The following is a 57,671-nucleotide window of genomic DNA, read 5'->3' as shown; positions in this document are numbered from 1 at the left end:
TACGCAGCGGGTGAAGTCACTGGCGGTATCCATGCCGGTAACCGTCTGGGTGGTAACGCCCTGATCGATATCTTCACGTTTGGCCGTATTGCCGGTGAAAGCGCGGCGGACCTTGTTTAAGGTGTAGCGGCGACAACCAAAAGCCTGCCCTGCCAAGTGGCGTGGCGGGCTTTTTAGCAGCGAACTATTTCATACAAAAGTACCAGTTCATGCAGAAGTACCAGACCAGATTCCAGATGATGGGAACAGTGATTGATCTGGTCGTTTATCATCAAAATGGTGAGCAGCTGCTCAAAGCGGCCTATCACCAACTTTCCCAATACGCCCAGCGGTTCACGGTTAATCAGCCTGCTGTCAATCAACCAGATAGTGAGCTGATGGCGATCAACCAAAATGCGGGCATCGCACCCATCGCGGTTGAGTCTGATCTCTTTCACCTGATCAACGTCGCCAAGGCGGCAAGTCAGGACAGGCGCAACCCTTTCAATATTGCTATTGGCCCTCTGGTCAAGCTCTGGCGCATCGGCTTTCGGGATGCCAGACTGCCATCAGCGGCGGAGATATCTGCACGGTTGGCGCTGGTCGATCCCGATAACATTGTCCTGAACGAGCAGGAGAGAACGGTATTTTTGCGTCAACCCGGTATGGAGATCGACCTGGGGGCCATCGCGAAAGGCTATTTTGCCGATCAGGTCAAACAAGCGCTGGTCAACGCCGGTGTTGACCATGGCTTTATCAGTCTGGGGGGCAATGTGGTCACCATCGGTCACTCCCCCACCAATGCCAACCGGGCCTGGAATGTGGGTATTCAACACCCGCTGGCAGAGCGGGGCACCATTATTCGTGCGCTGCCACTGAACGATGCTTCCATGGTCACCTCTGGCATCAACGAACGCTATTTTGATGTCAATGGTCAGCGTTACCACCATCTGCTGGATGCACAAACCGGTATGCCCATTGCCACGGAGATTGCCAGTCTGACCATTATTTCCAAACACTCCGTTGATGGTGAAATCTGGAGTACTGCCGGGTTTTTATCCTCGGCGGATGATGCGTTGCACTATTTATGTCAACAGGCATTTATCGAAGCCGTTGTTGTGACAAAGGATGGCACCGTTAAGATGACCGATGGACTGGTTGATCATGGTCGTTATATTGCTTTGCGGTGAATAGACCATCTACCAGCCAGTTCTGCTCCAGTTCATGTCTGCGGTATGAGAAGCACTGGCTGCGGGAATCCCGCCAGCAACCATGACGGTTTAAACACACGTTGCCGAAAAAACATCCGATTTTAAACAGAAGGAATATTAACTGTTGAATTAAAAACCACCTGAAAATTTTGGGATTATTGAATCGTTTGCGAAGAATAAATATTGCACTATGATGATTTAATCATGCACAGGATTGCCTGAATCGCCATAACCAGTTAGAGAAATAATTTGTATGTTTGCAGTTAATAATGACAATAATCCCAGTGCAGGTATTAATTATAATCCTGAAAGCCCACGTCCGGATGATACATCTGCCAGTCATGTTTTCCAGGGTTTGTATGAAGTAACGCAAATCCAAACCGACAAAATTACCAGAGCTTTTGTTAATCAAACTGAATTATTCAAACCTCAGCTGGGTGAACCGGGTTTTCCCCGGTTGGACCAGAAAAATGTCAGCAGATTAATTACCAATAAAGTGGCAATTGTGCCTGAAGGTACTGCACCTCAGATCGGGATAGCCGAAGTGAGTCCTTCAGCTAATGGTAGTAATACTGCGGTAAATGGCCCGTTTGCAAATGCAGTGGCATTAACCAATCAGTCAGTTGGCAAGAATCAGTCTTTGCCCGTGCTCAACAATAGTGATTGTGAGGCTTCTTCCCGTCTGTTTGATGCTTTCCAGGCTGGCAATGCTCAACTTGTCATCCAGTATTGTCAGCAAATACTGGGCAGCCCCCGCGATGAGTGGGTAAAGCAAACACTGCTGGAAGCCAAAAACCCTGCTGGTATTCCCGGTCTCTACATAGCGCTCAAAAAAGGTCATACCGACTGCATCAGTGCCTTTCTCGATCAGGTACAATGCAGTAACCTGAACGTTGAAATGAAGCAGAAACTGTTGGCACCCCAAGCCCTTTTAAACAACACGCCAGGTCTTCTTCTGGCTATGAGAAATGGCCACGCTGACCTTGCCCGCACCTATTGCGAATGGATACTATCAACAAATAACTCTGATTGCTGGAAAGAAGAACAGCTAATGGCTATTGATTTATCTCCTATTGAAGGGTTAGACGGGCCAGATTATCGAGCGCCCGCTTTGCACGAAGCCATGGAAAAAAACCACAGTGAGTGTGTTAAGGTTTTTTGTAAATTAGTTTTAGCCAGTAATCTCAGCGTTCATATCAAAGAGAATCTGATAACAGCTAATCAAGTTGAATGGCCATTGAGGCCGGGTCTCTACAGTGCTTTTCTTAAAGGCAAAGCTCACAGTACGGAAGCTTTTTGCCAACAGGTTCTGGAAGCAAAACTTAACGTTAGCGTGAAGCACAGGTTGTTGGCACCAAAATGGTATGGTGCAACAATCAAGCAGGAAGCCAATTTGGGATCTGAATTATTTCAGATATACAAAACCACTATAAAAGATAGCAATTTGAATTTTATAGCAAAAACATCACTAACATCTGGTGTTTTAAATCGGTTAAAAAGAACTTTTGATCCTGTCCGCCTTTATCTCAACGTTCGTGATGCAGTTCGGTAGATAAGTTACAGGACCGGGGAACTGATTATTAAACGAATGGCCTTACTATCAAATTGCGAACAGTTTTCGTCACCAAATTGTGGATAAGTAACTGGCAAATAGGTAATGGTTTGGCTTTTTCGTTTCATTAACAACCTCCACCAGCTAAATCGCTGGAGGATGTCAATTTCTGTTCCACAAGAGAAAGATCCGGAATTGAAGCAGGAACGTCTCTCATAATAATCCGATATTTCTCCATGGGGCCTTTTTCCTCGGCGGAATTCCGTACTTCTTCCCGTACCAGTGTTAATGGCTGTGGAACCCCCTGCACCACCATGGCATAGAATGGCAGGCTATCGTTTTTGCTGGTGCGATGCATAATGGCAATACGATTGGTGGCAGAGAACTCGGCAAATCGTCCCTGGTTCAGTCTTTCAAAGGAAACCACCGGGATCTTTGTACCCCGCCAGTCAAGATCACCCAGCAGCCATTCGGTTTCCGGGTAATTGGCTTCCGGACGACTGTAGTCCTGAATACCGGCGATGCATGCTGAAGGTATCAGCAGGGGGCGCTGCTGCATGGGGATCAGCACGGACGAAATGGGCTTGTGGGACATGGTTTCCTCTTCTTTCTGCTATTGTGCGGTTGTTGTGAAGGGCAGGGCTTCCCGGGAAGCCCTGCTATCACGCTGTCTCAACTTCAATCAGTTTTTCAATCGCTTCGAGTAATGGCCCTTCCTGGAAAGGTTTGCCTATGTACTCATTGACACCCAGGCTTAAGGCCCGGTGGCGATGTTTCTCACCGGTTCTGGAGGTGATCATGATAATCGGCAGGTCTTGAAGCCCAGGGTCATTCCTGACCGCGCTGGCCACCTCAAAACCATCCATACGGGGCATTTCGATATCCAGCAGCATAATGTCTGGCTTCTGTTCAGCGAGACGGGTCATGGCTTCCACACCATCCCGTGCCGAGATCACCTCGTATCCCTGACGGGTTAGCAGACGACTGGTGACTTTTCTTACGGTCACCGAGTCATCCACCACCAGCACTCTCATGGCCTGATCACTGCTGTCCGGTTCATGCCTTTCCACGGCGTCAGGTTTGGCTTCCTGAATGACCAGCTGATGTTTGCGGTAAAGTGCCGCCGGATCAAGGATGACCACAACCCGACCATCACCAAGAATGGTGGCACCGTTTACCCCGGCAAGACCGGAGAACTGAATGCCCAGACTCTTGGTAATGATTTCCCGGCTACCCACGATAGCATCAACCTGAACCGCTATATTCTCACTGCCTCTTTGCACCATGACGACCGGACACTGGCCGTCACTTATTTTGGGGCTGCCAGTACCGAGAAGAGCGCCCATGTAGATCAGCTGGTGCTCGGTACCATTGCCATAGATGAGTGGCGCTCTGTTTTGGTAGCAATCGGCCAGCATGCTTGCTGACACCATGGAGATGCCATCAATGGCATGCATCGGCAGTGCGTACAGGCTGCTGCCTACTTCCACCATCAACGCCCGGTTAATGGACAGGGTAAATGGCAATCTGAGAGAGAATTGTGTGCCGAGCCCGGCCTCAGACTTAACCTGTATACTGCCGCCCATTTGGCGAACCGAGTTATTCACAACATCCATCCCGACACCGCGGCCAGAAAGGTGGGTCACCTCGCTTGCGGTACTGAATCCGGACTTCATGATCAGTTCGATGGCTTCCTGATCCGTTACCGGTTCGTCAGGACTGATCAGTTGCTGTTCAATCGCTTTGGCTTTTACGGCTTCAATATCGATGCCACGACCATCGTCGGACAACTCAACCACCACGTCGGCACCATCGCGTCGGATCGATAAGGCAATCTGGCCCACTTCAGGTTTGCCTGAATTCTGTCTTTCTGCCGATGAATCTTCGATGCCGTGACCAATGGCATTTCGGAGCATGTGACCCAGCGGAGCAAGCATGCGCTCAAGCATGGTTCGGTCCATCTCACCTTCAGCATTACTGACCACAAGCTTGACGGGCTTGTTCAGGTCATCAGACACCTGACGGACAATCTTGCGCAGCCTGGGAACCAGTCGGCTGAACGATACCATCCGGGCTTTCATCAGCTGCTCCTGGAGCTCAATCTGGGTTCTGGACTGTTGCTGGAGCAGCGTTTCTGTATCCCGGGATTTTTCCTGCAGGGCCTCCCGCAGATCCATAAGGTCAGAGGCGGACTCCACCAGTGAGTGAGAGAGCTGTGACAGTTCTGAGTACTGGTCCATTTCCAGTGGATCAAAATCAGGGTTATCACCAAGATCGCCCTGGTGCCGGGAGATGATCTGGCTCTGCGTTTCGATATCGAGTCGCCGCAACTGTTCCCGAACCCGCAGAATGGTTCGATTCATCTCTTCCAGGGTTCTGGAGGCATCTGTCGTCTGCTGCTCAATGCGGGAGCGGCTGATGCTGGTTTCCCCGGCAAGATTGATCAGGGTTTCCAGAAGTTCCGGGGGAATGCGGACCATTTCACTGAGTGATGACTGAAGCGTTGTCTCTGACCCATCGGCAGTGGTCTGGGGCACTACCCGGATGGTAGAAACGGGTTCCGGTACCTGACCGGGCATCGGCTTCGGTAGTTCAGGTGCTGGCAGTTCTGACAGGTTATTGACCCATGTATCTTCATCAAAGGTCCCGGCGAGAGGTTTGGCTGGCGCAGCCTGCCCCAGGTAGTCAGGAAGAGTGTCAGGCTCTTCAGCGGTTGAGTGGCTGGTGTTCAGTCTATGCTGCCATTGCCTGAGCTCTTCCAGCATGCGCTGTACGTCAGGGGATGGCTGCCCGTTGCCAGGGTTTTTCAGTGTTGTCTCTATGGTGTCGTGAGTTTTCTGAATCAGCGCCAGAGGGGCGATTTCAGGCTCACAGCTGCCATTGGCAATGGATTCATAGATATCTTCCAGCCCATGGCTCAGTTCTCCAAGCTCATGAAGTTCTGCCATCATTGCTCCCCCTTTCAGGGTGTGCAGGCATCGTTGAAGCTCATGAACCGGTTGTAAATCGCTGGTATTGCCCAGCCATGTTTCCAGAGACTGGGCTGAGTCTTCGAGCAGCTCATAAGCCTCCTCGATAAACAGCTTATGCAACTCCGGCTCGGGCTCTGACCCATTGCTGTACGGAGCAAAAGAGGTGCCTTCTGCCGTGACTGAAGCACTCCAGGACGGCTGGGCTATCGGTTTGAAACGATTATCTTCAGTGAACGATAAGTCGATGTCTTCTGCTGCCTCTGTCTCGGCATCAAAATCAAGCAGGGCATCAAAGTCATGATCCTCGTGGTCTTCTTCGAACGTCAGGTCTGGGTCTGCCTGACTTAATGCCTGCTCAAACAGCAAAGACTCCAGTGCTTCACGCAGAGCGCTGAAAATTGCGTGTGGGGATTCCGGCGTTTGCTGTGAAGCCACCTGGTTCATCATTTCAACCAGGGCTTCGAAGCCGTCTGTAAATGGCGGCAGTAACTGTTGGGGAAGGCGGGTCTCATGGGTCTCCAGATAAGTGCAGACATCATGTAACACATCACAGAGCTCTGTGATAGCCGACAAATCTGCTTCATTGGCATTCTCAGCAAGCACTTTCAGTTCAAACTTGAACCGGTCAAGCTCCTCGTGGGGCGTGCCGTTAACCCATGATTTCAGATGGCTGCTGGCATCCAGTAACAGGTCAAGGTCGCTGGCCAGGAAAAGTGCTGCCTGTTGGCCTGTTGGCTGCTTTACTGGTGCAGGCTCCGGGGCAGACTCATCATGCAAGCTGTTGCTGAGTAGTTGGTTATGAAGCGCACCAAGCCAGTTAAGAAAGCTATCAACTTTTAGTTCCAGAGGGTGGGAGTTGGTTTGCAATTGTCGCAGTGCATCCTCAATCAGGTCTACCCCTTGTTCAAGCATGCTGATGACTTGGCTATCAGCAGGCACCAGGTGTGCCCGGAATTCCTTGATGGTCTTTTCAATAGCGGCAACCAGCTCGGCAAGGGGGGTAATCTCTGCCATAAAGGCACTGCCTTTCAGGGTGTGCAGTGCCCGCTGGACAGAATCTGTAATCTGGATATCGCCACCCATTTGATAGCTACTGGCGATGAACTCTTTGACGACACTGAGATGGCTTCTGGCTTCTGTATCAAAAATGGCCAGTAACTGTTGGTCATACCCGCTATCCAGCTCAACGGTTTGCTCTTCAATTGCAACGTTACTGATTGCCTCAGTTTTCGGAGGCTCTGTCAGTTCATTATCCAGCTCATCAACGTCGCTATGCAGGGCTTCTTCGGCATTGTCCTCGATAATGTTGCCAAACATCATGGCCGGTTCTTGCTGCTCAGGCTCTACCAGCTCCTCACTATCAACGACAAAGTGGTTTCCTTTCCCCAGGGCATCTGCTTTTTCCATGCACAGCAGAACTTCCGGTGTTAGCTGTTGACTGTCCCTGGCAAAATCATTCACCAGTTCAGGCAGCATAGCGATGACTTCATGGAGTAACTCAGCTATTGGCTCAGACGCTTTAATCGTGCCTTTGACCACGTTGTTCAGCATGTTTTCCAATGACCATGCCAGCTCACCGATAACGTCAGCACCGATCATGCGGCCGCTGCCCTTTAATGTATGAAAGGCTCTTCTGATCTCATTGGTGGTGGCTGCATCATGGATATTACTGCGCCATTGTGGCAATAGCGCTTTGAGCTGTTGCTGAACTTCTGTCGCTTTTTCGACGAAAACTTCATGGAGGTCGTCGTCATCATCTTCATCCATTGACAGGCTGAAGGTGTCTTCTTTAGAGAGCGTGTCTTCTTTAGAGAGAGTGTCCTTTGGGGAAGAGTGGTGTGACGGTGTCAGATCCCCGGTGATGTCATCGCTGCCCGGGGTGTTATATGTGGTTAAGGTACTATCTGGTGAAGAGGTCAAAACCTCAGAAAGTGAGAACGTTTCTTCAGAAGAGCCGCTTTCCAGGTCCGACAGATTTTCTTCATTCGCCGAAAAATCAATCGTCTGTGCCAGCTCATCACTCACTGTTAGCGGGCTTTCAATAGACGCCGCTGCCGGAATCAGGTTCTCCCTGTGGACTATATTGATCGAGTTGGAGTCGGTCGTGTCCTGTTTCCCGGTAACTGCCTGGGAGGGGCTCAGACTGTCGGTTGAGAACTCTATGGTTGGGCCGTAGTCTGCTTCTTTTTCACTGGCAGCAACCGCTCCGGTAGCTGACGGCAGAGGCTTTTCATAGTGAAACTCAATAACGTCATTGTCAGCCGCTTGTTCCTCCTGGGCCGCTCTCTCTTCATCGGAAAGCAGGTGGGCAGCGAACGGGTTAGCTTTGGCTTCAGGTTTCGGGGTGGATGAAATGGCTGGCACCGCAGGTTCTGCTTTTGTGACGGTAACGAATGACTCAAGCCGATCAATACTTTTCCGGGTAATATCCAGCGTTTTTTCGACGTAGGCAGAAGCCCCACCACTCAACTGTTCCAGATAGTATTCAATGCTGGACAAACTATCGGCCATTGCATCCAGCTCATCGAGGCCGGGCTTGAGGTTTTTGTCCAGCCATTGCTGTTGAATATGCCTTGAACAGCGACTGATTAACTCAGCAACACGGTCCAGAGGAATCATGGCAAGACTGCCCTGGATGCTTTTCATCAGGGGTAATAACTTGACCAGGAACTCCGGATTATAATCACTGCCCAGATAGCCCTCCACAGCGCCTTTGGCCTCTTTCAGGTTGTTCCGGGCTTCATAAATTACTTTCTGGTGAATATCGTTTATCTGTGCTGATACAGAACTCTGGCCGGTTACCGATCGGTTGAGGCCCATGAACTGGTTCAGTCCGGACTCCACTTCAAGCAACCGGGCCGCCGTATTGATCAGGGTGTCGTTCACTTTTTCGGGTGAGTGGTCACCAGTAAGAATCATCTGCAGATGTTGATGCTCTCTGTGCATGATTTTCTGCAACGATTCGAGGCCAAGCATGCCTAATGTGTCAGAGATTTGCTGGCAGGTGGCCAGTTGATCCCGAAGCCTGGATTGATTGTCCCCGGGGTTCAGCAGGTAGAGATCCAGAGCGTCTTTGATATGAGTGAGCTCTTCCTTGATGGCTTTCACCACCGATGTTGCTGCATCAATGTTGAGCAGCCTGGCATCCTGCGGCTCTGCCTCCAGGGCCTGGTCCAGAGAGTATCGTCGCTTCAGAGAGAGGATAAGCGCATGATCACTGTTTGCTTTGGCGATCCGATAAAGAATCCCTCTCAGTATCTCTTCCGAGGGCGGGGTGTTCAGGCGTTTGGCTTCCTCACTGGCCAGACACTTGAACTGATTGTCCATTTCACGAAGGATTCTTATGGCGTGACTGTCTATGGCAATAGAGCCTTCCTTGAGGCCCTCGGAGAATGCGGTGCAGGCATCCCATAGCGGGGATATTGGCGAGTCCCAGCAAAGGTTTTGCAGCTTGGCAAATATTTTACTGATGACCGTCAGTTGCTGGTCCCGCTGGCTGTCCCTGAGAATGCCGGCAAGACACAGCTGATATTTCTGCCGTATTTTCCGTACCAGAACGGCAAAGCCGCTGGCCTGCAGCTTGTTCAGCTGTACTTCCGGGATTGGTGCAATGGTGTGAACGATGGCCGGGGCAAAAAAATCAATATCAGACAGCGCCCGCTGCCCGCGTAATTGGCGCATTTCATTGAGCAGGTGCTTCAGCAGGCTGGGGGTATCCCTGCCAGATCTGGAGGTATGGACAAGATAGCCTGGCAGCTGAAGCATGGCCTGAATCAGTACCACCAGCCGTTGCTGACTGTTATTCGCCGGAGTCTCATTCAGGCTATCTAATAACAGCAGAATTTCCCGGGTCAGTAACCGGGCTCCCTTCTGTTTCAATATCTTCAGCGTGCTGTGAATTTGCTGGATTTTGGTACGACAATTCTCCAGAAACACAGCCTCATCTGTGGAATCAGCATACTGTTCAAGGTCCTGACGGGCTTCAGTGAGGGTGCCTTCAATCTCTCCGATAACCCAGTCCAGACCTATGTATTCACGCTGTTCGACCATGCCTGGCTCCCGTTTCCAGCTACCATTCCCGCTGTCGTATGCGCTCTTTTTAACGCTCTGTTTAACAAGAGCGCCCGAGCGGCGGGCATTATGCTTGTTGTCATACTCTCGTCTCTTGCAGAGTCAGTGTCAGGACTCTGAGGTTTCAGGCAGTTTGAAACCCGTAACCGACTGACGCATCTCCATGGCCATACCGGCCAGATCACCGATGGATTGAGCGGTTGCCTTGGTACCTGAGGAGGTTTGAATCGAAATATCCCGGATGGCCACCATGCGGCTGGAGATCTGTGAGGCTGACTGTGCCTGGACTTTTGCGGTTTCAGAAATGTTCCGAATCAGGCCTGACAGGCTGTTGGACACCTGCTCGATCTCTTCCAGTGCCACACCGGCATCCTGCGCCAGACGGGCTCCGTGTACCACTTCAGAGGTGGTCTGTTCCATGGAAATGACCGCTTCGTTGGTGTCAGTCTGGATGGTTGATACCAGCGCTTCGACCTGTTTGGTGGCTGCCGATACCCGTTCTGCCAGACGTTGCACCTCGTCGGCAACCACGGCAAAGCCCCGGCCTGCCTCACCGGCCATGGATGCCTGGATAGCGGCATTCAGGGACAGAATGTTGGTCTGGTCGGCGATCTCGTTGATCAGTGAGATAATGTCACCGATTTCCTGAGAGGACTCACCCAGTCGTTTAATACGCTTGGAGGTATCCTGAATCTGTTCACGGATAGTGGTCATGCCATCGATGGTATTTCGTACCACCAACCCACCGTTAGCCGCGATCTGTACCGAGCGCTCGGCCACATCTGCGGAGTCGGAGGCTCCGCTGGAGACTTTATCAATGGACTCGGCCATCTGGTTCACGGACTGGGTTGTAGCGCCGATTTCCTGGGCCTGGTGGTCGGAAGCTTCGGCCAGCAGTCGGGCGGTTGCCTGTGTTTCCTGGGCGGCTGCGTCAACCTTGACGGCCGTCTGGTTGATGGTGTTAACCAGGGCGCGCAGTTGTTCAATGGAGAAGTTAATGGAGTCGGCAATGGCACCGGTAAAGTCTTCGGTAACACTGGCTTTAACCGTCAAGTCACCGTCTGCCAGATCCGCCATTTCATCCAGAAGTCGCAGAATGGCCTGCTGGTTAGCAGCGTTCTGGGCTCTGGTCGCCTCGCTCTGGGTTTTGGTTTCTTCCAGACGACGGCGGGTATCCATAATGATGGACATGGCGGTGAGCAGGATAAACAGCAGGGAAAGGCCTCCGGAAGCCATGATGGCCAGCTCCAGTGCCTTCTGTTCAATAGTGGACGTGGACAGGGTATCTGCCAGCACCGATGTTTGCTGCAGCAGTTGTTGTGAATCGGTGAAGATAGTGTCGGAGGCGGCGCGTACCTGGAACAGCTCAGGAGAGGTTTCCAGAATCTCATCAACACTGCCATCGACGAATTCAAACAGGTCAGAGATCTCCATAAGACGGTCAACGGCCTCATCATCGGTCACCTGACTGATGCGCATGGCAAGGTTACCTTCCAGCATACCCTGCAGTACCCGACCGAAGAGCTTGGCATCACGGCCAAAGCTGTCAGCCGCCATGATGGAGTCTTCGCCACCTTCCAGAACCTTGGCAACACTCCGGATAATACGCTCTGCCAGCCAGGGCTGGCGCTGAGCCATGGCAATCTGGTCGGAGGGTGCATTATTATCCAGAAGGATTTCTACCACCTCGTCGTATTCAATTTGCAGTTGGGGAATGGTTTCACTCAGTGTGGTAGCAACTTCATGCAGAGACAGTACGGTGTCTTGTGCCGCGAGAATACTGTCGGCTTCTACCTTCATTTCAGACCATGAAGAATCCAGGGCTTCAATTTGCTGGGCAGTAGCACTGTTGGATGTGTCAATAAAGGGAATAACAGAAAGGCTGGCACGGTTCAGCTCATCAATATATTGGCCAAACATCGCTGTTGCTTCTTTCAGCAGGGGAAAGGCTTCTTCTTTACCGGAGGCCGCTTCTGAGGCGTTTTTGGCAATCTGCTGGGAAAGGACCCGAAGCTCACTGGCATTGGTTTCATGGGTGTGCAGCAGCTGGGACTGCTGGTCATTATAGATAAATGCACCTGTCATCACTGACAGGGACAGCACCAGCATGGTGATCGAAGCGATCGTGGCTCTGTTAGCCTTGCTTCCCTGTCCCGTATTCGCTTGATTGCCTTTCATGGTTTATTCCCCGATTTCTGATGTGAAATCAAATCCTGTTTATTCACTGGCGGCCTTTAGAAAACGCTCGTTGGTAACGAGTCCCTCAACACTGAATACGACATAGTGTTGATCTTTGATATAGGAGCCCTGGGTAAATGGATGAATATTTTCCGGAATGGTCGCCGGTATCTCATCTGCGTGGCTGCCGACGGTAAACTGCTGCATACCTTTTACTTCATCAACGATAAGGCCAACGGAAATGTCTTTCTTCTCGATAACAAGTATCCGGTTGTTATGATTGGGTTGACTGGCAACATAACTGGCCTGGTTACCTTTCAGAAAGTCGCCCAGGCTGACGACGGGTATCAGACGTCCCCGGACATTCGCTAATCCCCTGACCCATCGTTGCACACCGGGCAATGGCGTTGTCTGGGGAACGGGAAGAATCTCAGATATTGAACCAACCTGAACCATATAATGCTGGCCGTCCAGCACAAAGCTGACACCCTTCCAGTAGCTCAGATCAGTTTGCTCTATCGGGATTTGAGCACTGTACAGGGAAGCACTTTGCTCAAGTGTCTCCAGATAGTCGAACGGATGACTGGAGTTGCTCATAGTACTCCTTTCCTTCATTGTTCCCTTGACAATTGACCGTGACGAATGCGGGATAGCCCTCGTGTCCGAAAGGGTTTTTCGGAGTAGCCGGGCCTGATTCAGGCCGCAGCATCACTCAGGACTTCGTTCAGCGTTTCCAGAAGCAGGGTTTCCTTAATGGGCTTGGTCAGATAGTTTCTGGCTCCCTGTCGCATGCCCCAGACGCGATCCGTTTCCTGATCTTTGGTGGTGACAATAATGACCGGAATGTGTCCAGTACTGCCATCTTTGGAGAGTTGTCGGGTGGCTTGAAAGCCGTTCAGGCCGGGCATGACGATATCCATTAATACCGCATCAGGCTGCTCTGCCCGGCAGAGGGCGACACCATCGGCACCGTTGTCAGCCGTCATTACGGTATGACCATGTTTCTCGAGCATTGCGCTCAGCTGGTACAGTTCGGTTGGTGAGTCGTCAACAATTAATACCTTAGCCATAAATCCCCCGGGTGTTTTGGCCTGAATAAGGGCCGCACCAAACTTGCTTACTTGCTTTTATTTATTTTCTGAGCCCTTCCGGGTCTCATTGACAGAGACGTCGTCATGGGCTTCCCATTTACGTACGGTTAAACGGCCAGAGCATAGTCAGGGCAGTGTTCCCGAATCGTTGTGAACAGTTCATCACGGCTGAATGGCTTGGTCAGGTAGTAATCTGAACCGGCAATTCGTCCTCTGGCACGGTCGAAGAGACCGTCCTTACTGGAGAGCATGATGACGGGAATCTGTTTAAATGCGTTGTTATTTTTAATCAGCGCACAGGTTTGATAGCCGTCCAGACGAGGCATCATGATATCGACAAAGATGATGTCCGGTTCGGACTCGGCGATTTTTGCCAAGGCGTCAAAGCCATCGGTGGCGGTAACCACCTGGCAACCCGCCTTGGTTAGAAGTGTTTCAGCTGTACGACGAATCGTCTTGCTGTCATCGATGATCATGACCTTGAGGTCTGTTCCGCTACCTTGCATGTTTTACCCCTGGCAATCCGCAGAAGAAGCGACAATGGTTCGCTGCCATTCTTTTCTTGTTGGTCCGTTCCCAGTGGCTTAATTCTGTTTTAACCGGATATCTGGACCGTTTAATATCCTTTTTTATCATAAGTTGGTCATTGCTGACCAGAAACGTAATGGTTACAAGTCACGATTTTTCCAACCAACTGTAAAGTCCCCACGGTTCATGGCGATGTATCTAGATAATAAATCTCCGTGCGAAAGAGACAGGGACCTCCATGAACCGTTTTCAATTTCTGCTGATCAGCGTGTTTTCTGGCCTGCTTGGATGGAATGCTGACGTCTCAGCTGAATCTCTGGAAGAAGCACTGGGCCAGGCTCTGCGTTCAAACCCTCAGGCAAAAGTCGCTCTTAGCCGTCTAAAGGCTGAGAGAAAAAATATCGATGCTGTCGCTGCCGATTTCTGGCCAACGATTGATCTTGCGGCCGGTATCGGCAGACAGCAAAAGGATACCAGTCCAGATACCGATGGGGACAAGCTCACCCGCAAGGAAGCTTCATTTTCTCTGAAACAGAACCTCTTTGCCGGTTTTAATACCTGGTACAACGTGAAGGGTGCCCGTAAAGGTGCTGAGGCGGAGCACTGGCGACTCTACTCTACACTGGAAGATCTGGCGCTGCAGGTTATCAATGTCTATCTCAAAGTGCTTGAGCGTCGTGACCTGGTGGAACTGGCAGAAGAAAACCTGGACATTCATCACGAAATTTTTGATCAGATTGAGCGTCGTGCCCGTCAGGGGGTGGCCCGAAGCTCTGATTTGATTCAGGTAGAGGGGCGGCGGGCAAGAGCAAATGCCAATCTCATCAGTGCCAGAAATAATCTGATGGATGCTGAAAGTGAGTACCGTGCCCTGGTCGGGCATAGTCCCGGTGATTTGGAGTTTCCCGGCTTTGCACATCTTGATTTGCCAGAAGATTTGCAAAATGCCATTAAAAACAGCAGGCAGGATCACCCCAATGTCAAAGCTGCTGAAATGGATGTTGAATCATCGGAACACGCATACTCTTCCCGTAAAAGCAGTTATCTGCCATCACTGGATGCTGAGTTAGACCAAAGCTGGAGGCGCAATGCCGATGGCCAGCTGGGTGATTATGGTGATACGGTCGCCATGGTTCGGCTTCGCTACAACTTATTCCGTGGCGGCGGTGATCAGGCTCGCTTGCTGGAGAGTGCCCATCAGGCAGAAGAGCGGCGCTCCGAGAAAGCCAGGGTCATGAGAAATGTCGAAGAAACAATGCGTATCAGCTGGGCGGCTCTGCAGTTTATTGGCGCACAACGTGAGTATTTATTGCTTCATGAAGATGCCAGCCGGGATACGGTTGCGGCATACCGGGAGCAATTTAACATTGGTAAGCGGACACTGCTGGACTTGCTGGACAGCGAAAATGAATTATTTCAGTCAAGCAACAGTTTAACGTCCGCCATCTATCAGGAAACCTATGCCCGTTACCGTGTTCTGGCGGCGGTGGGCAGGCTACTGGAAAATGTGGAATTTTCTATCCCGAAAAGCTGGCATCTGGATGGTTAGAAAACGTCGTATTTTCTAATCGGTCAGCCTTCTACAGGAGGATTATTGCGAGTGTCGACACCTATGGCGTTTGGGCTGGATCAGCTGCCCATGCTTCATCTTTGGCTTGGAAGGTGTGAAATGGGGTGATGTAGATACTGTGTTATTAAGCACCTGACCTTTCTGATATGTCCTTTCCCAGCTCAAGCTGGCCTCCCTGGATTATACCCAAACAACGATTTAGAAAGAGAAGCTATAAACAGGGCGAAGTGTTTTTGTCTGAATCGTAATATAATACGCCGCTTCCAATTTTATGTGTTTTAGTAAATCAGTGGCTTGCCTGTGCTTGGTCGGTAGTTAAGTAGTTGGTTAACATCTTATTATGCTGTCGTCAGTTTTCTGATAAGCCCGAAACGGAATGTTGCTCATGAGCAGAACTGATAATGCAGTACAACGCTTTATCTTTGAAAATACCGATATTCGCGGTGAAATTGTTTCCCTTAACCACAGTTATGTTGATGCCCTGGCTGCCCATAATTATCCCGAGGTGGTCAGACGCCTGCTGGGGGAGTTGGTGGCCTCTGCCCTTCTGTTGAGTACAACACTGAAATTTGAGGGGCTGCTTACCCTTCAGGCCAGAGGTGACGGGCCATTGACTTTGCTTATGGTGGAATGTACCGACCAGCGGTCGTTCAGAGCGGTTGCACAATTCAAGGATGATCTTTCTGAGGGAACGCTTCAGGAGCTTCTGGGCAAGGCAAGCCTGTTGATTACCGTGGACCCGGTCAAAGGTAAGCGTTACCAGGGCATTGTTCCCCTGGAAAAGGAAACGCTGTCAGCCAGTCTTGAAGACTATTTTACGCAATCCGTGCAGTTGCAGACTCGCCTGTGGCTGGCCTGTGATGGCCAAACCTGTGGCGGTTTTCTGTTGCAGGCTCTGCCCGCCAGTGTTGAGCTTTCCGAGGACATTCGCGCTGAATCCTGGCAGCGCATGATGGCTCTTGCTGAAACCACTCAAGATGCTGAGCTGCTGGAGCTGGATCATGAAACACTGCTGGTCAGACTGTTTCATGAAGAAACTGTCCGTATTTTTGACAAGGAGCCTGTTCGTTTCGTCTGCACCTGTTCTCAGGAAAGAAGTGCAAAAATCATCAGCACTCTGGATCGCAAAGAAATTGAGTCAATTATTGAAGAAGAAGGTCAGGTGGCGATGGACTGCCAGTTCTGCAATCACCAATATGTCTTTGGTAAAGATGACATCGATTCAATCTTTAACGAAAAACCACAACTTCACTGAAGTTTTCTGATTCCTCTCCTTCCGATCCGGTCAGGAATTCCATTGAATTTCTGGCCAGTCAGAGTAAAAGGCGACAGTATTCGTCTGTATTTTCTTCCAGTGACTGATGATAAATTTGACTCGGGGCAATACTTTTAAGCCGACAAAGGTTTAACGTTTTTACCAGACTCAATTAACCAAGAGGCGTGATGAGGGGGTCTATAACCTGTAATTCCAGAGTTATATTTCAATAATAGATCCAATACCCTATCATAGCACGTCACAAAAATTACCATAATCTAACAACACAAAACGTTAAGTTGAGCGTATTGCCTTAGGAGAACTTTGCATGGCCCATGTAAACGTAAAGGAAGCTCTGGCTGCTGTCGGAATCAAGGATGTCATTGATGTGGTTTATAACCCTTCTTATGAAACGCTGTTTGAGGAAGAGACCCGTCCGGAGCTGGAAGGTTATGAACAAGGGGTAGTTACTGAAATGGGGGCAGTGTCGGTGGATACCGGTATCTTCACTGGCCGTTCTCCGAAGGACAAATACATCGTCAAAGACGATACAACCCGGGATACCATCTGGTGGTCAGACCAGGGTAAAAATGATAACAAGGCAATTACTGAAGAAGTCTGGGCAGATCTTAAATCACTGGTAACCAATCAACTGTCCGGCAAGCGTCTGTTCATTATTGACGGTTTTTGTGGCGCTAATCCTGAAACACGCCTGAGTGTGCGTTTTGTGACCGAAGTGGCATGGCAGGCTCACTTCGTCAAGAACATGTTTATCCGGCCCGGCGAAGATGAGCTGCAGGGCTTTAAACCGGACTTTATTGTCATGAACGGTGCCAAATGCACCAACCCGAAATGGCAGGAGCACGGTCTCAACTCGGAAAACTTTGTGGCATTCAATCTCACGGAGCGGATCCAGGTGATTGGTGGTACCTGGTATGGCGGTGAAATGAAGAAAGGGATGTTCTCCATTATGAACTACCTTCTGCCGCTCAGAGGCATAGCGTCCATGCACTGTTCTGCCAATGTGGGTGAGCAGGGTGATACTGCCATTTTCTTTGGCCTGTCCGGAACGGGGAAAACCACACTCTCTGCCGATCCCAAGCGTGCCTTGATCGGTGATGATGAACATGGCTGGGATGATGATGGCGTGTTCAACTTTGAAGGCGGCTGTTATGCCAAGACCATTAACCTGAGAGAAGAAAATGAGCCTGAGATTTTCCACGCCATTCGTCGTGACGCGTTGCTGGAAAACGTAAGCGTTGATGCCCAGGGTAACATTGACTTTGATGATGGCTCAAAAACCGAAAATACCCGGGTTTCCTATCCGCTGTATCATATCGATAACATTGTTAAGCCGGTTTCCAAGGCTGGTCACGCCAAAAAAGTGATCTTCCTGACTGCCGATGCTTTTGGTGTTTTACCGCCGGTCGCCCGTCTGACCCCTGAGCAGACCAAGTACCACTTCCTCTCCGGTTTTACCGCGAAACTGGCGGGCACTGAGCGTGGTATCACGGAGCCAACACCGACGTTCTCTTCTTGCTTCGGTGCTGCCTTCTTGTCACTGCACCCAACCAGGTATGCTGAAGAGCTGGTTAAGAAGATGGAAGCCCATGGCGCTAACGCTTATCTGGTAAATACGGGATGGAATGGTACCGGCAAACGCATCTCCATCAAGGCAACCCGGGCGATCATTGACGCCATTCTGGATGGCTCTATCGATAAGGCCGAAACCAAAACGCTGCCTTTCTTCGGATTGCATGTACCGCAAAGTGTTGCTGGCGTTGATGGCAGTATTCTGAACCCTCAGGATACCTATGAGGACCCGGCAGAATGGGAGCGTAAGGCACACGACCTGGCGGATCGATTTATCACCAACTTTGTTAAGTTTACCGATAACGAAGAAGGTAAGGCGCTGGTAGCTGCCGGTCCATCACTGGGCTGATAGGTATACAGTTCCGTGGGAAGGACGGGGCAATAATCTCCCCGTCCTGGGTGATAAGTAGTTAACCAAATGAAATCATATATTTCTGACTAAGTTGTCAGTCACTCTGCGGCGTTGCAACTCCGGTCACATAGCTACGGCTATGCTCCCTACGTTGCGCCTTGCATAGCAACTGCCCACTTAGCCAGAAATATACGATTCCATTTGGCCAACTACTTATACTCCCTCGTCGGGGCTGTTTAAGATTGTCTCTCTCTGGCAGGAATTTTCCAGAGCAGCGCAGTAGATCCTTTCGGTATGAGGCACGTTAGATCATTGGCGCAGTGAATTATTAAATAATCACCATCGGGGCTAAATTTGGCCCCTCTAACGCGATGATCCAAGATTATCAGTTCTTCATCTATCCATTCACCATCATCACCCTTGCACCAGAGTTGCACAAAACCCGGCTTGTGATGATCCTGCTGAATGTCTTTGCTGCCATAGGTCAGAAAGCGGTTATCTGTCCCATTAAATTCGGCACCTCTGAGGCCATAGCCATCAGGGATGGTCACAGCATGTTTGATCCACTTGCCATCGTCATTGCGCCAAAGGATGTAGGATTCAGAGTCTGTGGTAAAGTGAAGGGCACAGGCCATACGCCCTGAGGGTGAAAACCGGCTGTCATCGACTCTGCCTTCAAGTTGAACCACCAGCTGTTCCTGCCATTGGCCCTGGCTGTCGAGGCTCTGGATTTTCACCGTGTTATCATTAAGGCTGCTGGTCAGTACACTGTCCTCCTGATGGTTGAAGGCAGCGTTGTCGATGGCTCCCTGATGACGTATCCATGCCTTGTTAATCAGGTTGCCTTCCCCGTCATCACCCCAAATGCAAACGTCACTGGTTTGCTTGCCGTAGCTCAGGAGAAAATTCTCGAAGGGGCTGAAGATGGCTGTGTCACTGCCGATGTGCCTGAAGCACTGACCTTTATCCAAAGTGTCATCATTACGGTTGCAGTTACAGAGTATAAAAGCACCACGATTGAGATAGGCCAGTAATTTACATCCGGAGGGGCTGAAGTCGACATAATTGCAACCCGGAATCGTTTTTTTATCTACCCAGTCACCGTTATTGTCATAACCGGAGATTATAACGTTTTTGGCTGTGTCTCTGGTCAGTGCATGCTGCTCATCACTGCTCAGGAGGGCAGCTTTGAGTTCCACGTGGCTATGCATGACCGTTTTCACCTTAAGACAGTTGTTCTCATCGTTAAAGCCCCAGATGGTCGCTGATCTGTTGTTATTGAGGGTCAGTAAATAATTGTTCGTGGTCTTGAAGGGCGGTTTCTTAAGCTCAGTTTGCATGGCGCAAATGATCTCTAATGGCTGGCGTTGTCGGGTCCACCGGCCGTTACTGTCCAGACGCAGTACGTTGATTTTGAGATTCCTTGGGTCGAAGGTCACAATTTTATCATGCAACGGGCTGAAACTTGCAGTCACTGGCGGATGGTTTTTTTCAAGTGGGTTGTGTGCAAGTGCCGCCACCTCCTCCCAACAGCCATCATTATTCAGCTTACTCACTTTGACATCGCCATCGTCACAGAGGCTCAGAAGCGTATCTTCTGACGGGTTTAGCTGACCAAAAATCTTTTGGGAACCCTCGATCTTCCCGTTCTTCGACCAGTTGCCATCCGGATCTTGTCGCCAGGTTCTCAGACTGAAATCTCTTAAGCTGTCGCAACCCGTGATTAACAGATTCTTACCCGTTGGGCTGATACTGACCTCCTGAATATAACAACCAAAGCTGGCCTTCAGTTTGAATTCAAGACGATTTGTCCGGCATTGAAAAATGTCACTCTTCCGGGGGGTAACAGAGCCAGGCTCAATACGACTATCGCCCGGTATCATCCCGGTATGGGGCTGTTCATGGGGTTGCGATGCATCGGCCACACTGGCGTCTGGTGAAACATAACTGGTGGAAAAATTCAGCCTGACAATGTTCGGTTTACGATCACCAATATCTGTATCTGTGATGGCCACCCATCCGGGTGGTAAATCCAGTTTCAACCGTTTGAGCGATTGAGTCTGTTTGGGGACTTCTGAAATACTTTTGTTAAATTTAGCCACTAACCTGGATACTGGCTCCAGACCGTTAATTAATGCCTGTTGGTCTTTTGCCAAATTCCTTGGGGTGGCGTTACCAAGCGAACCGCTGAAGTGACTCTGTGCTGATGGTTCCATAATAACTCCGGTATATTGCCGCAAAGTGAATTTACAGGACCATTGATCAGTAGCATCCAATGGATATTTGACTCGTCATGCTGTTGCCTGTCTGAGTCATCAGTATTTGAGCTGTAGATCAGTAAACAGGGAAAAAGTTCCTGCCTTAGGCATTTTCCGGTACTCTGAAGGTTTGTTTGCATACAAATGGTTCAGTTTCGTTATAATTCCGGGTTTTCTGTGGTCATTAGCGTGTCTTTATGGCTTGAATTTTTCAGGTAAAGATAGACATTGATTACCGGCTGGATGCAGAAATGGTGCTGTTTCTGAGCATTTTCTGGAAACTGTCCTATTGTTTTGATTCCCATGATGAGTGTGTTTTATGCAGAGTATCTCCCAGCGTATAGCTGATGAGTTGGGTGCCAGACCTGAACAGGTCACCAGTGCTGTACAGCTGCTTGATGATGGCTCTACGGTGCCTTTCATTGCCCGTTATCGAAAAGAGGTCACCGGAGGTCTGGACGATACTCAGCTGAGAACGCTGGAAGAACGTCTTCGTTATCTGCGAGAGCTGGAAGAGCGCCGTGAAGCCATTCTCAAGAGCATTACCGAACAGGACAAGCTGACGCCTGAACTGGAAAAAGATATCCGCTCCGCAGAGACCAAAACCCGCCTGGAAGACCTTTATCTTCCCTACAAGCCCAAACGCCGTACCAAGGCTCAGATTGCCCGTGAGGCGGGTCTGGAGCCTCTGGCCGATCTGCTGTTCGATACCCCGGAAAAAGCGCCTGAGGTGGAAGCAGCGGCTTTTGTTGACGCAGATAAGGGCGTAGAGGATATCAAGGCAGCTCTGGAAGGTGCCCGCTATATCCTGATGGAACGTTTCAGCGAGGATGCCGAACTGCTGGGTCAGCTGCGTGAGCTGCTATGGGATGAAGGCATCCTGAGCAGTCGTGGCGTTGAGGGTAAAGAAGAGGAAGGTGCCAAGTTCCGCGATTACTTTGAGCACGATGAGCCACTGAAAACTGCTCCGTCCCATCGGGCGCTGGCCATCTTCCGTGGGCGAAATGAAGGGGTATTGCAGGCTAACATCCGCCTCGCCAATGAGCCGGAAGACCGTCGTGAAACCCATCCCTGTGAAAAGCTGGTGGCTGATTTCTGGAAGGTTGAGCATAAAGGCCGGGCGGCAGATGACTGGTTGAAGGATGTGGTGCGCTGGACCTGGCGGGTTAAGTTGCTGTCTCAGTTGGAAACCGAGTTAATGACTCGCATCCGCGAAAATTCTGAAGATGAAGCCATCAAGGTCTTTGCCAAGAACCTGAAAGACTTGCTGCTGGCGGCACCTGCTGGCCTCAGGCCAACCCTGGGTCTGGATCCGGGCTTGAGAACCGGTGTGAAGGTTGCCGTGGTGGATGGTACGGGTAAATTGGTCGAGCATACGACTATTTACCCCCATGCTCCCCAGAAGAAATGGAAGGAGGCCCTTGGCACTCTGGCCACCCTCTGTCTGACCCATCAGGTTGAGTTGGTCAGTATCGGTAATGGCACGGCATCCCGTGAAACGGACCGTCTGGCTGCTGAACTGATGCGCAGCTATCCAAAACTGGGCCTGACCAAAATTGTGGTCAGCGAAGCCGGTGCATCCGTGTACTCTGCATCTGAACTGGCTGCCCGTGAATTCCCGGACCTGGATGTTTCTATCCGTGGTGCCGTATCCATCGCCCGTCGTTTACAGGACCCTCTGGCCGAACTGGTTAAGATTGAGCCGAAATCCATCGGGGTGGGCCAGTACCAGCATGATGTCAGCCAGATCAATCTGTCCCGCTCTCTGGAAGCGGTAGTTGAGGACTGTGTAAACGCGGTAGGTGTTGATCTTAATACCGCTTCCAGCGCCCTGCTGGCACGCGTATCGGGCCTTAACCGAACTCTGGCCGACAACATCGTTGCCTATCGCAATGAAAATGGTACCTTCAGAAGTCGTAAGGACCTGCAGAAAGTGGCCCGGTTTGGTGCTAAAACCTTCGAGCAGGCCGCAGGCTTCCTGAGAGTAATGAATGGTGATAACCCTCTGGACAGTTCTGCCGTGCACCCTGAGGCGTATCCAGTGGTAGAGAAGATTGCCAACCAGTCAAGCCGGGATGTGCGAGCCCTGATCGGGGACTCGGCTTTCTTAAAGGGCCTGAATGCGGCGGACTTTACCGACGAAACCTTTGGTCTGCCCACCGTTACTGACATCATCAGTGAGCTGGATAAGCCTGGTCGTGACCCGCGTCCGGATTTCAAAGCCGCCGAATTCAAGGATGGCATTGAAGATATCCGCGATCTGAAGCTGAATATGGAACTGGAAGGCGTGGTCACCAACGTCACAAACTTTGGTGCGTTTGTGGATGTTGGCGTCCATCAGGATGGTCTGGTGCATATCTCCGCGTTGTCTGAAAACTTCGTTAAAGATCCCCGTGAAGTGGTAAAAGCTGGCGATATCGTTAAGGTCAAAGTCATGGAAGTGGACGTTGCACGTAAGCGTATCGGACTTTCCATGCGGATGTCGGATAAGGCCGAAGAGCGTGCTGAAGCTCGCCAGCAACCACGGCAAGCCAGAACCGAAAAGCCTGCAGCTCGCAGCAAGCCACAGAAAGCCGGTCAGTCCGGAAATCGTGGTAAAAAGCAGGATTCAGGTGGTACTTTTGCCGACTTGTTTGCCAATGCGAAACAACTTCGCAAGTAAACAAACTCAGAGAAAAAGCCGGTTTTGACAGTGTCTGCAAAGACACTGTTAACGGCGATGTTTGCCTGCCAACGAAAGAGCCAGACAAGCCTTTGTCTGGCTTTTTTTAGGGGATTTAGACAATTCAGGCTGGTATTATATGGACGACAGGACGAGGCTGTCGCACAGGCTCCCGGGCCAAAACGTAATATGCCAGGAATGATTACCCTTCGCAGTTTCGGAAAATGCCGTTGATCTGTCTTTTGCGACAACCTCAGGCGGTGGTCAGCTGCTAAGCTGATTGCTATTTTATCAGGCTCATTCAGGTTGTCTTGCCCGGTTTGAAGCTGAGTACTTATGAGAGTTCGTTCATGGTGTCGTGGTCGCGGGTATCCGTGTTGCCAATTAGAATCATCTCTCTGAACGAATGTTATAGATAATTATTATTGGATCTGTACCTTGGCTACTGAGTATCAGGATCGTCTGGAGCTTTTCCAGTCCAGTGCTAACCATTCAGTTCTTCATGGCATCTGCCATGGTATTGAGCGTGAAAGTCTCAGGGTTACCTCAGATGCCCGTCTTTCCCGGAAAAATCATCCTGAGAAACTGGGGCGTGCATTAACCCACCCTTATATCACCACTGACTATTCTGAAGCATTGCTTGAATTCATAACACCGGTGCACAGCCGCATCAGCGATACGCTCTCCTTTCTGGAGCAGCTGCACCAGTATACCTGCCAGAATATGGCAACAGAGTTCCTCTGGGCCGGCAGTATGCCGCCGCTGCTGGAAGGGGATGACAGTATTCCTATCGCGCAGTATGGGAGTTCCAATATCGGGGTAATGAAAAGTGTTTATCGTGAAGGGCTCTGGCATCGCTATGGCAAGCCAATGCAAACCATTGCCGGTATTCACTACAACTTCTCTATGCCAGAAGAGTTCTGGGCCCTGTTACAGCAGTCCTCCGGACAAGAGGAGATCAGCGCTCAGGACTTCAGGTCAGCGGGTTATTTTTCCCTGATCCGGAATTTTCTGCGTTACTCGTGGCTGCTAATGTACCTGTTTGGGGCCTCTCCAGCCGTTAGCCGAAGTTTTTTTGCCGATAGCGGGGTTCAGTCAGGCCTGCAGGCGCTGGATAAAGACTCGCTTTTTCTTCCTTATGCGACGTCGTTACGTATGAGCGATATGGGGTACAGCAATCACGCCCAGTCTTCCCTGAAAATTTGTTACAACACACTGGAAGAGTACGTGGACAGCCTTTCCAGCGCCATTCGCACACCATACCCTCCCTATGAAGCCATTGGTCTGAAACAAGACGGTAAATACCTGCAACTGAATACCAACCTGTTGCAGATAGAGAATGAATATTACAGCACCATTCGCCCCAAGCGGATTGCCCGTTCCGGTGAAAAACCAGTGACCGCCCTGCGCAACGAAGGCGTTGAATATGTTGAGGTACGTTGCCTTGATATCAACCCCTTTGAACCAATGGGACTGAGTGAGCAGGATGCCCATTTTCTGGATGTTTTCCTGGTCTACTGTTCGTTGCAGAACAGCAATCCTATTCATGCCGATGAGTGTGATGAGGTCAGCAATAATTTCAAAACAGCGGTTACAGAAGGCCGCCGCCCGGGTGTCGAGTTAAGACAGCAAGGGCAGCCTGTCCTGCTCCAGAGCTGGGGGCTACAGCTGCTGGATGACATGTCTCCCATTGCTGAGATTCTTGACCAGGCAAACGAATCATCAACGTTTGTTGAGAGCCTGTGTGCGCAAAGAGAAAAGCTGAAAGATGCCGCTTTAACCCCTTCTGCGCAGGTGCTTAATACCCTTGAAACCGGAGATTCCGGTTATCTTGAGTTGATGATGTCTTTATCGGAAAAGCACTCCAAACGCTTCTCTGAGCACGATCTGAGCGATGAACGAATAGCCTACTTTGAACAGCTTGCCCAGCGCTCTGTTGCTGATCAGCTGGCAACAGAAAACAATGATAGCCGTGACTTTGATACGTTCCTGCAGGAATATAAGGCAGCAGAATAGTTCCTGAACCATTGCCTTTAGTCAGTCGCCGGTGGAAAGGACTCTCTGGCGAATGTCTGAGATTAGAGCGTGGCAGTGAGGGTGGCAGAAATTAATAGACAGTACCCGGCTCCATCTTTAAATCAGACTTTGGAAAGTTGCTTTTATCTGGATGAAATCAGGATACTGCCAGCAGTATCTGAACTAGTATCAGAATCTGGAAATTAAAATAATTTTTTTTAATTAAATGGTTTTTTTTTAGTTGAAAAAGTTGTTGGACTACCATGAAAACTCCCTGAAACCATTGGATTCATAACGTTCCTGCAAAACTTGCAATTTAAATTGTGTTGTGTTTTGAAAAATAAACGCTTGCCGCAAAAAATTCACTGTCATAACCTAGCATCTGAGCTGCCTGACAAAGGCGCTTACGAGGTCCCCATTCACGCAGAAGAGATCTAATTGTTAAAGAGGAACTGTCTATCATGCTGGAGGGTTGCCAAACGGCTAAAGAACGTTGGGGAGGTGTATCAGAAATTATTGATCGCTGGCTCAACGAGCGTCAGGAGCTGATCGTCCTTTACTGCTCCATCAATGGAATGGATCAATTTGATGATGACAAGCGTCCGGTAGTCAGTAAATTAAAGGAACTGTGCCAGATTCTGGTGGATTATGCGTCAGCTGGTCACTTTGAGGTTTACGAGCAGTTGATTCAGGAAGCCCGGGAATTTAATGATGGGGGCGTTGAACTGGCTCATACGGTGCTGCCAAAGCTTGAAGAGAATACCTCAAGATGTCTGAAATTTAATGACAGTTGTGAATCAATCAGCTCTCTGCAAAAACTCCAGGGCGCTGTATCGGAATTAGGTGAAACGCTGGCAGAACGTTTCAGTCTTGAAGATAAAATGATAGAAACTCTGCATGAATCCCACCGGGAAAGGCTCACGGGATCATGATGTTCAGATCAGATGAGGACAAACTGTATTCAGACCATACAGTCGCTTTGTCCTCATTTCATTTTTAACTGCTTTTGTTCACATCCCTGAGTTCTACCTTGAAAATAATTGCCTCATTAGGTCCGATGATTCCGGGAATACCGCTGGAGCCGTAGGCCAGAGTCGAGGGAATAAAAAGCTCCCAGGTAGAACCTTCAGGCATTTTCTGTATTCCTTCTGTCCAGCCCGCGATAACCCGGTTTAACTGGAAAGTGGCGGGTTGGTTTCGAGTGTATGAGCTTTCGAAAAGGGTTCCGTCTATCCGGCGGCCTTCATAGTGAACGGTTACATGATCAGTAAGGGATGGCTTGATGCCAGTACCTTTTGTCAGTACCCGGTACTGCAAACCGCTTTCCAGCACAACAATGCCTGGTTTTTTGCTGTTTTCTGTCATAAAAAGCTGGCTTTTTTCCAGGCTCTCATGCGCTGCTGCCTGGTACTGAACCTGTTCGAGGTTTTTCTTTTGCACCTGCGCTAAATCTATAAAGTAGGTGACTTCATCCTGTGACAGCTGTAAAACCTGGTTGCCAAGATTATCCTCTACCCCCTGGATAACGGCGTTAACATTGATCCCATCAAATTGTTTCAGTTGCTCTGCCATGGACACTCCGAGGCTATAGCTTAATTTGTCATTGTCTGTTTCCAGAGCGGCAAATGAACACAGTGAGTAAGAGAACAGGGTAACGCTGGCAAGCGCTTTGAAGATCATATTTACACTCTTTCTGATAAATTTGTATCCTGCGTTTTGGCACAGTCTTTTCAGTACAGGTAACTCTGAGCCCTATCATTTAGTAAATTTGTTTTTTTGGCAACCCCGGACGAGGGTTGTGTAATGAAAAAGTGCCTTATTTAAAGTGTTTTTCGAGATAATGAATATGAAAAATACACGTCCTCTTCTATCTATCTGTTTTAGGAAAATGGAATTTAATTAGAAAAAAAACAGAGAGAAAGCTAAAAAAAAATTTGCAGATGACGAATAAGCACTCTATGTTGGAATTAAAACTGGATATAAATTATTCAGTTTTTATTACGATGTACTAACTACTAGTAGATTGGTTAAATTAAAACGAGGGACGACCCAATGCCTGCAACAAGGAAGACTGCAGCTAAAAAAAGCACTGTCAGGAAGGCTGCTGCTAAAAAAGCTCCTGCTAAAAAAACCACTGCCAGCAAGACCGTTAAAAAGGTCGACATGGTGAAAAAGTGGGAAAAAGAAATCGACGCACTGAAGAAAAAGCTGGAAAAAGCCAAAGAAGCCTTGAAAAAGGCCAAGGCCAGTGCCAAGAAAGCTACTGCTAAAAAAAGCACTGCTAAAAAAGCCACTGCCAAGAAAAAGGTAGCGGTAAAGAAGAAAACTACTGAGAAGAACGCCACCGTCAAAAAGGCGGCAGCCAAGAAAAAGACAGTAACCAAGAAAAAAGTGGCTGTTAAGAAGAAACCAGCGGCCAAGAAGAAAGTAGTAGCAAAGAAGAAACCTGCCACTAAAAAGAAAGTAGCTGCCAAGAAAAAGCCAGCAGCCAAAAAGGCAGTTGTGGCTAAGAAGAAGCCTGTAGCTAAAAAGAAAGTGGCCGCTAAGAAAAAGCCAGCAGCCAAAAAAGTAGCTGCCAAGCGGAAGGCTCCAGCCAGAAAAGCAGCTGCAAAAAAGTCTCCTGCTAAAAAGAAGTAACATAGTTGGTAACTCGAAGCTCTAAAGGGGGAATTCTATTCCCCCTTATTATTTTTGTATCTTCACTCTTTTCTCCTCTCTAGATATTCGATTCCTCTGAGTTACCTGTCCGCATTGAAAGACAGTTGTCACTTAATCTTCGCAAACCCGATACCTCAGTGAAAGCAGTTACCAGGAACCAACCCAAAAACTGTGGCTGGGACATGACTCATGATGAAAGTACCTGGGCTGATAGGTTTTGGATCTTTGCCCTGATTTGAAATGAGTCTGATCGATAGCTATTACGGTAATAGCATTCATACACGCTATTTCCTTGAAATAAGTATCGGGAACTAAAATCTGCAAATACAGTCTGAACAGAATAAAACAAAAGGGTATTTAACATGATTGATGGAATCAACCCTTTCACGATCCAGACAAGCAGCCCGGAAGCAGAAAAATGTTCTGTCTGCCTGATGGCCTTCGGCAGAGATGTGGCTACTCTCGTCACTGGCGTGTGTAAACACACCTTTCACACTGATTGCCTTAAAAATTCTCTCATTGCACAAAAACAATTCGCAAATAGGACTACCTGTCCACTTTGCAGAACGGATTTATCGAGTTTGGCAAAAGCATTAGTCAATTCAGCTACCACGGGCCAAGGGGAGCATGGGCAGGGCAGGCCTGACTCAGTGCCCCAGCGGGATATCAACCAGAATGCTCTTGTTTATGTAGATCGCATAAGGGAGCAACAAAGGGAACGCGCAAGGGCGCGCTACCAAAATGACCCTGCTTATGCACAGTACCAGAGGAGGCGACAAAGTACATACCAGGCGGCGCGTAGCCAAATTGATCCTGTTTACGCCGAGCGTGAAAGGGCACGCAAAAGGGAGCTGCAAAGGGCACGTTATCGGAATGATCCCGCTTACGCAGAGCGCGAAAGGGAACGTAAAAGGGAGTATAGGCAGCGCCAAAGGGAGCGTTACCAGAATGAGCCTGCTTACGCAGAGCGCCAAAGGGAACGTGAAAGGGAGTATAGGCAGCGCCTAAGGGAGCGTCACCAGAATGACCCTGCTTATGTCGAGCACCAAAGGCAACGCCAAAGGGAACGTGAAAGGGAGTATAGGCAGCGCCAAAGGGAGCGCCAACAGAATGACCCTGCTTATGCCGAGCACCAAAGGCAACGCCGGAGGGAAAGTAATAGGGCTCGCAGGGAGAGAAACCAGAGAGTCAATCAATTGCAATCGGTTGCAACGGTAAACTCTGTAGCAACAAGGGTGCTGGGCACGAATCAAACGAACGAAAGCACTAATTAATCCTTTCCTACCGGTCATCGACTCTTGGGAGTTACTATAGATAAATTGAACAAGGTGTTTAAGATTTGGCTTTTTGTTCAAAGAATTTTTTGCCTTCTCTGAGCTGGCGGTTTATACCGTCACCCAGTCTTTGCTGCTTCGATGATACCCTCTTGCAGGTAGCAGTATGTTTTTTCCGGCGTCACGATAGGCCTCTCCTTTATTATTAGCCTGATCGGTCGTCCACAATTAGACCATGTCAATGATCACATTGAATTCCATCAGCCTTTTAAGGTCTGGCAAGCTCCTTCTGGAGAATGCATCAACAATTATCCATTCCGGTCAGCACGTTGGCCTTGTGGGTGCTAATGGGTGTGGCAAATCAAGCCTGCTTGCGTTGCTTACCGGAGATTTGCAACCTGATAAAGGTGAACTCGCGTTTGATAAGGGGCGTGGACTGGCGCATATGGCTCAGGAAATTGATGTCCTGGACCGAAATGCCGTGGATTATGTATTGGATGGTGATATTGAGCTGCGCCGGATAGAGCAGGCGATTACTGAGGCAGAAGCGGCAGGAAAGCACGAAAAACTGGCCGATCTCCATGAGCAACTGCTGAGTGCCGATGGTTACACAGCCCGTTCCCGGGCAGAACAGTTGCTGCATGGATTGGGCTTTAATCACCAGGTACTGAACAAAAATGTCCGCGACTTTTCCGGTGGATGGCGGATGCGCCTGAATCTGGCCAAGACCTTGATGTGCCCGTCAGACATTATGTTACTGGATGAACCCACCAACCATTTGGATCTTGATGCCATTGTCTGGCTGGAAAACTTTCTCAAGCGATACCCGGGAACGTTGCTGGTTATTTCCCATGACCGGGATTTTCTCGATGCCATTACGGATCACACACTCCATATAGAACATCAGACACTGTTCCAGTACCGTGGCAACTATTCAGCTTTTGAGCACCTGCGCGCACAGCGACTGCAACAGCAGCAGGCTGCCTTTGAGAAGCAGCAGAAACTGCGGGCTCATATGGAAAAATTTGTTGAACGTTTCAGGGCCAAGGCGACCAAAGCCAAGCAGGCTCAAAGTCGCCTGAAGGCGCTGGCAAGGCTGGAAGATATTTCAGCGGCCCATGTGGATTCACCGTTCTCTTTTGCCTTTCCGGAAGCCGATAAGATGTCTGCACCGTTACTGGTACTGGATACGGCTGAGCTCGGTTATGGTGATAAGCCGTTATTAAAACTCAGCATCAATATTCAACCTGGCAGCCGTATCGGGCTCCTTGGTGCGAATGGCGCTGGTAAGTCAACCCTGATCAGAACACTTGCCGGGGAATTGCCACTGATTTCGGGCAAGGTCCATCTGGGAGAACACTTAAGCATTGGCTACTTCGCCCAGCACCAGCTGGAGAGTCTGGATTTCAATGCCAGCCCTCTGCTTCATCTGCAAAGGCTTTCGCCGGAGGCCAAAGAGCAGACGTTGAGAAACTTTCTTGGCGGGTTTGGTTTTCATGGTGATAAGGCCCTGGAGTCGATTCAGGGGTTTTCCGGTGGTGAGAAAGCGAGACTGGCTCTGGCGATCATTGGCTGGCAGAAGCCAAACCTGTTGCTGCTTGATGAGCCAACCAACCATCTTGATCTTGATATGCGTCTGGCCCTGACCATGGCCTTACAGTCATTTGAGGGGGCGGTGATTCTGGTTTCCCATGACCGAAACCTGATTCGCAGCACCACCGACGAGCTTTATCTGGTTCATGATGGCCGGATGGAAGAGTATTCAGGTGATCTGGATGACTACAGCCAATGGCTGGATCATCTTCGCTCTAAGGAACGTAATGAATCCCGAAGCGCCAGAAACGAAGAGAATGGCGGGGAACTGGTTGGCTCTTCACAACAGAACGCACAACAGAAGAAAGACATACGACGCCAGGAGGCTGAAAGGCGAAAAGCACTAAGGCCGTTGAAGCAAAAAGCGGAGCAACTGGAAAGTCAGCTGGAAGACCTGCAATCGTCCCTTGAACAGGTTGAAGAACGGCTCTCTGACCCTTTGATATACGAAGAAACCGCCAAAGAAAAATTGAAAGAGCTGCTAACCCGGCAAACAGCACTTAAACAGCAAGCCCTGGAAATAGAAGAGGCATGGATGGAAGCCCTGGAGGCCATCGAAAACGCCGAAACCAACTAATAAAATTGTGGGGCATGAATGCCCCATAATTTTATGCGACAGCTTCCTGCTCGCTGGCTTCTTCCTCTGTTACGATATCCAGCTTACCCAAAAGAGCACTCACACGGTCACCCCATGCGCTGAGTTCCTGCTTAAGCTGGATATTTTCTTCTTCAAGGCGGGTATTAGCAGACCTGAGGTCTTCTACTTCCATTCTTGACAGTTCCAGTTTGTCAATCAGGTTCTGGAGTCTTGATTCAAGCTGGCCTAGGGATTCAATAGACATAACGACATTTGCACCGAGAGGTCTGTGAAAAGTATTTAATAGTTTGCACTATTGCGGAAAGTTACGATAGCACGTTTTTATCGGTTTTGATCACGGTTTTGATCACAAGAGTTTACCGCTATTAAGAATACTTCAGTAAAGCCTGACTATACTAGGTTTAATTCAAGATAATCGTTGAATTTACCGGTAGTTGAATTTATCGGTATCAGTGCCATGCATTTTAAAGCAGAGCAATCTGTTGCCTTGTGGGCCCATTCCGAATGAAGTTTCATTGCAGGATAGTCCTTCATAGGAAGACAAGTACCCAGAAGCCTGTCGCTTCGGGAGTTCCAAATGAGCAAGACTTCTCAGCCCTGTGCCAGAATTATTTCAGCCTTGAATGTTGAAGATGAGGCGATTCGGGCCTTCTATATTTCCCTGATCAACAACCAAAGTGTTGATGAATACATTAATGAACGACACCTGCACTTTTGCTCAAGACAGGTTGAAGGTTACTTTTTGAGCCATGTCCTGGCGTTGACCGAACTGGCTTTGGAGTTGCCTGTCGTCAGGACCTGATGGCCCACCGCCAGGCGCTGGTCAGACATCAATCCCGGATAAGCTGACAAAAAAAAATGAAGACGATAAACTGCCTGCAATTTCTGCTGCTCTCGTCGTGTGAGAGCGCTCTTTAATGAATAATAAGCCTGAAGCGCCATAGTGAACCACCATAAGTAAAGTTAAGCGGATTGGGAATTTGCTATGGCCAGGAAAGGGATACAGGAAGTTTATGCCTGAATTGATTCCTGCCGATTCGGTTGGTCTCGTAGCGCCCATTGCGATACCGTTTGATCAGCCCCTGTCGTTGAACTGTGGCGAACAGCTGGACAAGTTTCAGCTGATGGTCGAAACCTATGGTGAGCTGAATCAGTCCCGCTCCAATGGGGTACTGATCTGCCATGCCCTCAGTGGTCACCATCATGCGGCAGGCTATCACAGCATGGCAGATCGCAAGCCCGGTTGGTGGGATAACTTTATTGGCCCGGGAAAACCAATCGATACCCGCCGGTTCTTTGTTGTCGCCCTCAATAATCTGGGGGGATGCCATGGCAGTACGGGGCCGACCAGCATCAATCCCGAAACCGGCAAACCTTATGGGCCAGACTTTCCGGTGGTCACTGTCGCAGACTGGGTTAACAGCCAGGTCATGCTGGCTGACCATCTGGGTATTTCCCAATGGGCAGCAGTGATCGGTGGGAGCCTGGGCGGGATGCAGGCACTGCAATGGAGCATTGCCTATCCCGAAAGACTTCGCCATGCCGTTATCATTGCTTCTGCGGCCAGGCTGTCGGCCCAGAATATTGCCTTTAATGAAGTGGCCCGGCAGGCCATCATGTCCGATGATCAGTTTGCCGGTGGTCGTTACCTGGAAGCGAACAACATTCCCCGCAAGGGATTGGGGCTTGCCCGCATGGTGGGGCATATCACTTATCTGTCTGATGATGCCATGGGGGCCAAGTTTGGTCGTGAGCTGAAAAATGACGGCTTCAGTTACGATTACAATGTTGAGTTCCAGATAGAAAGTTATCTTCGTTACCAGGGGGAGAGTTTTTCCGGCAGCTTTGATGCCAACACCTATCTGTTAATGACCCGGGCACTGGATTACTTTGATCCGGCCAGTGACTATGACAACAGCCTGCCAGATGCGCTCAGCAGGGCGACCGCCAGATTTTTTCTTGCTTCGTTCTCAACCGACTGGCGTTTCTCCCCCGAGCGTTCAAGAGAGATGGTCGATGCACTGATGAAAGTGGATAAGGATGTGACGTATCTTGAAGTGGATGCTCCCCAGGGGCACGATGCTTTTCTGATGGATATTCCCCGCTACGTGCGAGGTTTGTCGGCCTATTTGCATCGGGTAGCGGAGGAGTGCTTATGAGCCGGGGGGATTTTGAGATTATCAGGAACTGGGTTGCCCCGGGCAGCCGGATTCTCGACCTGGCCTGTGGTGATGGACAGCTGTTGCACGAGCTTCAACGAGAGAAGCAGGTCAGTGGCTATGGTCTGGAAATTAATGCCCAGGATATTGAAGCCTGCATTGAGCGGGGGGTAAACGTTATTGAACAGAACCTGGATCGCGGGCTGGGCAACTTCAGGGATGGTAGCTTCGATACCGTGATTATGACCCAGGCACTTCAGGTGATGCACTTCCCACACCTGGTGCTGGAGGAGATGCTCAGGGTTGGACGGGAATGCATTGTCACTTTTCCTAACTTCGGCCACTGGCGCTGCCGCCTCTATCTTGCCGCCTATGGTCGCATGCCGGTCTCGAAGTTTATGCCTTATACCTGGTATGACACCCCCAATATTCACTTTTGTACCTTCAGGGACTTTGAAGCGCTGTGCCGGGAGAAAAATTACCGGGTGTTGAACCGAATGGTGGTGGATCAATCGTATAAAAGCGGCCTTGCGGGGCGTGTCTGGCCAAACCTGATGGGTGAAGTGGCCATTTATCACTTGGGAACGATCCTGAAATAGTTTCACATTTTTACAGACGCTCCCCGCTGCCCGCCTCCCGCTACCCGAAAAGCCGAAATTGCTTGTGCTTTTGCGGGCAGTGGGTGGCGGGAAGCGGGCAGCGACCCTCTCCAGGACTGTGTAAAATGATGAAGTTATTCTGGAACAAATCAAAAAACCGGAGAATTGCATAATGGCGATGCTGCGCAGTATTACGTCAATGACTCAGCGTTGGATGGCATGTCTGGCCCTGCTGGTGTTGGGCGTTGTCGGGATGGTTAATCCGGTGACGGCTGACAGCCAGATTCCGGAAGCCCGGGTGATGAGTCAGGAACCCATTGAAATGGGCAACTACCGGATCTATTTCAGTGCCTTCAACAGTACATTTGTGCCGCCTGGTATTGCCGAGCAATATAGTCTCCGTCGAGGAAGCCGGTACGGTATTGTCAACATTGCCATTCGTGATGTTTCATCCGATGAACTGGGTACCGCAGTCACCGGCAGGGTCAGTGGCCACACCATGAACCTGCTGACTCAGAAAAGCAGCCTGAAGTTTTCTGAGGTCAAAGAAGGCAGTGCGATTTACTATCTGGCCGATTTTAAGTTTTCAGATGAAGAGCTGCTAAAATTTGCCATAGATGTTAAGCCTCAGGGCAGCTCGCGAAGCGAGACACTTCGCTTTGAACAGATTTTTTACCATTAAAATGTCGCCTGTTAGTTCTGTTTGTGTTGCAGGTCAGACATTTTAATCAGGGGTCAAGTGCAAAATTGTGGGAAACAGTATGAATGAGGGGATTCGCAAGGTGGTGCTTGCCAGTGGTAATCAGGGCAAGCTGGCGGAGTTTCAAAAGATGTTCGAGCCCCTGGGGATTCTGATGCAGCCCCAGAGTGAGTTTGGTATCGGTTCAACCTGGCCGGAAGCGGAAGAGACGGGCCTGACCTTTATTGAAAATGCCATTATCAAGGCCCGCTATGCTGCCGGAATATCAGGCCTTCCGGTTATTGCCGATGATTCGGGCCTTGAGGTTGATTACCTCAATGGCGAGCCGGGCATCTACTCTGCCCGTTATGCAGGACCCGACGCTTCCGCTGCTGATAATAACCAGAAGCTGTTGCATCGATTACAGGGGGTTAAGTCGGCCGAGCGAACCGCACGATTTCACTGTGTGCTGGTTTACCTGCGTCATGAACATGACCCCACCCCGGTTATTGCCCATGGCCAGTGGGAGGGGTATATCATTGAAGAAGCCCTGGGAGAACACGGGTTTGGCTATGACCCCCTGTTTCTGGTGCCCGCAGAACACTGTACGGCGGCGGAACTGCCTTCAGAGTTAAAGAATCAACTGAGCCACCGGGCCCAGGCATTGCAGCAGTTGGTTGCCCGCCTCAAGGAGAGAAAACACTGAAGCCTGCTTCAGTGCTGTTAACATGCTTAAGCTTCCTCCCCTTAGTCTTTATATTCATGTGCCATGGTGCGTGAAAAAGTGTCCTTATTGTGATTTCAACTCGCACAGGATCACCGGCGATATTCCTGAAGATGCCTACATCAAAGCGTTGCTGCATGATATCGACAACGAATTGGACAGCGTCCAGGGACGCCCGATCCATTCCATTTTTATTGGCGGTGGCACTCCCAGTCTGCTGACGGCAAACGCTTATCAGCAGCTGTTTAACGGCCTTCAGGCGCGGGTAAGGTTCTCGGATGATATTGAGATCACCATGGAAGCTAACCCCGGTACCTATGAGCACGATCGCTTTCAGGCGTATCTGGAGGCGGGTGTGAACCGGCTCTCACTAGGTGTACAAAGCTTTCAGGATGAGAAGCTGGCCGCCCTCGGGCGTATTCATTGTGCCGATGAAGCGCGACAGGCCATTGCCGCAATCACCAGCCATGGCTTCAGCAATATCAATATCGATCTGATGCATGGTTTACCGGGGCAATCTCCGGAGGATGCGCTTTACGATCTGAAGCAGGCCATTGACCTTAAGCCAGCGCATATCTCCTGGTATCAGCTGACCATTGAGCCCAATACGGTTTTCTACACCAAAACACCGGCATTGCCGCCGGATGATACGCTCTGGGATATTCAGGAAGCCGGGCAGGCCCTGTTGGCATCAGCGGGGTTTCAACAGTATGAGATTTCTGCCTACAGTCAGCCCGGGCGTCACTCAAAACATAACCTGAACTACTGGCAGTTTGGTGACTATATCGGTATCGGTGCTGGTGCCCATGGAAAGTTAACCCATGCATCTACCGGGCTGATTTACCGTAACTGGAAAACCCGCATGCCGGCAGATTACCTGGCAGCCGACAGCTATATTTCCCATGCCTTTGAGGCAGGGCGACGCGAGTTGGAAGCCGATGAGCTGCCCATCGAATTTATGATGAATGTACTGCGACTGCATGAAGGCGTTGATGCACAGCTTTATGGTGAGCGAACGGGACAGACATTAAGCGGTATCCACCAGCAACTGAAACTTGCCCGGCAAAAAGCGTTGCTGGAATCTTTAGAGTCGAGGCTCAAGCCTACTCCTGCCGGTCGGCTTTTTCTGAATGATTTGCTGGAATTGTTTGCGTGAGTGATTCGCTGGGGCGTGGTCAGGTATTGCCGGTTCTGTTGGGCTCGTCTGCTGGAGACATGGAGATATTTATTGCTAAGGTGACAAGCCTTCCGCGATCCGATTTTATCTCTTTTGTTGCCTCTATAAACTTATGAACACACTTTTGTACATCATCTCTGAAGTTACCAATATCCGCAGGGGGCAGGCTGCCAATATTTTTTGTTTGGTATTGAGAGGCCAACATATTCAGGCTGCCTTGACTGCTATTAAAGGCCATAGCAGCGTTCCATGTTGATGTTGCTCTCCAGGAGAGTTGTTTGTACACATCCAGTAAAGCCTTTCGAAGAGATTGAAGACTTTTGCCCACGTTGATTGTCGCGCACTTAATATGCTCCTCCACTACTAATTCTATGGTTGGTGCAATATTTTCAGGTGTGTGCAGCACCTTACAGGTTGATTGAATAGTTATTCCCGGAGTGTTCGGGCAGTTCTCAGGGAGTTGCCTTTCACAGCTGAGCACAGGAGGTTGAGTCAACGTTGTAGCAGAGGATCTCTGCCAAAAAGGCTCGAGATTTTTTTTAAATGGCTGGTCAATGCCTACCACAAATTCTTTATTGGCAGCTCCTTCTTTTACCTTAAATTCAGCTTTTCTCTGGCACATCCGTTGCCCCATCTCCTGCAACTGATTCTCAAAACCACCGGGCTCCGCAGGCCTGGGTCGGGTTGGTAGCTCGCAGCAGCTTATCCTTGCTTTTTGGGAAATGGTTCTGGTGGAGTTTGTTTGGCCTGATGCGCCCAATAACGTACGGTTACTGGTATTGGATTCTGTTCTGCCTGATAAGGAATGACTGTCCCGTCGTGAGTTTACCGATGGTTGTCGGGGCTTATAACCGGAATGTGCAGAGATTGAAACTGGCAGGGGGGTAAATAGATTTTTTACTGTGGTTACAGACGTTGCCTTGCTGCCATTATTCAAAAGATTTGGCCGACTCCGTGCCGGTTGCGATGATGGTCTGGCCGATTGTTGATCATACTTTGTCTTGCCATGGCTTTTAAAATGGCCGGAGTGAGCCGTGGTTTTTTTCGTCGTTATACTATGTGCCGTTAACTCTCTCGGGTTTTTCGTCACGGACTCGTGGTGCCGGGGAGCCGTTGGTAGTTGTTTATCTGCCTGAACCTCACTGCGTTTTGGCGGTTGATTTGGACGTCGCTGCCCTGGCATTTCCGTGGCAGAAAAATTCTGGATGGGTTGAAAAGGGTTTGGACGAAGCGGATCTGCCATTTTATACACCCATTAAGTGAATTTAATGGGTATATAGATGTTTATTCTATAAGATAGTTTTAGATCGAGTAGCACCTTATCCTCAAACTGAAATTGAGAACCGCTATAATTTGCCCGCAGGGTTATATATTGCCATCGACGTTTACCTGCTAACGTTACAGGGCAGTCTATTCTCGGTCAGGCTCCTAGGAGGCTGTCCGAGAATAGCGCCCGTAGCGAGGATGGCAGAAAATTGAGGATAAAAAGTCGGAAATTTTTAGTGAATAGTGGTTCTATTTGCTAAAAATTTCCGACTTTTTAGACCAATTTGCTGCCACCGCAGTAGGGCAGTCTATTCTCGGACAGCCTCCTAGGGGCAGGTTCCACAAGGCCATCTACCGGATGCGCTTGAACAGCAGGTCCCAAACCCCGTGCCCTAATCGATGACCACGCTTTTCAAACTTGGTGAGCGGACGAAAATCCGGTCTTGGCGAATAACCGTTTTCTGCGGCCATGTTCTCGAAGCCTTCTGCTGAGTTCATCACTTCCAGCATCTGTTCGGCATAATTTTCCCAGTCAGTGGCCAGGTGAATAATGCCACCGATGTCCAGCTTGGGACGAATAGACTCAATAAAAGCCGGTTGAATCAGGCGGCGTTTGTGGTGGCGTTTCTTGTGCCATGGGTCCGGGAAGTAAATCTGTACCCGTGACAGGCTACCATCGGGTACGCACTGCTTCAGCACTTCAACTGCATCGTCGCAATAGGTTCTCAGGTTGTGGATGCCTGCCAGACGGGCTTCATTAAGCAGGCTGCCGACACCCGGGCGGTGTACTTCAATACCAATAAACTGCTTATCGCTCTCCTGTGTCGCCATGGTGACCAGGGAATGTCCCATGCCATAGCCAATTTCCAGAACCCGGGGTGCTGCATCCGTAAAGGCATTCAGGAAACCCTCTGTGCCTTGCACCAGAGTCAGTCCCCAGTCCTGCCAGCACTCATCCCAGCCCCTTTGCTGGCCCGTGGTCATGCGGCCAGCGCGGAGCACAAAACTCTTGATTTGACGTTTGTGGAGCGTTTCCTGTTGTGGCTCATCAGCCTCATCGGCCGGTTTTACAGTATCGTTCATGGAGATCTGAGTTGGTAGAAAATGATCGGCGTAAGATACTGCTCGGGGCGTAAAATGCAAATTTTAGAGGCTGTCTATTCTCAGCAGCCTCTTAGATGCGGGAATAATCTCTGGCGGCAAAAAAGGCCAGTATCAACCAGCCAATGATGAATGAAACACCTCCAAGCGGTGTAATCATCCCCAGCCAGCGGATGCCGCTCAAACTCAAGAGATAGAGGCTCCCTGAAAACAGCACAATGCCCACAGCAAAGAGGCCAGCGCTCCACTTCAGCTTTGTTGAGTCCGGGTAATTTGTTCCCAGCAAGGCCACAAACACCAGTGCCAGGCTATGGTAGAACTGATAGTCTGCGGCGGTCTGAAAAGTGTCCATTGCCCGCTCAGAGAGAACGCCCTCCAGCGCATGAGCGCCAAAGGCGCTCAGTGCCACGGCAGTCATACCGCTGATGGCACCAACCAACAGGGCATTCATGACTTGTGCATCCCCGGCAGATGGGTTGCACTGTCCGCCGCTAACAACAGGCCTTCCTGGAAATAGTGTGAGCTGGTTTCAAACTCATCAAGGTGTGCCAGCAGATGACCCAGTTCGTTATACACATCAACACTTTTCCGGAGCCTGAGGCTGGCTTCAAGATACTCCCGGGCTTTACCCCAGAGTTCATTGCGCAGTGCCAGGCGACCAAGCGCCAGTAACAGTTCGGGGTCATTGGTCCGCTGGTTGAGCAGCGATTCTGCAAACAGCAGTTGCTTTTTCAGGTCTTTGCCCGGCGTTTTGCCATAAAGGCGGATCAATGGCTCGCTGTAGCAGTGATGAAGATTTTCCCGCAGCAGCAGTTCGGTTTTTTCCCCAGCACCCAGTCGAACCAGACAGTCACAGTAGCGATAGAGGATGGCCGGATCCTTCCTCTGACTGTGGCTCAGGCCGGACCAGATATCATCCGCCGGTTTGGTTTTCTCTTCGCTGGAGACGCGGTTTCGGCCGTAGTTATAAGCCTGTTCGAACAGCGCTTTGAATGCCTGTTGTTCCAGCTGGTGATATTCGTCGTCCTTAATCACTTTTTGCTTGCGCAGCCTGGGCAGCAGTTTTTCCAGTGATTGCCAGTCATTCAGGCGGATATAGACCTGCTTGAGCATTTTCAGAATGTAGCCATGACGTGGATACTTCTTGTGCAGATGGGTCAATGTGGCCAGCGCCTGTTCCAGGTGGTTACTGGCCAGTTGCAGTTGTGCCTGGGTGATACCAATCGCCATTTCTGCACCCGGTGCCTTGCTGTCCGCCTGTCTTAGCCAGTTGGCGCTGGCTTCATGATTTCCTGCTTCATGGGCCGCCCTGGCGGCGGCCAGATAGTTGATTAACGGTGATTCACTGTTTTTCGCCGCCTGCCCAAGGAGCCGCTCCGCCTTTCGCCAGTGCCCTTTGGTAAACTCAGCCAGACCCCGATCAAACAGTTTTCTGGCCCTGGCTTTGCGGGCACCCGTTGACAGTGGGTAGATAACACTGAATGTGCCCAGCAGTAACCGACCCATAATCACCGCCAGCCAGACCAGGCCAAGGGAAATGACAACCAGCAGCAGCAAACCCCAGAGACTGCTTTCAAAGGTCATCTCATCGTAAGCAATCAGCACATAACCATGGTCGTTGACCATGATATTGGCCAGTAAGAAACAGGCAGAAACAATGGTCAGGAACAGTGCAAACCCTTTCATGAAAGTTGCACTCCCTGTTCATCAGGCTGATCCGGCTCTATCAATGGCGGACTGCTTTTCCCTTCATCGCCATCGGGTGATGCTGGTGTTGTCTGGTTTTCTTCCGGCTCGATGGTTGAATCATCGTCTGCAGGTGTGAGAGTTGAGCTGGACTGGTGCTCTTTCAGTGCCTCCAGAGAACGATGAATAGTGGGCATATCGGGGGTAATGGAGAGTCCTTCCAGTTCAGTAAGCTCTTTAGCCAGCTGATTGCTGACATCACCACCGAGCATAAAATAGCGACTCAGCCAGTCGCTGGTTTGTTTGAGACTGTTTTGATAAATCGTCTGTTGTCCGGTAATCAGCGCGAGTTTACTCTGTTCGATCAACATCAGCATCTTCTGACGGATTAACTGCTCCTGTTCCGGTGTCAGCAATACTTCAATGGGTTGCTCTCGCTGGGTATTAATACGGAACAGTCTGGTGAAACGGTGCCAGGTGTCCAGCACTATGGCCTTGATGGTTTCCTGCCAGGTTCTGTCCGCTGGTGGGTTAGTTTCATCAGTGACCATTGATCCGGGGTCCGGGGCACTGGCCACATCGGCAATATGGCCATCATCCAGGATCACAAGACCGGGGATCAAATCTGCAATGGCTTGCAGTCGCAGCCAGATACCTTCCTGATCCAGCAGGGTGGTCGCTTTCAGAACCGCTATATCTTCTGCCAGGGCCTCTCTGACCGGAAAGAGAGTGTAGTCATCCAGTTGCCCCAGTATCTGCCCGGCACTGGCCATCAGTTCAAGGGCCCCGGTAACATCATTGACCGTCAGCAGTCGCTGATTGGCGAGGCGCAGCAGGTATTCGACTTCGGCAATACGCCATTGGTTGCGTGTGGAACCTTCAAGTTCCCGGACTTTGCTGGACAGGGTATCAACCCGGGATAAAAGTCTGTCTTCCCGCTGTTGCAGGGCTTGCAACTGTTCTTCGTGTCTTTCTATATCGGTGGCGGTGTTTTGTGCCACCGTAGTCAGCCTGGCCTGTTGTCGTGCAATCTGTGTCTGCAGATGATCCATGCCATCAAGCAGAACCGGCTGGTTCTGTTCCAGTGGCATGGCCCGCCAGCCGATGTAGCCACTGAGGCCAAGGGCGCAGGCGGACAATAACAGGGCAAAGCCTGCCAGACCTTTACCTGAACCTTTGCTTTGGTGTTTTTTGGCGGCTTGCTGTTCTGAATGGGACTCTTTCGCTGAATAGATGTCGGTTTTCTGCTGAACATCTTCAGGGGTATTGTCTGGTAAACGGTCTGTGTTCTGGTCTGTATCGCTCACGCTTGGGCCTTCCGATTGTTCGAGAGGATAGTCTCCCTTGTTTTTCTATCTCTTGCCCGGGCACTTCTTTCAAGGTTCCCGCTCATTTTTCACAAGAGGCAGATTTGGGCCAATGCTTGCAACATCATCTCGTTGCTGGCGCCACCAGTATTGGTTACCTGTTGAAAACCCAGGCTATGGGCCTCCCTGGCAACCCGTTCACTGGGAACAAGCAGCCGGTAGTCAGCTCGATAGGGCATGGGTAAATAGTACCCAAGGTTTGTCAGGGTTTCGCCACTACCGCAGAGAATGACATTGATTGAATGGCTTTCCAACTTTTTTACCACTGCATTGCGTTCATAGGTGGGGCAGGAACGCTGGTAAACGTCCAGTGTGTGGACCGTGGCACCGGCATTAGTGAGCTGCTCTTTCAGCATCTCCCGTCCCCCCACGCCCTTGATAATCAGGACCTTCTTATTCTGAACATGGTTAAATGTATCCAGGGTAAGAAGGGCCTCACTGTCTACGCCGGTGTCTGAATAGTCAGCCCTGATCGCAAACTGCTCAAGTTCAGCTGCTGTGCTGCTGCCAATGGCAAACCACTGGCAGTGAATTGGTAGCTGTGGCCAGTACCGTTCGATCAGCTCTACGCCCAGGCGGGCGGCCGGACGACTGGTGACAATAATATGGTCAAACTGGTCGAGCATCAGCAGGCAGTCTGTCATTGCCTGTGTTTCTGCCAGCGCATCAATAGCAAGCATGGGTACGGGCCAGGCCTGGCCACCAGTTTTCTTGATGGCATCTGCCAAAGCCTGTGCCTGAGGCTCAGGGCGGGTTACCAATGCGCGAATATGAGACAGTTTCATTATGCAGTTGAACTAATTCTTTATCCAATAAGTCAGAGTTGGTGCTACTCAGACGTCAAGTGCAATCAACCAGACAGAGAATATTATTCATGGAAACAAATGTACAAGTAACGAATGCAAACACTCGAGTCGAATCGAATTTTACACCAACATCCATCACTGAAATAGTTTTATTAAACGGGCATAGGCTGAGTCACACGGATACAGTTAAAAGTCGAATGTCTGATAATTGTCCAATCTGTCAAGAAGCACTATTCTCGGAAGAAAAAGGCATTATAGAAAGACCTTGCCATCATTTTGAACACCAGGAATGTATTATCAGGAAAATGACCGCCGACAATCAAGCTACCGCTATAACAATATGTGCTACCTGCAGAAGTGAAAAGCCGCACGATAAAGAAAATATCTTTTATAACAGCGGTACTGAATGGTTGAAGAAAGCTGAGCAAAAATGCGAGAGAAAAGATTGCTTGTATGTCCAAAAAGGAAATGACAAAGCAGTGGTGCCTGAGTGTCCATATCCATATTCAATGTTTCCGGACCATGGAAGTGCGAATGGCTTCCTTCATCAATACGGCAAACTAGTAGACGAACTTATTGTAACGCAACTGGGCTACTCCGGTATTAAAGCCTCTGGATTACGTGTGGAAAATATAACTGAGGAACAAAAGAATGAAATGGAAAGAAAGTATGGCAAAGAAAATGATTTGAAGAACCTGGTTGATCAATTTGATGAAAACCACTGGAGAGCAGAAGAGAGTATAATCACCCTGGAACGAACATTTAATCAGGGTTTTGAGCATACCATTGACAATACAAAGTCTGTCAGACGTAAAATAAACTCAGAAAATATGACGGATGAAAGTGAAAATACTATTAGAGATAGAATCCAGGACGCCAAACAAGCCTTATCAAATACGGCGGTCAGTAAATCTCTTATTGATTTGCGTGCTGCGCTTGAGAATGACAGAGAGCAGTCCGGGGGGTGGGGGGTACCTGAAATCACATCAATGATTTCACTGTCAAAGCCAAATCCTCATGAGCTGATTCCCGGTTTGGCAGAGTCAACGGATATGGATTTCTCCCTGGTCAGAAACTTTTTTATAGATGGGGTGAATCATCCATTCGAAGTTCGATTGGATTCACAGATCCTGAATGAATCCAAATCAGTGAATGAGGCTGTTTCAAATGTTATTAACTGTGTTCGGTGTGAGCTTGTGATGAGTAAACTCATGAAGAACTATCCGGCCTATTTTGATGATAAAACCAAAGTGTATTTAAAAACACCATTTGATTACTGGGGTGATAAAATTGAGATTGTTTGCAGATATAGTAAAGAACAGGCTTATGCCATCAAGTTGAGTGAAGTATTTGATTTTGAAAAAAAGGTATTTAACTTCACAGTATTTCTGGATGCCGTGGATAAATTCAGGAGTTATGGTATTAATCGCCATGATCTCAGAAATGGTCCAAAGCTTCCGGCAAGCCACAGGCCAATGGGTCGGTTCGGTATGGAACGTTCAAACCGTCAGAGTGGACTGTTTGGTCGCGATTCTGGAGGTTTGGCATCTGAAAGCCCGTCAGTATCCAGGAGCTTCTTTGATGCACCCAGTGGGTTTGGGAATTTTGGATCTGCGGCACAACAATCAGTACCCCCGTCAAGACCAATGGGCTTATTTGGTACATTCGGTGGGTTGACGTTTGGTCCATCCGGCGGGTCGAAAAAGGTTGGGTTTGGATCAGAGCCCTCGTCAGGATCCACGAGCTTGTTTGGTTCACCCGGCGGGTCGAAAAAGGTTGGGTTTGGATCAGAGCCCTCGTCATCATCCACGAGCTTGTTTAGTCCACCAGGCGGGTCGAAAAATATTGGGTCTGGATCAGAGTCCTCGTCAGGATCCACGAGCTTGTTTGTTCCACTCGGCGGGTCAAAAAATGCTGGGTTTGGATCAGAGCCCTCGTCAGGGTCCACGAGCTTGTTTGGTCCACCCGGCGGGTCAAAAAATGTTGGGTTTGGATCAGTGCCCTCGTCAGGATCCACGAGGTTGTTTGGTACACCCGGTGGGTCGAAAAATGTTGGATCTGCGGCACAACAATCAGAGCCCCCGTCAGGATTCACGGGCTTGTTTGGTGCCCCCGGTAGATCAGAAAATGTTGGATCTGCGTCAAATTCAGTTCCCCCGTCAGGATCCACGGGCTTATTTGGTACACTCGGCAGGTCGGAAAATGTTGGATCTGCGGCACAACAATCAGTGCCCCCGTCAGGATTCACGGGCTTGTTTGGTGCCCCCGGTAGATCAGAAAATGTTGGATCTGCGTCAAATTCAGTTCCCCCGTCAGGATCCACGGGCTTATTTGGTACACTCGGCAGGTCGGAAAATGTTGGATCTGCGGCACAACAATCAGTGCCCCCGTCAGGATTCACGGGCTTATTTGGCGCACCCGGCAGGTCAGAAAATGTTGGATCTGCGTCACAATCAATGCCCCCGTCAGGATCCACGGGCTTATTTGGTGCACTCAGTGGGGGGGGGAATTTTGGATTGATGGAGGCACCACAAGTGCCATCCAGTAACGGATTTGTACAAATACCCGTTGGTGGTGAGCCCGGATTTACTAGCTCGGATCCCACAACAGCATTGACATTTCTTTCTTCTCAGGAAGAAGAGTTTATTGATTTTAACGATATTCTTTAGGTTTTAATCAAGAGCAGTTTACACCACACCAGATCAACACCAACGCCGTCGGAAGGCGGCTTTACCTGCCCTCCGCAGAGCTCAATCCAGCAAGGATTTTATCCGCCCCCTGTTTCAGCAGTGATTCAGCCACCTGAATACCGGCAGATTCATACTCTTCAGCGGTACAGATCACTTCACTGCGATAAATGGTCTGGCCATCAGGGCTGCCGACCAGGCCTCTGAGAAATAGCCGGTCTCCGTCCAGCTCTGCAAATCCGCCAATCGGGACCTGACAACCACCATTCAGTCGTCTGTTCATGGCCCGTTCAGCACCCACCCGGATGGCCGTGTGTTCGTCGTGCAAAGGGGCAATCAGTTGTCTGGTTTGCTCGTCATCCTGGCGTAACTCAATACCGACGGCACCCTGTCCGGCCGCGGGCAGGCTCACAGTGGTATCCAGGTAACTGCGAATGCGGTCAGCCATCGCCAGTCGAATCAATCCTGCGGCTGCCAGAATGATAGCGTCATATTGGCCGTCATCCAGTTTGGCCAGACGGGTATTCACATTACCCCGCAGAAACTGAATGGTCAGATCAGGACGGGCAGCCAGTATCTGGCACTGCCGGCGCAGGCTTGATGTGCCAACAACGGCACCCGGTGGGAGTGCATCCAGAGAAGCATAGTGATTGGAGACAAAGGCATCCCGTGGGTCTTCCCGCGGGCAGATAACCCCAAGGCCAAGCCCTTCGGGAAACTCCATGGGGACATCCTTCATGGAATGCACCGCAATATCGGCGCGACCTTCCAACAGCGCATTTTCCAGCTCTTTGACAAACAGTCCCTTGCCACCAATTTTCGCCAGTGGCGCGTCCAGAATGCGATCGCCCTGGCTGGTCATTTTGACCAGTTCGACCCGGATATCCGGGTGATGGTGTTCCAGCTGCTGTTTGACATATTCCGCCTGCCACAGGGCAAGGGCGCTTTTACGGGTGGCGATACGAACGGTTTTCACAGGATTGATGGCTTCTATTGTTCAAATTAAGGAACAGTCCCTACATTAACTTCCCGGTTTAGAGCGTGATCTCCGTTCATCCTGAGCGGAGTCGAAGGGTGACAGGCACAATGCGTGAGCACGGAGCCCACGCCCTTCGACAGGCTCAGGACGAACGAAGTTTAGAGCCTAAGCAATAAGGAGGTTATGTAAGGACTATTACAGTGCCAGCTATAGACAAACACACTGCTGGCAAAACATTTGTGAGGGATAATACGACAGACCGGCTTTAAGAGACAGAGGCAGGCTCTGTTGGCCAAGCAGAGCCCGGAAGGGAAGTCAGACGTTACAGGGATTGCATGATCTTTTTGATCAACGGCACATGACGTCGGCTGATGGACAGTGGCTGTGGCACTGCCCTGAGATGGATAAAACAGTGCCCCTTATCATCCCGGGACAGACTTTCAATGGCATCACGGCGCACCAGCGCATTTCGGTGAATTCTGACAAAGTGCTGGCTGTGGTCTTCTTCCAGGGTTTTGAGCGAATCATCAATCAGCACTTCACCCTGGCGATGATGGACCGTCACATATTTATTATCCGCCATAAAGTAGAGCACATCATTCAGGGGAACCAACTCGATACCGCGCAGGGTTTTGGCGGCAATATGGCCCTGCTCCTGATGCTCTGGCAGATGGTCGTTCAGCCAGGCCAGTTGCAGACGATTCACTTTGCTGGCACGTTGTAATGCCTGATTCAAATGGTCCTGACGAATCGGTTTCAGCAGGTAACCCACGGCCTGGGCATCAAACGCTTCCAGGGCATGATTGTCATAGGCGGTGCAGAAAACCACGGCCGGTGGCTTGTCCATGGCGCTGATATACCTGGCAGCCTCCAGCCCGCCCATTACGGGCATACGAATGTCCATCAACACGATATCGGGGTGGTACTGGCTGCACAGATCGATGGCATCCCGTCCATTGCTGGCCTCATGTTCAAGCACCATAAAGTTATCAATCCGGCCAATCAGGTGTCTCAGCCGTTCCCGGGCCAGTGGCTCATCATCAACAATCAGGACATTCATTGTTCAGTGATCGGTTCCCGTCAGTAATTTATCAATGTTCTTATCAAATTTGTAAATCAACAGCGTTGTCCCATTGGCAGGGATAGTGCACCTGCGCCGTGTACCATTTGACACCGGAATGCTCCCGGATATCCGTGGTCAGGCTGGCTTTGCTGCCATAGAGCATCGCCAGGCGGGAACGGATATTGTTCAAGGCAATCTGATTGCCCTTGGAAATGGTCTCAGTATATGGCATCGGATTTTCTACAGAAATCTGAACCATTTGCTGATCAATGTTGATGCTGATGGTAATGCAGCCACCGGCCTCCAGTGGCTGAATGCCATGGTAAACGGCGTTCTCCACCAAAGGCTGCAAAGTAAAGGGAGGAATAGACAGCCTGTGCGGAAGTTCACCAACCAGCCACTTGACCTCAAGGCGCTCACCCAGCCTTTGCTGCTCGATTCTCAGGTAACTTTCGCTGATCTGTATCTCTTTCTGGATGGGGACGACCGCACTCTTATTTTGACCGGGATTTTGCAGGCTGGCCCTGAACAGGTCTGACAGGTCTTCCACCGCCTGCTCTGCTTTTTCAGGGTTGACCTGAATCAGGCTGGCAATAATGTTCATGGAGTTAAACAGGAAATGCGGGCGCATCGTCGCCTGCAATGAGTCGAGGCGGGCATTGTGGATAACCTGCTGCTGCAAACTGACTTCATACTGAATGTAAAAATAGCGCAGCAGCATGGCCGAGATAATCAGTGCCGCCAGCAGATTGCGGTTGACCTGTTGCCAGTCCGGTGCAAAGTGAACTGGCGACAGTAAGGCCTGAGAGAGCAACGTAAGCAGCAGCGTAATGATCTGTACGCCCAACAGAGAAATCATGACCGACTGCCAGGTGAGAAGCCCCTTCAGGAAAGGCCTGGCCAGATAGAGAAAGGCGCTGCTGGAGAGCACAATCCACTGAACAAACAGTGACAGCATGGCCAGTCGTGTCCAGCTGAAGTCGACCTCGCCAGGCAGGGCAAGCACCTGAACCAGGACAAACAACTCAGAAATCAGCACCAGCATCAACACCGACTGACCTGACCCAAGATCGGGGAGAAAAAAGTCATCTTTGTTGTGCCGGGGCTGGATCATCATGGGGCGGCTCTTGTTCTTAATGCTAAGTAGTTGGCCAAATGGAATCGTATATTTCTGGCTAAGTGGGCAGTCACTATGCAAGGCACAACGAAGGGAGCATAGCCTTAGCTATGTGACCGGAGTTGTAACGCCGCAGAGTGGCTGTCCACTTAGTCAGAAAATACGATTTCATTTGGTTAACTACTTATTTGAGAACCCGTTTTTATCAGGGGCTGTTTATCTCAGGCGGCCTCTCAGGAAAGAGGCAGTGCATTATTGTTATCGGAAGTCTGTCTATTCTCTTGCCCGGAAGGAGGTGGGCGATGCAATCAAGCCATGACACCGATATAATGCCTCCGCTCACAACGCGCCAATGCCGGAGCGGTATTGATTGTACGTTCGTCTTTAAAAAATGAGAACCGGGTGGGGAAGAGATTAATGTCGGCAAGCCATTCAGCAGATCAGGGTGAAAAACGCAGTAACCACAGCTCTAATCAACAATGGGGTGGGCGTTTCAGCGAAGGCGTCGATGCCTTTGTTGCCCGTTTTACCGCTTCTATTGATTTTGACCGACGCCTCTATCGCCACGATATCCAGGGGTCAGTGGCCCATGCCCGGATGCTGCACCGGGCAGGTATTCTGAGCGAAGATGAACTCAACGCCATTATCTCTGGCCTTGAAGGTATTCTTGAGGATATTGAGCAGGACCGTATCGACTGGTCTATTGAACTTGAAGACATTCACATGAATATCGAGGCTCGCCTGACGGATCGCATTGGCGCTGCCGGCAAAAAACTGCACACCGGGCGCTCCAGAAATGACCAGGTCGCTACCGACATTCGTTTATGGCTGCGTGATGAGATTGACGCCATATCAGCAGAACTCAAGCGCCTGCAGCACGGCCTGTTGGTGGTTGCCGAGCGTGAAGCCGACACCATCATGCCAGGCTTTACCCATCTGCAAACAGCACAGCCTGTGACCTTCGGTCATCACCTTATGGCCTGGTATGAGATGCTGGTGCGTGACGATGAGCGCCTGCAGGACTGCCGCAAGCGTGTTAATATCAGCCCCCTGGGTGCTGCTGCACTGGCAGGCACCACCTACCCTGTTGATCGGGAATATACGGCTTCTGCCCTTGGTTTTGAGCGCCCTTCCCGCAACTCTCTGGACTCCGTCAGTGACCGGGACTTTGCCATTGAGTTCTGTGCCGCCGGGGCCCTGATCATGACGCACTTGTCACGCATGTCTGAAGAGCTGGTGCTGTGGACTTCAGCGCAGTTTAACTTTATTGACCTGCCAGATCGCTTCTGTACCGGCTCTTCCATTATGCCGCAGAAGAAAAACCCGGATGTGCCGGAACTGGTCAGAGGCAAAACCGGCCGGGTCAATGGCCATCTGGTGTCATTGCTGACCTTGATGAAATCCCAACCGCTGGCTTACAACAAAGACAATCAGGAAGATAAGGAACCACTGTTTGATACGGTGGATACCCTCAGGGATTGTCTGCGGGCGTTTGCTGATATGGTGCCGCATATTCAGGCCCGTAAAGAAAACATGCTGGAAGCCGCCCGCCGGGGTTTCAGCACCGCTACCGATCTGGCGGATTACCTGGTGCGCCGTGGCATGCCCTTCAGGAATGCCCATGAAGTGGTGGGTAAAGCGGTGGCCTTTGGTATTCAGGAAGGCCGGGACCTGTCTGAGATGACGCTGGCGGAGCTTCAGGTTTTCTCCGATACGATCGGGCAGGATGTATTTGATGTCCTGACGCTGGAAGGCTCGGTAAGCGCCCGTAATCATCTCGGTGGTACAGCGCCAGAGCAGGTCCGGCAGGCTGTGCTGAATGCCCGTAAAACACTTTAAAGTGTGGCGGTGGCCTTCTATTCCCATGACAACCCATGGGAATAGATCAACCGCCATGGTTGATATACTTTTGAGCCGTTGTTAAACCCATGAGCTTGTTGTTACACCAGATTGTTCTGCGCCAGGCAGAACGTTCGCCTTCCTCGAAAGCCCTGGGCTGCAAAGACCAGTGGTTTGATTACCAGACCGTTTCCCGACAGATTCGTTCGGTGGCCGCCGGGTTGCAAAAGCTGGGTCTGATGCAACATGAACGGGTGGCAATCTACCTGCCTAAAACGCCGGAAGCGGTCTTCAGCTACTTTGGTGCAACGGCCGCCGGTGGCGTTATGGTGCCCGTCAATCCAGTGCTGAAAGCGCCCCAGGTCTTTCATATTCTCAAAGACTGCAATGTTCGTGTGCTGATGACTAACAAAGCCCGCTATCAGCAGCTGGAAGCTGAAATTCACCAGTGCCATGACCTTATGCAAGTGATTCTGGTTGATGGTGACCTTGCTGATGAGGACCCGGTCAATAATCCCTTGTCTGATAGTACTTTCGTTCATCGACAATCCGCCAACCCAATGAACTGGGCAAATTTCCTCAAGCCCTGTGCCTGGTGGGAACCGGTGTCGTCCATTGATGCGGATATGGCGGCGATTCTTTATACCTCCGGCAGTACAGGAAAGCCCAAAGGCGTTGTGCTGTCACACCGTAATATGGTCACGGGGGCCAGCAGTGTTGCCCAGTATCTGGGCAATACACCGGAAGACCGCCTGCTCTGTGTTTTGCCCTTCAGTTTTGATTACGGTTTCAGCCAGCTGACAACGGCATTTCTGGTGGGTGCCAGCTGTTATCTACTGGAATACCTTCTCCCCGGGGATGTGATTAAAACGGTGGAGAAACAGCAGATCACCGGGCTTGGCCTGGTTCCGCCACTCTGGGTTCAGATAGCCGATCTGCCCTGGCCACAAGGGGCTGGTGACAGTCTGCGCTACTTTACCAATACCGGTGGTGCCATGCCGACGGCCACCCTGGCCGTACTGCGACAGCGTTTTCGCTATGCCAAACCTTACTTGATGTATGGTTTGACCGAGGCATTTCGCTCCTGCTTTCTTCCTCCCGAACAGATTGATTTACGACCCGGGTCTATGGGTAAAGCCATTCCCAATGCGGATGTGATGGTGATCAATGAGCTGGGTGAGATCTGTGGACCCCATGAACCCGGCGAGCTGGTGCACCGTGGTGCCCTGGTCAGCATGGGATACTGGAATGATCCGGAGCGAACCGCTGAACGCTTCCGGCCTGCACCCTGTGCCATACCGGGAATTCCGGGCAAAGAGCTGGCCGTCTGGTCCGGTGATATTGTTCGTAAAGACGACAATGGATATATTTATTTTGTCGGTCGTCGCGACGATATGATCAAAACCTCCGGTTATCGGGTCAGCCCAACGGAAGTGGAAGAGGTGGTTTATTCATCCGGGCTGGTGGCAGAAGTGGCGGCTATTGGTGTCCCGCACTTCCGTTTGGGGCAGGCCATCGTTCTGGTCGTAGTGAGCAGCAGTGAAATCGATGAACCCTCATTGATCCGCCACTGCCAGCAATGTCTGCCCGCTTATATGGTCCCCATCCGTGTTATCCAGCAAACGACACTTGCCAGAAATCCCAATGGTAAAATTGATCGCAAGCCATTACTGGAAGCCTACCGGAGGCTGTTTCAGGACGAGGAGGCTCCTGTTTCGTGAATGATCTTGGGCAAGAGAAAATGACTAAAGGACATCACCGGCTGGCCAGTCTTCAGTCCAGGGATAACCAATTACTGATTGCCGGGTATACCGCTGCTGATCTGGTGACGATTGCCGGCTCTTCACCCTGCTACATCTACGACCGGCAGGCCCTGACCCAGAGAGTCGCCCAGTTTCGTCAGCAGATGCCCGCAGAGCTGAAGCTTCACTACGCCATAAAAGCCAACCCGATGCCCGCCGTCGTGGGCCATATGGCACAGTGTGTGGATGGGCTGGATGTTGCTTCCCACCGGGAAATGCTGGTTGCCCTGGGGACCGGTATGGCGGCGGCCAATATCAGTTTTGCCGGGCCGGCCAAGGGAGAACATGAACTGAGAGCCGCCGTTGCGGCAGGTATTACCATCAATATCGAGTCCCCCCTGGAGTTGCAACGGCTGTACCTCTGTCACCAGCAGCTGGGTATTCGCCCCCGTATCGCATTTCGGGTGAATCCGGACTTTGAGTTAAAGACCTCCGGCATGAAAATGGCTGGCGGCCCCAAACAGTTTGGTATAGATGCTGAACAAATGCCGTCTATTCTGGCGGAGCTTGATCTGGATAAACTGGACTTTCAGGGTTTCCATATTTTTTCTGGCTCGCAGAATCTCAAGGCAGAGTCTCTGATTGAGTGCCATCAGCAAACCTTTGAACTGGCCGCCAGGCTGGCCGATCTGGTTCGAGCTCCGGTCAGGCATATCAATATCGGCGGCGGCCTGGGCATTCCCTACTTCCCCGGAGAACAGACGCTGGCAATGGAAGGTATTGCCGAAAACCTGCAGTACCTTCTGGATCATCGTCCGGATTCGCTCAAGTCATCAGAGGTGGTGATGGAGCTTGGGCGCTGGCTGGTGGGGGAGGCGGGGTATTATATTTGTCAGGTGACGGATAAAAAAGAATCCCGTGGACAGGCCTTCCTGATGACCAATGGCGGGCTGCACCATCACCTGTCCAACTCAGGCAACTTTGGCCAGGTCATCCGAAAAAATTACCCGGTAGTTCTGGCCCATTGCCTTGACAGTGGCGAACAGGAAGTGGTCGAGATTGTCGGACCGCTCTGTACGCCTCTGGATGTTGTCGGGGCAAAACTGGCATTGCCAAAAGCGGAGGTGGGAGACTATATCGTGGTTCTGCAGTCTGGCGCTTATGGCGCAACCGCCAGCCCTCAGAAGTTTCTCGGGCATCCCGAAGTGGTGGAGTTGTTATTGTGAGAAGAGCCAGGCCGGAATTAATCTGGCCTGGAAATAACCATCAGGCAATTGCCCCAACTGCATCCACATAGGAAAGAACAGAGCCAACGGTTTCGAACAGTTCGGCGTCCAGATCATCGTCGTTGACGGCAATGCCAAAGGTTTCTTCCATTGCCGTAATCAACCCAACCACGGCCATGGAGTCGAACTCCGGAAGGGCTCCCAGCAGTTCAGTCTGTTCATTGAACTCACTGGTATCCAGCTTGAGAAGATCTGCCAAAATGGCGTTCATTTGTTCCAGCTTGGTCATTTATCATCCCGAGGGGTAAAAATCGGCCACTTTAGGCATTTTCCGTCTATGGCGCAACTGTGGTCGTCAGCATGGAATAAACGGAAACTTCTATGTTGTGATAAGGATTAACGTTCGATCTGTGACTCAAGAGCCCGCCAGACCACATCCGGTGTCATCGGTGCAAAAATTCCGGGATTGGTGGCAGGAAACTCGCCGGTTGGACAGTGTTCAAGGGTCAGGTGCTTCTGTCCCGTGCCATAAGCACCGACTTTTACCGGGCTGGTGGGTCCATAGAGCGAGACCGCCGGTGTTTCCAGTGCTGCTGTTAAATGTCCCAGGCCGGTATCAACGGCAACGGCTGCCCGGGCTTCACAAATCACGCCAGCAACGTCAGCCAGTGACAGCTTCGGCAGCACGGTGGCCTGGCTGCTGGCATTGGCAATGCGCTCTGCCCTGGCCTTTTCATGGTCATTACCCCAGGGCAATACGACCTGAAGACCGGCCTGATTCACTTTCTGCGCCAACTCACACCAGTAGTTTTCAGGCCAGTGTTTGGTCGGCCAGGTGGTTCCGTGAACAAACACCACATAAGGCTTGTCCTTAATCAGCCCTTTGGGGAATTTGTCTTTATTCAGCAGAAACTGACCCGGTGTTTTCGGTAATACATAGGCCAGCGATTTGGCAAAGAGCTGGCGAACACGCTCAACGGCATGCTGTTCCAATGGGACCGCTTGAGGGAACTGGTAAAAACGGCTGGCAATCGGCTCACGGGCAGACTGTTTATCCAGCCCAAAGCGAGGACCTTTGGCTTTTCTGGCAATGAAAGCGCTTTTTAACAGCCCCTGGGCGTCAATCACGGCATCGAAGTTACTGGCACCCAGGGCTTTTTTGAACTGCTGCCACTCCCCGGATTTCCAGGTTTGCAGCAACGACTTGCGCCAGCGGCGCACAGCGACAGGAATCACCCGGTCAACCGCGGGATGCCAGGCTGGAATCTCGGCAAAACTCTCTTCCACCACCCAGTCAAAACGAAGACCGGGTATGGCTGATACGGCATCGGTCAGTGCCGGAAGGGTGTGGATGATATCCCCCATAGAGGAAGTTTTTACCACCAGAACATGCCTTGGTTGAGTCAACGGGCGTTACCTCCTTCTTCGACCAGCGTTATTTCAGGATGCTTTTCATGGTGACCGTCCTGGTCGCTCGTCAGATGAGCGATGGCAGCCAGAACCCTGTCTGGAGACAGCTGTTTCATGCAGTTCAAATGCCCGAGCGGGCACTCCCTTTTGAAACAGGGGCTGCAATCCAGCTTCATAGACAGTGTTTCACTGTTTTTGTTCATGGGCGGCGTATGATCGGGCGAAGTTGACCCGTAAACCGCCACCAGGGGGCGATTCAGGGCTGCCGCTATATGCATCAGGCCAGAGTCATTACTGACCACAGCGCTGGCAAAGGAGAGCAGGTCGATGGCATCCGCCAGCGATGTTTCACCGGCCATGTTATGGCAGTGCTGCTGCAATGCATCAGGCAGGCCGTTCTTTATTTCAGCGGTGACCGCTTTATCTTTGGCTGAGCCAAACAGCCAAACCTGCCATCCCTGTTCAGCAAGGGAGCGTGCCACTTCGGCGTAGTAACCGGTTGGCCACTGCTTGGAGGGGCCAAACTCAGCACCCGGGCACAGTGCCAGAATGGGCCTGTCGGTGTGCAGGTGGTAGCGGCCAGGGACTTTGCTGGCGGTATTACTGTCTACCTGAAGTGCAGGAATCGGCAGAGGCTCCGGTAGTGAAGCACCCTCCGGATAGGCCAGGGCGACAAACCGTTCCACCATCAGTGGGTACTGACTTTTATCCAGCCTGCGAATGTCGTTCAGTAGCCCGTAGCGCATTTCACCGCGCCAGCCAATACGGTGCCTGATGTTGGCCCAGAGGGGCACCAGTGCTGATTTGAACGAGTTGGGTAAGGCGATGGCATGTGTGTAGCCTTCCGCCCTCAGGCTTTTGCCCAGCTGGTAGCGGGCTTTAAGCCCCAGTTTGCCATGACCCAGGGGCATATCAATCCCCCTGCGAACTTCAGGCATACGCTCAATGATCGGCAGGCTCCAGGCGGGAGCGAGTACATCGATGATGGCATCAGGGTGTTGTTGTTTCAGGGCAATGAACAGCGTTTGTGCCATTACCATGTCCCCTACCCATGAGGGACCGACGATCAGATATTTCATCCCGTCTGGAATTCCTTATAGTGAATGGGAGGGAATTATAAGCGCTGTTTGCGCAGGTAAAAAGTGACCGGTTAATGAGCAAGACTCTCCGGGGCTGGAGAACCTGGATGGGCTGAACTGGTCAACAGGTTGAAAGGGGTGTCTGAACCAATGGCACTGACTTAAGCGTGAAAGCCTTGCCATACGTAGGCTTTAAGGCACCTTCTCAGGGTAGACATTAACACCTACTCCCTGCTTGGGTAAGTTAAAGACTGCACCACAAATGCCCATGGCGCGTGAAAATGTTTTGCGCCACCCTCAGGGATGAAAAATGGTTAAGCAAAATATTTTTCACGGCAAAGCGGTTAATGAAACCACATGCGTTGAGTTTATACCTTCGAGTGCTTGCTCCTGTTTCCATGGGCAGGTGTTTTCTGACTTCGTTGCCTGCTCGCTGGAATGGACTCCAGTTTATAAGTATACGCCACCTGATCATACGACGACGGTAGTTCAGATCGATGCCCTGGCAACCGATTGCAATCCTTAAGCCGGTATGTGCCTGACCTGCGTTGGTAATAGCGGTAAATGCACGCCCCCCCAAAACATGCCAGCACCAGGCCGGCTCCCGCGGCGATACCGATTATGGCACCAGCACTCAGGGAAGATGCCAGCGGTGCCACCGTGGCGGTCGACAGCGCTATTGCAGTGGTCATTGGCGCAGAAGCAGGCGCTCTGGAAGAGGTCATGGTGGTTCCTGGTATTGTTGTGGGCACGGTTTTCCAGAACGGTGACGTGGCAACGGTTGGCTGTGCCATCGTAGATGGTTCCACAGCCGGAACGTCCAAGGTTATGCTGGTACTTCCTGATACCCTGATCACGGTTGTCGTGACCGGTGTCGACTTGACGGTTGACGGTGTTATCGCTGGGGACAATGTCGCAGAAGAAGTCGGTTTTGGAACAAGTATGGGGGTTGATGCCCTGGCTCCGGTTTCACTGTCTGCTGCTGGCGTGGAGGGCAATGGTACCACTGGCGGAGTCAATGGTTCAGAAGCAGGCGCTCTGGAAGAGGTCATGGTGTTTCCTGGTATTGTTGTGGGCACGGTTTTCCAGAACGGTGGTGAGGTAACGGTTGGCTGTGTCATCGTAGGTGGTTCAGAAGTCGGATCGGCCAAGGTTGCGTTACTTCCTGGTACACTGCTCACGGTATCCTCGACCAGTGTCGACTTGACGGTTGACGGTGTTATCGCTGAGGAAAATGTCGCAGAAGAAGTCAGGTCGGTATCATTTATCTCGGTAGACAGTGCCATTGTTGTGGGCGAAGCCGGTTTTGAAACAAGTATGGTGGTTGATGCCCCGGTTTCGGTTTCACTGCCTGTTGTTGGCGTGGCGGTCGATGGTACCACTGGCCTGATCAATGGTGCAGAAGCAGACGCTCTGGAAGAGGACATGGTTCCTGGTATTGTGGGCACGGTTTCCTTGACCGATGTCGACTTGACGGTTGACGGTGTTATCGCTGAGGAAAATGTCGCAGAAGAAGTCAGGTCGGTATCATTTATCTCGGTAGACAGTGCCATT

General features: G+C 50.6%; 44 protein-coding genes and 1 pseudogene (1 of these 45 running past the window's edge). 24 read left to right on the top strand and 21 right to left on the bottom strand.

What is annotated here, in order from left to right:
- The 3 genes from ACO6UY_RS06175 to ACO6UY_RS06165 form a co-directional block, all read left to right on the top strand.
- On the top strand, positions 1-120 hold the final stretch of the coding sequence (locus ACO6UY_RS06175; protein WP_422489388.1) for a flavocytochrome c. Its footprint begins 2,895 nt before the window's first position; only the last 120 of its 3,015 coding nucleotides appear in the window; the start codon falls outside the window, past its left edge; the stop codon is at positions 118-120.
- Positions 121-209: 89 nt separating this feature from the next.
- Positions 210-1,169 (top strand): FAD:protein FMN transferase, encoded by a 960-nt coding sequence (locus ACO6UY_RS06170; RefSeq protein ID WP_422461026.1) that lies wholly within the window; start codon positions 210-212, stop codon positions 1,167-1,169.
- Positions 1,170-1,443: 274 nt separating this feature from the next.
- A complete protein-coding gene (locus ACO6UY_RS06165; protein ID WP_422461028.1) occupies positions 1,444-2,742 on the top strand; it encodes a hypothetical protein in 1,299 nt (432 codons plus the stop codon).
- A gap of 127 nt (positions 2,743-2,869) precedes the next feature.
- Here the strand turns inward: ACO6UY_RS06165 and ACO6UY_RS06160 are convergent, their stop codons facing one another.
- From ACO6UY_RS06160 to pilG, 6 genes are all read right to left on the bottom strand, one after another.
- Positions 2,870-3,337 (bottom strand): chemotaxis protein CheW, encoded by a 468-nt coding sequence (locus ACO6UY_RS06160; RefSeq protein ID WP_422461030.1) that lies wholly within the window; start codon positions 3,335-3,337, stop codon positions 2,870-2,872.
- A gap of 67 nt (positions 3,338-3,404) precedes the next feature.
- Positions 3,405-9,764 (bottom strand): Hpt domain-containing protein, encoded by a 6,360-nt coding sequence (locus ACO6UY_RS06155; protein ID WP_422489386.1) that lies wholly within the window; start codon positions 9,762-9,764, stop codon positions 3,405-3,407.
- Positions 9,765-9,893: 129 nt separating this feature from the next.
- Positions 9,894-11,870 (bottom strand): methyl-accepting chemotaxis protein, encoded by a 1,977-nt coding sequence (locus tag ACO6UY_RS06150; RefSeq protein WP_422489406.1) that lies wholly within the window; start codon positions 11,868-11,870, stop codon positions 9,894-9,896.
- A gap of 132 nt (positions 11,871-12,002) precedes the next feature.
- Positions 12,003-12,560, bottom strand: a complete 558-nt coding sequence (locus ACO6UY_RS06145) for a chemotaxis protein CheW (RefSeq protein WP_422461034.1) — start codon at positions 12,558-12,560, stop codon at positions 12,003-12,005.
- A 98-nt stretch (positions 12,561-12,658) separates the two neighbouring features.
- Positions 12,659-13,033: a twitching motility response regulator PilH gene (gene pilH, locus ACO6UY_RS06140; protein WP_101745267.1), complete on the bottom strand. Its 375-nt coding sequence runs from the start codon at positions 13,031-13,033 to the stop codon at positions 12,659-12,661.
- A 128-nt stretch (positions 13,034-13,161) separates the two neighbouring features.
- A complete protein-coding gene (pilG, locus tag ACO6UY_RS06135; protein ID WP_101745268.1) occupies positions 13,162-13,560 on the bottom strand; it encodes a twitching motility response regulator PilG in 399 nt (132 codons plus the stop codon).
- 260 nt (positions 13,561-13,820) lie between these two features.
- Between pilG and ACO6UY_RS06130 the strand changes: the two genes are divergently transcribed.
- The 3 genes from ACO6UY_RS06130 to pckA all read left to right on the top strand — a co-directional run bounded on the left by ACO6UY_RS06130 (position 13,821) and on the right by pckA (position 18,349).
- Positions 13,821-15,131: a TolC family outer membrane protein gene (locus tag ACO6UY_RS06130; RefSeq protein WP_422461036.1), complete on the top strand. Its 1,311-nt coding sequence runs from the start codon at positions 13,821-13,823 to the stop codon at positions 15,129-15,131.
- 406 nt (positions 15,132-15,537) lie between these two features.
- Positions 15,538-16,407 carry an Hsp33 family molecular chaperone HslO gene (gene hslO / locus ACO6UY_RS06125; protein ID WP_422461037.1) on the top strand — a complete coding sequence of 290 codons (870 nt, stop codon included), beginning with the start codon at positions 15,538-15,540 and terminating at the stop codon, positions 16,405-16,407.
- 328 nt (positions 16,408-16,735) lie between these two features.
- Entirely contained in the window at positions 16,736-18,349 is a 1,614-nt protein-coding gene (pckA, locus tag ACO6UY_RS06120; RefSeq protein ID WP_422449686.1) for a phosphoenolpyruvate carboxykinase (ATP), read from the top strand.
- A gap of 239 nt (positions 18,350-18,588) precedes the next feature.
- On the opposite strand, the gene ACO6UY_RS06115 is transcribed toward pckA, so the two are convergent.
- Complete coding sequence (locus tag ACO6UY_RS06115; RefSeq protein ID WP_422461039.1) at positions 18,589-20,568, bottom strand: hypothetical protein; 1,980 nt, start codon at positions 20,566-20,568, stop codon at positions 18,589-18,591.
- Positions 20,569-20,929: 361 nt separating this feature from the next.
- On the opposite strand from ACO6UY_RS06115, the gene ACO6UY_RS06110 reads away from it, so the two are divergent.
- From ACO6UY_RS06110 to rsd, 3 genes are all read left to right on the top strand, one after another.
- Positions 20,930-23,272, top strand: a complete 2,343-nt coding sequence (locus tag ACO6UY_RS06110) for a Tex family protein (RefSeq protein WP_422461041.1) — start codon at positions 20,930-20,932, stop codon at positions 23,270-23,272.
- A gap of 438 nt (positions 23,273-23,710) precedes the next feature.
- Positions 23,711-25,288, top strand: a complete 1,578-nt coding sequence (gene gshA / locus ACO6UY_RS06105; RefSeq protein ID WP_422461043.1) for a glutamate--cysteine ligase — start codon at positions 23,711-23,713, stop codon at positions 25,286-25,288.
- Between the two features lie 461 nt (positions 25,289-25,749).
- Entirely contained in the window at positions 25,750-26,220 is a 471-nt protein-coding gene (gene rsd, locus ACO6UY_RS06100; RefSeq protein WP_101745275.1) for a sigma D regulator, read from the top strand.
- 64 nt (positions 26,221-26,284) lie between these two features.
- Here the strand turns inward: rsd and ACO6UY_RS06095 are convergent, their stop codons facing one another.
- On the bottom strand, positions 26,285-26,968 hold the full coding sequence (locus tag ACO6UY_RS06095) for an FKBP-type peptidyl-prolyl cis-trans isomerase (RefSeq protein ID WP_422461045.1): 684 nt from the start codon (positions 26,966-26,968) through the stop codon (positions 26,285-26,287).
- A 372-nt stretch (positions 26,969-27,340) separates the two neighbouring features.
- Here ACO6UY_RS06095 and ACO6UY_RS06090 point away from each other — a divergent pair, with 372 nt between their 5' ends.
- From ACO6UY_RS06090 to ACO6UY_RS06075, 4 genes and pseudogenes are all read left to right on the top strand, one after another.
- A complete protein-coding gene (locus tag ACO6UY_RS06090; RefSeq protein ID WP_422449691.1) occupies positions 27,341-27,925 on the top strand; it encodes a hypothetical protein in 585 nt (194 codons plus the stop codon).
- 383 nt (positions 27,926-28,308) lie between these two features.
- Positions 28,309-28,500, top strand: a pseudogene (locus tag ACO6UY_RS06085) (RING finger domain-containing protein); the annotation flags it as partial.
- A 27-nt stretch (positions 28,501-28,527) separates the two neighbouring features.
- Positions 28,528-29,220 (top strand): hypothetical protein, encoded by a 693-nt coding sequence (locus tag ACO6UY_RS06080; RefSeq protein WP_422450568.1) that lies wholly within the window; start codon positions 28,528-28,530, stop codon positions 29,218-29,220.
- Positions 29,221-29,461: 241 nt separating this feature from the next.
- Positions 29,462-31,390 carry an ATP-binding cassette domain-containing protein gene (locus ACO6UY_RS06075; RefSeq protein ID WP_422449692.1) on the top strand — a complete coding sequence of 643 codons (1,929 nt, stop codon included), beginning with the start codon at positions 29,462-29,464 and terminating at the stop codon, positions 31,388-31,390.
- Between the two features lie 31 nt (positions 31,391-31,421).
- Here ACO6UY_RS06075 and ACO6UY_RS06070 read toward each other — a convergent pair whose 3' ends face one another.
- The gene (locus ACO6UY_RS06070; protein ID WP_101745279.1) at positions 31,422-31,655 is read right to left on the bottom strand and encodes a cell division protein ZapB; all 234 of its coding nucleotides are present in this window, start codon (positions 31,653-31,655) and stop codon (positions 31,422-31,424) included.
- Positions 31,656-31,988: 333 nt separating this feature from the next.
- Between ACO6UY_RS06070 and ACO6UY_RS06065 the strand changes: the two genes are divergently transcribed.
- The 6 genes from ACO6UY_RS06065 (at position 31,989) to hemW (ending at position 36,728) form a co-directional block, all read left to right on the top strand.
- Positions 31,989-32,213 carry a hypothetical protein gene (locus ACO6UY_RS06065; protein WP_101745280.1) on the top strand — a complete coding sequence of 75 codons (225 nt, stop codon included), beginning with the start codon at positions 31,989-31,991 and terminating at the stop codon, positions 32,211-32,213.
- Positions 32,214-32,424: 211 nt separating this feature from the next.
- Positions 32,425-33,570: a homoserine O-succinyltransferase MetX gene (gene metX / locus ACO6UY_RS06060; RefSeq protein WP_422461047.1), complete on the top strand. Its 1,146-nt coding sequence runs from the start codon at positions 32,425-32,427 to the stop codon at positions 33,568-33,570.
- Positions 33,567-34,169 (top strand): methionine biosynthesis protein MetW, encoded by a 603-nt coding sequence (gene metW, locus ACO6UY_RS06055; protein ID WP_422449694.1) that lies wholly within the window; start codon positions 33,567-33,569, stop codon positions 34,167-34,169. The genes metX and metW overlap by 4 nt, the downstream gene beginning before the upstream one ends.
- A 199-nt stretch (positions 34,170-34,368) precedes the next feature.
- On the top strand, positions 34,369-34,851 hold the full coding sequence (locus tag ACO6UY_RS06050) for a DUF4426 domain-containing protein (protein ID WP_422449695.1): 483 nt from the start codon (positions 34,369-34,371) through the stop codon (positions 34,849-34,851).
- Between the two features lie 79 nt (positions 34,852-34,930).
- Positions 34,931-35,554, top strand: coding sequence for an RdgB/HAM1 family non-canonical purine NTP pyrophosphatase (rdgB, locus tag ACO6UY_RS06045; protein WP_422449696.1), 624 nt, complete (start codon positions 34,931-34,933; stop codon positions 35,552-35,554).
- Positions 35,555-35,576: 22 nt separating this feature from the next.
- The gene (gene hemW / locus ACO6UY_RS06040) at positions 35,577-36,728 is read left to right on the top strand and encodes a radical SAM family heme chaperone HemW (protein WP_422449697.1); all 1,152 of its coding nucleotides are present in this window, start codon (positions 35,577-35,579) and stop codon (positions 36,726-36,728) included.
- A gap of 19 nt (positions 36,729-36,747) precedes the next feature.
- Here hemW and ACO6UY_RS06035 read toward each other — a convergent pair whose 3' ends face one another.
- From ACO6UY_RS06035 to ACO6UY_RS06010, 6 genes are all read right to left on the bottom strand, one after another.
- Complete coding sequence (locus tag ACO6UY_RS06035) at positions 36,748-37,383, bottom strand: hypothetical protein (RefSeq protein WP_422489384.1); 636 nt, start codon at positions 37,381-37,383, stop codon at positions 36,748-36,750.
- Between the two features lie 983 nt (positions 37,384-38,366).
- Positions 38,367-39,098, bottom strand: a complete 732-nt coding sequence (gene trmB / locus ACO6UY_RS06030; protein ID WP_422449699.1) for a tRNA (guanosine(46)-N7)-methyltransferase TrmB — start codon at positions 39,096-39,098, stop codon at positions 38,367-38,369.
- Between the two features lie 91 nt (positions 39,099-39,189).
- Positions 39,190-39,567: a DUF423 domain-containing protein gene (locus ACO6UY_RS06025; RefSeq protein WP_422449700.1), complete on the bottom strand. Its 378-nt coding sequence runs from the start codon at positions 39,565-39,567 to the stop codon at positions 39,190-39,192.
- A complete protein-coding gene (locus ACO6UY_RS06020) occupies positions 39,564-40,802 on the bottom strand; it encodes a heme biosynthesis HemY N-terminal domain-containing protein (RefSeq protein ID WP_422449701.1) in 1,239 nt (412 codons plus the stop codon). Before ACO6UY_RS06020 ends, ACO6UY_RS06025 begins: the two co-directional genes overlap by 4 nt.
- Positions 40,799-42,109 carry a uroporphyrinogen-III C-methyltransferase gene (locus ACO6UY_RS06015; protein WP_422449702.1) on the bottom strand — a complete coding sequence of 437 codons (1,311 nt, stop codon included), beginning with the start codon at positions 42,107-42,109 and terminating at the stop codon, positions 40,799-40,801. The genes ACO6UY_RS06020 and ACO6UY_RS06015 overlap by 4 nt, the downstream gene beginning before the upstream one ends.
- Positions 42,110-42,198: 89 nt before the next feature.
- Positions 42,199-42,954, bottom strand: a complete 756-nt coding sequence (locus ACO6UY_RS06010; RefSeq protein ID WP_422449703.1) for a uroporphyrinogen-III synthase — start codon at positions 42,952-42,954, stop codon at positions 42,199-42,201.
- A gap of 89 nt (positions 42,955-43,043) precedes the next feature.
- Here ACO6UY_RS06010 and ACO6UY_RS06005 point away from each other — a divergent pair, with 89 nt between their 5' ends.
- Positions 43,044-45,644 (top strand): hypothetical protein, encoded by a 2,601-nt coding sequence (locus ACO6UY_RS06005; protein ID WP_422489382.1) that lies wholly within the window; start codon positions 43,044-43,046, stop codon positions 45,642-45,644.
- Between the two features lie 61 nt (positions 45,645-45,705).
- On the opposite strand, the gene hemC is transcribed toward ACO6UY_RS06005, so the two are convergent.
- The 3 genes from hemC to ACO6UY_RS05990 form a co-directional block, all read right to left on the bottom strand.
- Complete coding sequence (gene hemC, locus ACO6UY_RS06000) at positions 45,706-46,638, bottom strand: hydroxymethylbilane synthase (protein WP_422449706.1); 933 nt, start codon at positions 46,636-46,638, stop codon at positions 45,706-45,708.
- A 325-nt stretch (positions 46,639-46,963) separates the two neighbouring features.
- Positions 46,964-47,701, bottom strand: a complete 738-nt coding sequence (locus tag ACO6UY_RS05995) for a LytR/AlgR family response regulator transcription factor (RefSeq protein WP_422449707.1) — start codon at positions 47,699-47,701, stop codon at positions 46,964-46,966.
- Between the two features lie 43 nt (positions 47,702-47,744).
- Positions 47,745-48,821 carry a sensor histidine kinase gene (locus ACO6UY_RS05990; protein WP_422449708.1) on the bottom strand — a complete coding sequence of 359 codons (1,077 nt, stop codon included), beginning with the start codon at positions 48,819-48,821 and terminating at the stop codon, positions 47,745-47,747.
- A 417-nt stretch (positions 48,822-49,238) separates the two neighbouring features.
- Between ACO6UY_RS05990 and argH the strand changes: the two genes are divergently transcribed.
- The 3 genes from argH (at position 49,239) to ACO6UY_RS05975 (ending at position 53,628) form a co-directional block, all read left to right on the top strand.
- Positions 49,239-50,660, top strand: coding sequence for an argininosuccinate lyase (gene argH, locus ACO6UY_RS05985; protein WP_422468355.1), 1,422 nt, complete (start codon positions 49,239-49,241; stop codon positions 50,658-50,660).
- Positions 50,661-50,749: 89 nt separating this feature from the next.
- Positions 50,750-52,381 (top strand): acyl-CoA ligase (AMP-forming), exosortase A system-associated, encoded by a 1,632-nt coding sequence (locus ACO6UY_RS05980; RefSeq protein ID WP_422468357.1) that lies wholly within the window; start codon positions 50,750-50,752, stop codon positions 52,379-52,381.
- Positions 52,378-53,628 (top strand): pyridoxal-dependent decarboxylase, exosortase A system-associated, encoded by a 1,251-nt coding sequence (locus ACO6UY_RS05975; RefSeq protein ID WP_422489380.1) that lies wholly within the window; start codon positions 52,378-52,380, stop codon positions 53,626-53,628. The genes ACO6UY_RS05980 and ACO6UY_RS05975 overlap by 4 nt, the downstream gene beginning before the upstream one ends.
- A gap of 40 nt (positions 53,629-53,668) precedes the next feature.
- Here ACO6UY_RS05975 and ACO6UY_RS05970 read toward each other — a convergent pair whose 3' ends face one another.
- The 3 genes from ACO6UY_RS05970 to waaF all read right to left on the bottom strand — a co-directional run bounded on the left by ACO6UY_RS05970 (position 53,669) and on the right by waaF (position 56,117).
- Positions 53,669-53,917: an acyl carrier protein gene (locus ACO6UY_RS05970; protein ID WP_101745297.1), complete on the bottom strand. Its 249-nt coding sequence runs from the start codon at positions 53,915-53,917 to the stop codon at positions 53,669-53,671.
- A gap of 107 nt (positions 53,918-54,024) precedes the next feature.
- On the bottom strand, positions 54,025-55,035 hold the full coding sequence (gene waaC, locus ACO6UY_RS05965) for a lipopolysaccharide heptosyltransferase I (RefSeq protein ID WP_422462930.1): 1,011 nt from the start codon (positions 55,033-55,035) through the stop codon (positions 54,025-54,027).
- Positions 55,032-56,117: a lipopolysaccharide heptosyltransferase II gene (waaF, locus tag ACO6UY_RS05960; RefSeq protein WP_422489378.1), complete on the bottom strand. Its 1,086-nt coding sequence runs from the start codon at positions 56,115-56,117 to the stop codon at positions 55,032-55,034. Before waaF ends, waaC begins: the two co-directional genes overlap by 4 nt.
- Positions 56,118-56,738: 621 nt before the next feature.
- Between waaF and ACO6UY_RS05955 the strand changes: the two genes are divergently transcribed.
- A partial coding sequence (locus ACO6UY_RS05955) for a hypothetical protein (RefSeq protein ID WP_422489376.1) occupies positions 56,739-57,671 on the top strand: 933 nt, incomplete at its 3' end.

Origin of the sequence: Endozoicomonas sp. ALE010 (assembly GCF_049310165.1) — a bacterium.
Classification (GTDB): Bacteria; Pseudomonadota; Gammaproteobacteria; order Pseudomonadales; family Endozoicomonadaceae; genus Endozoicomonas.
Note: the sequence above shows the minus strand (reverse complement) of the source record. Positions and strands in the feature narration are given on the sequence as shown.

Bases quoted from the DNA above. Each gene is read 5' to 3' on its own strand.
- ACO6UY_RS06170 (WP_422461026.1), top strand. From the start codon at position 210: ATGCAGAAGTACCAGACCAGATTCCAGATGATGGGAACAGTGATTGAT.
- metX (WP_422461047.1), top strand. From the start codon at position 32,425: ATGCCTGAATTGATTCCTGCCGATTCGGTTGGTCTCGTAGCGCCCATT.
- ACO6UY_RS06020 (WP_422449701.1), bottom strand. From the start codon at position 40,802: ATGAAAGGGTTTGCACTGTTCCTGACCATTGTTTCTGCCTGTTTCTTA.
- ACO6UY_RS06075 (WP_422449692.1), top strand. From the start codon at position 29,462: ATGATCACATTGAATTCCATCAGCCTTTTAAGGTCTGGCAAGCTCCTT.
- ACO6UY_RS06050 (WP_422449695.1), top strand. From the start codon at position 34,369: ATGACTCAGCGTTGGATGGCATGTCTGGCCCTGCTGGTGTTGGGCGTT.
- hslO (WP_422461037.1), top strand. From the start codon at position 15,538: ATGAGCAGAACTGATAATGCAGTACAACGCTTTATCTTTGAAAATACC.
- ACO6UY_RS06160 (WP_422461030.1), bottom strand. From the start codon at position 3,337: ATGTCCCACAAGCCCATTTCGTCCGTGCTGATCCCCATGCAGCAGCGC.
- trmB (WP_422449699.1), bottom strand. From the start codon at position 39,098: ATGAACGATACTGTAAAACCGGCCGATGAGGCTGATGAGCCACAACAG.
- ACO6UY_RS06025 (WP_422449700.1), bottom strand. From the start codon at position 39,567: ATGAATGCCCTGTTGGTTGGTGCCATCAGCGGTATGACTGCCGTGGCA.
- rsd (WP_101745275.1), top strand. From the start codon at position 25,750: ATGCTGGAGGGTTGCCAAACGGCTAAAGAACGTTGGGGAGGTGTATCA.
- rdgB (WP_422449696.1), top strand. From the start codon at position 34,931: ATGAATGAGGGGATTCGCAAGGTGGTGCTTGCCAGTGGTAATCAGGGC.
- ACO6UY_RS06010 (WP_422449703.1), bottom strand. From the start codon at position 42,954: ATGAAACTGTCTCATATTCGCGCATTGGTAACCCGCCCTGAGCCTCAG.
- waaF (WP_422489378.1), bottom strand. From the start codon at position 56,117: ATGAAATATCTGATCGTCGGTCCCTCATGGGTAGGGGACATGGTAATG.
- pilG (WP_101745268.1), bottom strand. From the start codon at position 13,560: ATGCAAGGTAGCGGAACAGACCTCAAGGTCATGATCATCGATGACAGC.
- pckA (WP_422449686.1), top strand. From the start codon at position 16,736: ATGGCCCATGTAAACGTAAAGGAAGCTCTGGCTGCTGTCGGAATCAAG.
- ACO6UY_RS06110 (WP_422461041.1), top strand. From the start codon at position 20,930: ATGCAGAGTATCTCCCAGCGTATAGCTGATGAGTTGGGTGCCAGACCT.
- ACO6UY_RS06035 (WP_422489384.1), bottom strand. From the start codon at position 37,383: ATGGGGCAACGGATGTGCCAGAGAAAAGCTGAATTTAAGGTAAAAGAA.
- metW (WP_422449694.1), top strand. From the start codon at position 33,567: ATGAGCCGGGGGGATTTTGAGATTATCAGGAACTGGGTTGCCCCGGGC.
- ACO6UY_RS06150 (WP_422489406.1), bottom strand. From the start codon at position 11,870: ATGACAGGTGCATTTATCTATAATGACCAGCAGTCCCAGCTGCTGCAC.
- hemW (WP_422449697.1), top strand. From the start codon at position 35,577: ATGCTTAAGCTTCCTCCCCTTAGTCTTTATATTCATGTGCCATGGTGC.
- argH (WP_422468355.1), top strand. From the start codon at position 49,239: ATGTCGGCAAGCCATTCAGCAGATCAGGGTGAAAAACGCAGTAACCAC.
- ACO6UY_RS06070 (WP_101745279.1), bottom strand. From the start codon at position 31,655: ATGTCTATTGAATCCCTAGGCCAGCTTGAATCAAGACTCCAGAACCTG.
- ACO6UY_RS06065 (WP_101745280.1), top strand. From the start codon at position 31,989: ATGAGCAAGACTTCTCAGCCCTGTGCCAGAATTATTTCAGCCTTGAAT.
- ACO6UY_RS06155 (WP_422489386.1), bottom strand. From the start codon at position 9,764: ATGGTCGAACAGCGTGAATACATAGGTCTGGACTGGGTTATCGGAGAG.
- ACO6UY_RS05995 (WP_422449707.1), bottom strand. From the start codon at position 47,701: ATGAATGTCCTGATTGTTGATGATGAGCCACTGGCCCGGGAACGGCTG.
- ACO6UY_RS06090 (WP_422449691.1), top strand. From the start codon at position 27,341: ATGCCTGCAACAAGGAAGACTGCAGCTAAAAAAAGCACTGTCAGGAAG.
- ACO6UY_RS05980 (WP_422468357.1), top strand. From the start codon at position 50,750: ATGAGCTTGTTGTTACACCAGATTGTTCTGCGCCAGGCAGAACGTTCG.
- ACO6UY_RS06115 (WP_422461039.1), bottom strand. From the start codon at position 20,568: ATGGAACCATCAGCACAGAGTCACTTCAGCGGTTCGCTTGGTAACGCC.
- ACO6UY_RS06130 (WP_422461036.1), top strand. From the start codon at position 13,821: ATGAACCGTTTTCAATTTCTGCTGATCAGCGTGTTTTCTGGCCTGCTT.
- pilH (WP_101745267.1), bottom strand. From the start codon at position 13,033: ATGGCTAAGGTATTAATTGTTGACGACTCACCAACCGAACTGTACCAG.
- ACO6UY_RS06145 (WP_422461034.1), bottom strand. From the start codon at position 12,560: ATGAGCAACTCCAGTCATCCGTTCGACTATCTGGAGACACTTGAGCAA.
- ACO6UY_RS05990 (WP_422449708.1), bottom strand. From the start codon at position 48,821: ATGATGATCCAGCCCCGGCACAACAAAGATGACTTTTTTCTCCCCGAT.
- ACO6UY_RS05970 (WP_101745297.1), bottom strand. From the start codon at position 53,917: ATGACCAAGCTGGAACAAATGAACGCCATTTTGGCAGATCTTCTCAAG.
- ACO6UY_RS06095 (WP_422461045.1), bottom strand. From the start codon at position 26,968: ATGATCTTCAAAGCGCTTGCCAGCGTTACCCTGTTCTCTTACTCACTG.
- ACO6UY_RS06005 (WP_422489382.1), top strand. From the start codon at position 43,044: ATGGAAACAAATGTACAAGTAACGAATGCAAACACTCGAGTCGAATCG.
- ACO6UY_RS06165 (WP_422461028.1), top strand. From the start codon at position 1,444: ATGTTTGCAGTTAATAATGACAATAATCCCAGTGCAGGTATTAATTAT.